This window comes from Pseudomonas sp. UBA6276 (assembly GCF_002438365.1).
In the GTDB taxonomy this organism is placed as follows: Bacteria; Pseudomonadota; Gammaproteobacteria; order Pseudomonadales; family Pseudomonadaceae; genus Aquipseudomonas; species Aquipseudomonas coleopterorum.
This window is the reverse complement of the sequence record NZ_DJUS01000007.1, coordinates 1-56,123: the sequence shown is the minus strand read 5'-3', so window position 1 is coordinate 56,123 and position 56,123 is coordinate 1. Positions and strand designations below refer to the sequence as shown.

Below are 56,123 nucleotides of genomic sequence, written 5' to 3'. Positions count from 1 at the left end.
GGTCATGAACAGGCCGAGGAATACTGCAACGGCGGCAAAGCTGGCCAGACTGAACAGGACCGCTGGGCGCAGATGACGATCGACCAGGCGCCCCGTCACCCAGATGCCCGCCAGCGCGGCGATGCCGAAGGCCAGCAGGACCAGATCGACATCGTTGGCCAGCCCCGCCTTCGCTACGAAGGGTGCGATGTAGGTATAGAGGATGTTGTGCGCCAGCATCCAGGTGAACACCACGCCCAGCACCGGCCGCACCCCTGGGGTGAAAAAGACCTCGTGTAACGCCAGCCGCTGGGTCGAAGACTGCCCCGGATAGTCCGGCACCTTGACCAGTACCCAGCCGATCAGCACCAGCGTCAAGACGGACATCAACGCAAACGCCATGCGCCAGCCCATGAAGCCGCCCAGCCAGGTACCCAGGGGGACGCCCAGCGACAGCGCGATCGGGGTGCCGATCATCGCCACGGCCAGCGCCCGGCCCTGCAGTTGCGGCACGACCATGCGTCGCGCATACCCGGCAATCAAGCTCCAGGCCAGACCCGCCGACACACCTGCAAAGAACCTGGCAACCAAGGTCAGTGCGTAATGGGACGACCAGGCAGTGATGGAATTGAACAGCAGAAATCCTGCGATCGTCAGCAGCAGGACGGTTCTGCGCCGCCAGCTCTGCGTCGCGATGGTCAACGGGATGGCCGCCAGCAATGACCCCAGGGCGTAGACGGTCACCATCTGGCCAGCCAGCGACGGCGAGATGCCCAGGCCGCTGCCGATCTGCGGAAGCAGGCCAGCGGGCAGCGTCTCGGTGACGATGCAAATGAAACCGGTCATCGCCAGGGCCAATAAAGCGCCGAGCGGGAGTGTGTCGCGTTGTGTTTCATCCGTGGTCATCCGGTGTGCTCCTCTGGATTTATATATCGATCGGTATAAATCTAAAGAAGCCGCTCGCCGTGGTCAACCATTTATGTATCGTTTAGTATCTATGTACCACCGAAGGAGATCTGACATGGCTCAGATGGGACGCCCTCGCACGTTCGACCGCGACGAGGCAATCACTCAGGCGATGCACCTGTTCTGGGAGCATGGCTACGACGCCACCTCGCTCAGCCAGCTCAAGGCCAGCATTGGCGGGGGTATCACCGCGCCCAGTTTCTACGCCGCCTTCGGCTCCAAGCAGGCGCTGTTCCATGAGGTTGTCGAGCGCTATCTCGGCACCCATGGCCGCGTCACGGAAAGCCTGTTCGATCCCGCCCTGCCTCCCAGGACGGCCATCGAACTAACCCTGCGCCGCTCGGCCAGCATGCAGTCCGAGGCCGGTCACCCAACCGGATGCCTAGTCGCTCTGGGGCTGATGAGCACCTGTTCGGCCGAGAGCAAAATCATCTCCAAGCCGTTGGTGAACGCAAGAAATGCCAACCGGGCCGGCCTGCGCGCCTGCGTCGAGCGCGGAATCAACACCGGTGAGCTCCCGAAAACCGTGATCCCTGAAGTGCTTGCCACCGCGTTCGACAGTTTTCTGCTGGGCCTGTCGACCCTGGCTCGCGACGGTGTGACGGCGGCTACCCTGGACGCAGCGGTCGATCAGATGATGGGACTGTGGGACAGCCTGAGCACAGGTCACACTGCCTGATCGCTGTTCGGCTCAGCCCCGACAGCGTTGCGACGAACGCCGGCCTCTGTGATTTTCCCTCCACGCCATTACTGAGCGTCATTCACTACTTCATCCCGCCTATCGACGTTATCGCCACTCGCCTGATGCCTTAACCTTAAAGGGTGTAGGGGATCTGCTTCAGCAGCTGCTGGATTCACCTGCCTCAATCCGACGTGTCCTTTGCGGGGGTCATTGTTGTTCGTGCCGACGGGCATTGCTGAAGGAGAGAGTGATTTGGATCATCTGCAGCCCAAAGAAGGCCTCAGGCTGTCTCGCCGACAGGTATTGGTGGGAACGGCAGGCTCGGCCGTGTCGATGGCCCTCTCGGCTGCGCCCGTGAACGCCGTCGAGCCGGGCAAGACGGCCCCGCACGCACCGGCGAGCTCTTCTGTGACCTTCACGTTGAACGGTCGCCGGCAGACCCTTGAGGTGGACAACCGAACCACGTTGCTGGATGTGTTGCGCGAGCGCCTGAAACTCACCGGGACCAAGAAAGGCTGCGACCATGGCCAATGCGGTGCCTGCACCGTGTTGGTGGAGGGACGCCGGATCAATGCATGCCTGAGCCTGGCGGTCATGCATGAAGGCGACAGCATCACCACCATCGAAGGCCTGGGCACGCCGGAGCGTCTGCACCTGATGCAGGCCGCCTTCATCAAGCATGACGGCTATCAATGCGGCTACTGCACGCCTGGACAGATCTGCTCGGCGGTGGCGGTGCTGGCCGAATTGAAGGCCGGCATTCCCAGTCACGTCACCCAGGACCTGATCGCGCCGGTGGTGCAGACCCCAGCCGAACTGCGTGAACGCATGAGCGGCAACATCTGCCGCTGCGGCGCCTACTCCAACATCATCGATGCCATTGCCGAGGTTGCCACGGGGGAAACCGCATGAGGTCATTTACCTACGAGCGTGCGACGTCGCCCGAGCACGCCGTCGCGGCAGCAGCGGCCAACCCCGCAGCGCGCTTCATTGCCGGGGGCACCAATCTGCTGGATTTGATGAAGCTGGAGATCGAAACCCCACAGCACCTGATCGACGTCAACGGCCTGGCCTTCGATACCCTCGAGGCCACGCGCGAGGGTGGTTTGCGCATCGGCGCGCTGGTGCGCAACACCGACCTGGCTGCCGCGCCCGAAGTCAGGCGCGACTATGCCGTGCTGTCCAGGGCCCTGGTGTCGGGCGCATCCGGGCAGCTGCGGAACAAGGCGACCACGGCGGGCAATCTGCTGCAGCGAACGCGCTGCTCGTACTTCTACGACATCAACCAGCCCTGCAACAAACGCCGTCCCGGTACCGGTTGCTCAGCGCTGGGCGGCATGAGCCGTCAGCAGGCCGTGATCGGTGTCAGCGATGCCTGCATCGCCAGCCATCCCAGCGACATGGCGGTGGCCATGCAGGCACTGGATGCCTCTGTCGAAACCCTGAACGCCAGCGGCCAGACCCGCACGTTTCCGCTCGCGCAGCTCTACAAGGCGCCCGGCGATACGCCTCACCTGGAGTACACCTTAACCCCGGGCGAATTGATCACGGCGGTCATCCTGCCCAAACCGGCAGGCGGCAGACACATCTACTACAAGGTCCGTGACCGCGCCTCGTACGCCTTCGCCCTGGTCTCGGTGGCGGCAGTGGTGCAGCCGGATCGAACGGGACGGATCGCGCTCGGAGGCGTCGCCTACAAGCCGTGGCACGACGTCGCCGCAGACGCGTTGCTGCCTCAAGGCGCGGCCGCAGTGAGCGCCCGCCTGCTCGGCGACGCCCGCCCCACGGCGCAAAACGCATTCAAGGTGAAACTCGCCGAGCGCACGCTGGGTCTGGCACTGGCTCAAGCGTCGTCGTAACGCCGCCCATTGCATGTCGCGCTAGCCGACCGGCGAACCGAACAGGAAGATTGCCCATGAAATTCGATACGCCCGCGACGACCAATCCGATCGATCAGCTCAATGTCATCGGCCAGCCCAAAGACCGCATCGATGGCAAGCTCAAGACCACCGGCACTGCCACCTACGCCTATGAGCAGAATGCGGCGGTCACCCATCCTGCCTATGGTTATGTGGTCGGGGCGGCGATCAGCAAGGGGCGCATCTCGTCGATCGACTCGGAGCAAGCCAGGCTGGCATCGGGCGTGATCGCTATCGTCACTCATGAAAATGCCGGCAAGCTGGACAAGGGCGAGTTCTATGTCAGCCGGGCGCTGGGCGGCCCCCAGGTGGATCACTATCACCAGGCCGTGGCCATCGTGGTGGCCGAAACCTTCGAACAGGCTCGCGCGGCGTCTGCACTGCTGCGCATCTATTACGTTCGGGAGGCTGGACAGTTCGACCTGAAAGCGCAGAAAGACGCGGCGCAAACGCCGCCGCCCGCCGCCTTCGGTCCCCCCGCGCAAACCGACGTCGGCGATTTCGACGGCGCGTTCCAACGCGCGGCGGTGCAACTCGACGAAACCTACAGCACCCCGGATCAAGCTCACGCCATGATGGAACCCCATGCCACCATCGCTCAATGGCAAGGCGATCAGCTGACCCTCTGGACCTCGATCCAGCAGATGAACTGGGGCGTTCGCGACTTGGCCAAGACACTCGGCATCGCCAAGGAGCAGGTCCATTTGATCTCGCCCTACATCGGCGGCGGTTTCGGCGGCAAAGGTACGATCCTGTGCGACGCGGTGCTGGCGTCGCTCGCGGCCAGAGAGGCGCGGCGCCCGGTCAAGGTCGCCCTGCCCCGGCCGCTGATGTTCAACAATCTGACCCACCGCCCGGCCACCCTGCAGCGTATACGCATCGGTACGGACAGCAATGGCAGCATCACTGCCATAGGCCACGAGAGCTGGTCGGGCAATCTGCGCGGAGGCCGTACCGAACCGGCGACGGCGGCGACCCGCTCGCTGTACGCAGGCGCGAATCGTCTGACGCGCCTGAAACTGGCTGTCCTGGATCTGGCCGAGGGCAACGCCATGCGCGCGCCCGGTGAGGCGCCGGGCATGATGGCGCTGGAAATCGCCATGGATGAAATGGCCGCCAAGCTGAACATGGACCCCGTGCGGTTTCGGGTCATGAACGATACGCAGGTCGATCCCGAACAACCCACCCGACCCTTTTCCAAGCGTCAATTGATCGAGTGCCTGACCCTCGGCGCCGAGCGCTTCGGGTGGAGCAGACGGCGGCCGGCGCCGGCTCAGGTCCTGGAGGACGGCTGGTTCATCGGCATGGGGGTGGCCTCGGCCATCCGGGGCGCGCCGACGAGCAAATCCGCCGCTCGCGTACGAGTCGACTGGCAAGGCCGGGTCACCGTGGAAACCGACATGACGGACATCGGCACCGGCACGTACACCATCATCGCCCAGACCGCCGCTGAAATGATGGGCGTGGATATCGATCACGTCGAGGTCCGTCTCGGTGACTCGCGATTCCCTGAGTCTGCCGGGTCAGGCGGCCAATGGGGGGCGGCCTCCTCCACCGCGGGTGTCTATGCCGCCTGTGTGAAGCTGCGCGAAGCCGTTGCGCAGAAACTCGGCCTGGACCCGGTGACGGCCGAGTTCGTCGACGGCCAGGTGCGCGACGCCGACGCCAGCTTTGCGCTGGCCAGCGCTGCGGCGCACGGCGATATCGAGGCTGAGGATCTGATGGAATATGGCGATCTGGCCAAACGCTTCTCCCAGCAGACGTTCGGTGCGCACTTCGTCGAGGTCGGGGTGAATGCAGCCACCGGCGAGATTCGCATCCGCCGTCAACTGGCGGTGTGCGCCGCCGGCCGTATCTTGAATCCGAAAACGGCACGAAGCCAGATCATCGGCGGCATGACCATGGGCGCCGGCGCGGCGTTGATGGAGGACATGGTGGTGGACCATCGCCTGGGTTTCTTCGTGAATCACGACCTGGCGGGTTACGAGGTCCCCGTGCACGCCGACATTCCCCATCAGGAGGTCATCTTTCTCGATGAAGTCGACCCGTACGCGACGCCGTTGAAAGCCAAGGGGGTGGGTGAGCTGGGCATCTCCGGTGCGGCCGCCGCCATTGCCAATGCCATCTACAACGCCACTGGGGTGCGGGTTCGGGATTATCCGATCACGCTGGACAAGCTCATCGATCAGTTACCCGCTTCTGTATGATTGCCCTTTCAAGTGCTCCGCTAGCGGGTGATCCATGCAACTGAGTCGTGCGAACCTGGCTGACATCATCTATTTCCTGGCCATTGCCAAGCACCAGAGCTTCAGCCGTGCGAGCGTCGAGGTCGGCATCAGCGCTTCGGCGCTCAGCCACGCCATGAAAGGCCTGGAGGCACGCCTGGGCGTTCGCCTGCTCAATCGCACCACCCGCAGCGTGACCCTTACCGCCGCCGGCGAAGAGTTGCAGGGGCTGGTCAGCCACCCACTGACCGACATCAGCAACGCCCTGGAGACCCTCAACCGTTTGCGCGACGAGCCCGCGGGTCGCATTCGTTTGAACGTCCTCAGCGATGGCGCGAAATTACTGCTTGGCCCTGTCCTGCCGGTATTCGTGGAGCGCTATCCCGACATCGAAGTCGACCTGACCGTCACCAATCGGATGATCGATGTGATTGGCGAGGGCCACGACGCAGGCATTCGTTTCGGCGGCACGGTACCCAGTGACATGATCGCTCAGCGACTGTCCCCGGATGTGCGCTGGAGCGTGGTGGGCACACCCGGCTATCTCGAGCGCTTCGGTGTGCCCACTCATCCCGAGCAATTGAAAGAGCATCGATGCCTGAAGATCCGCCTCGGCAATGCGCGATTGTATGACTGGGAGTTCGTCAAGAACGGCCAGAAACTCGAAGTGGAGGTACCCGGCGCGATCACCATCGATGAAACCCGCGTCGGCGTTGCATTGGTGACCCGCGGAGCCGGTCTGATGTACGTACCTGAACGTGTCATCGCCCGGTACGTCGAGGACGGTACCGTGCAGGAGGTCCTGAAGGACTGGGCCCACACCGATCCCGGCTTCCACATCTACTACTCGAGCTTTCGACAGGTGCCCGTCGGCCTCCGGCTGCTGATCGATCTGATCCGGGAGCTGGAGCCCATGGGACCGCTGCCTTGACGCCAGGATCGTCGGGTGACCGGGCGGAATACGATCTGATTGCGCGCTAAATATATCGACGCTAACTTAGGCTCATTTGCAGTTCAGGATGATTCCATGAGCGTCGACGACAGCCGTCCCATTGCACCCGTCGCAGAGCGCAGCCACCTGTTGCTGGCCAACCAGCTGTGCTTTTCCCTGCACTCCACGTCGCTGATGATGACCAAGGTGTACAAACCGCTGCTTCAGGCCCTCCACCTGACCTATCCTCAGTACCTGGCCATGCTGGTGCTATGGGAGGAGGACGGGCTGACCGTGTCGGACCTCAGCGCCAGGCTGCTCACCGATCCGGGCTCGATGACGCCCCTGCTTAAACGGCTTGAAGCCGAAGGCTTGATCATGCGCACCCGCAGCAGGGACGATGAACGGGTCGTCCGGCTTGTGCTGACCGACGCCGGCAAGGCGCTTCGCCAGAAAGCCGAGAACATCCCGGCCTGCATTCTGGCGGCGTGCGGCATCGCGCAGCAGAAACTGGAAGCCCTGCAAGGGGAGCTTCTGAGACTTCGCAGCCAGCTTCAGACGAGCCTGACTCCGCCAGATCAGTAAAAAATCCAGGCGAATCAGAGCGTTGTCGACGCGCATGGAAAAACTTCGAAATATTATCTTGCGCACTAAGCATTAGCGCGATAAATTAATCCCAGCTGCCCAGCCCGCACAGGTAAAGCTGGCGGCACCTCAATCCTGTCCTGAAGAGATAAATCCATGAACGTTCTCTATACCGCAACCGCAACTGCCACCGGTGGCCGTGATGGCCGTGCTGTCTCCAGTGACAAGATCCTCGACGTGGCACTGGCAACCCCGAAAGAACTGGGCGGTGCCGGCGGTGCAGCGACCAACCCGGAGCAACTGTTCGCGGCGGGCTACTCGGCCTGCTTCATCGGCGCCCTGAAATTCGTCGCCGGCCAGAGCAAGCGCAGCGTGCCGGCCGACACCTCGATCACGGCCAAAGTGGGCATCGGCCAGATCCCCGGCGGTTTCGGTCTGGACATCGATCTGCACATCCACCTGCCAGGTCTGGAACAGGCCGACGCCGAAGCGCTGGTCGAAGCGGCCCACCAGGTCTGCCCGTACTCCAATGCTACCCGCGGCAACGTCGACGTTCGTCTGCACGTCACTGTCTGATGCACCCCTGCGATCGCTCTGATCGCAATGGCTGGCCCCGCAGTTCGCCTGAACTGCGGGGCCTCCTTACACGCTACTGATGTGATATCGACGACAAGCAAACTTCGCTGTCCTGCCTCCTGCTTGCTGGCCTAGAATGCCGCAATGCCCATCTCCACTGTCTCCCTCGTATTATTCGCCGCCCTGTTGCATGCCGGTTGGAACGCCCTCCTGCGCGGTGGCGCGGATCGGCTGTGGTCGATGACCGTCATGTGCCTGGCCGTGGCCGCGACCTGCATCGTGCTGGCCTTGTTCATGCCTGTCCCCGCCCAGGCAAGCTGGCCCTATGCCGTGCTCTCGGGCGTGCTGCACGTGGGCTACAACCTGTTTCTGGTGCGCAGCTACCGGATGGGCGACCTCGGGCAGACCTATCCGGTTGCCCGCGGCTCGTCGCCGATCCTGATCGCGCTGGGTGCAGCGATATTCGCCGGCGAGCACATCCAGGCCAGTGCCTTGGCCGGCATCTGCCTGGTCTCGGGCGGGATCATTCTGCTGGCCTTCAGCAAGGGCAAACTGGCCGTTCCCAGCTTGCCGTACGCCCTGGGCACCGGCGCGTTCATCGCGGCCTACAGCGTCACCGACGGCATCGGTGCGCGCCTGTCCGGCGCCCCCATGGCCTATACCGTGTGGATGTGTGTGCTGTGGGGGGTGCTGATGCCGATGGTGTATATCGGTCGGCGCGGAGCGCGCAGCCTGTTTGCCTATCGTCCCGGAATGGCGACGGCTGCCGCCGGTGGCCTGGTGTCGCTGCTGGCCTACGGCATCGTCATCCAGGCGATGACCGATGCGCCCATGGGCATGGTCTCGGCGCTGCGCGAGACCAGCGTGCTGTTCGCAGCCTTGATCGGCTGGTTCTTCCTGGGCGAAAGCCTGACCGTGCGCAAGGTGCTGGCGTGTACGATCATCGCCGCAGGCACCATCATCATCGGTTGACCGCCCAGGCTTGGTATCACCCGCTCGCCGCTCCTTGGAACGGCAACAGTTCCACCACCCACTCGATGAACACCCGAAGTTTCAAGCTGATGTGTCGATTGGGCGGATAGGCGATGTACATCGGCATGGACTCCAGTTGCCAGTCCTGGAACAACGCAACGAGCTCGCCGCGCGCCACGGGTGCGCTGGCCATGTACTCCGGTAGCCAAAGCACCCCCATGCCAGCCAGCCCGGCGGCCAGATAGGCGTTGCCGTCGTCGACCGAAAGCACCGCTTGGCCGCGTACGGTCACGCGCTCGCCGTCGCGCTGCAGGGTGTAGGCCAGCGCCCTGCCCGTCCGCGCCCAGAGAAAACCGATCACGCGGTGATCGGACGCTTCCAGATCGCCGGGATGCTGGGGCGTGCCGAGTCGGCGCAAATAGCCGGGCGCTGCATAGACCCCCAGTTGCAGGTCGCCCAGGCGGCGCGCCATCAGCGATTGATCGGTCAGTTCACCACCGCGTACGACACAGTCCACGTTCTCGCCGATGATGTCGACCATACGGTCGCTGACGCCCATGTCGATCTGGATATCCGGGTAGCGGCGATGAAACTCGGGCAGGGCCGGCATCAGCACATGGCTGGCGAAGGGACTGGGCACGTCGACCCGCAGCCTGCCGCGCGGCACGGTGGCGGCACTGGACAGACCGGTCTCGGCGTCGTCCAGATCGGCCAGCAGACGCACCACCCTGTCGTAGTAGGCGGCCCCGTCGGCGGTGACGTTGACCCGGCGCGTGGTGCGGTTGAGCAGCTTCACCCGCAGACGCGCTTCGAGCTGCTGCACCAGCTGGGTCACCGTGGTCTTGCTCATGTGCAGGGTGTGCGCCGCCTGGGTGAAACTGCCCGTCTCCACCACCCGCGCGAAGGCCTGCATGGCATCGAAACGGTCCATCGGTACCTCGTTGTCAGGAGCCATTGTTTGGAAAACGCAAACAGTCCTGGTCAGACTTGCTCGTTTATCCCGCCAGGGCAAGCCTCTACTGTTTCCCTTCGATAGATAACGGGTCGCCCGGCCCGCTTACGGAGGCAATCCCATGACTCAACGTGACGTCGTTTTTCCAGTCGGCCGCCAGGCTCTCTATGAACGCAACCGCTATTCACCCGCCGTTCGCAGCAATGGGCTGCTGTTCGTGTCCGGCCAGGTCGGCAGCCGCGAAGACGGCTCACCCGAGCCGGACCTGCGAGACCAGGTGCGCCTGGCCTTCCAGAACCTCAACGCCGTGCTGCACGCAGCGCAATGCACTTTCGACGACGTGGTAGACGTGACGGTGTTCATCGTCGATCCGCAATCCCGGTTCGAAACCATCTGGGAAGTGGTGCCTGAATACTGGGGCCAGGCGCCTTTTCCGAACATCACCTGCGTGGGGGTGACGTGGTTGTATGGCTTCGATTTCGAGATCAAGGTGATAGCCAAGTTGCCTGAGGTTTGAAGGGGCCGAGGCGTCGACCAGGCACGGATCAGAACGTACCTTGTGCCCTACTCCCCCGCCCGCGCCGCAGCCATCTGGTCGTTGAAGTTCGTGAAGAACGGTCCATAGCCGCCATTGGCTTCGGCGAAACGCAAGGGCTTGACCCGCTCGACGAGAATCTCCTCGGCATCCGGCGAGCGTTCGAAAATCGCCATGACTTCGTCGATGAACTCCGCCAGCGGCATCGCATGGGGGTCGTTGGCTTGGCGCTGGCCCATCAGTTCGGTCTGGACGTACGGCGGCACTAGTTCGTGGACCTTCACGGCGGTGTCCTTGAGCTGGTAGCGCAGTGACTGGCTGTAGGAGTGGACCGCCGCCTTGGTTGCGCAGTAGCTGGGGGTCAGGGCCAACGGAACGAACGCCAGCCCGGAGGAAACGGTCACGATAGCCGCGTGGGGTCGAGTGAGAAAGTGCGGCAGCAGCAGGCCATCCAGGTGAATGGGGCCCAACAGGTTGGTAGCGACCGTGGCTTCGAGTTCGGTGGGACCTGCGCGCAGTGACTCGCCGCGCATGATGCCGGCCGAGTGAATGACAGTGTTGAGGTCCGGGTGGCGTTCGATCAGCTGTTCGACGACTCGCTGCCGGTCCTGTGCATCGCTGGTGTCGAGCGCCGTGTAGTGCAAGCCGGGATTGGCCTGAGCCACTTGTTCGAGCAGTGACTCTCGGCGCCCCGCGATGATCACTTCGTTGCCTCGGGCCAGAAAGGCTTCGGCCAGGGCGCGACCGATGCCGCTGCCGCCACCGGTGATCAGGATCGTGTTGCCTGTGGTGTGCATGGGAGTCTCCAGTGAGATGGGGAAGTCATTGCGCTTGAGTCTGGTCTACCATAGGACGCGCGGGAGCAAGGCGCCAGCTGCCCGCATCTCCGTTCATTCGTTTGCCTTGCGAGCCACTCATGCAGATCGTCCTCATCGTCAACGGCCAACAGCTGCAACCTCCTCATCAGACCGAACCTGCGGTGCCATGGTGGAGCTTCACCAAGACGGTGCTGGCGGCCACAGCGCTGGCTCTGGTGCGTGACGGACGGCTGCGTCTGGACGACCCGCTCGCCGGCGCCCGCTACACCTTGCGCCAACTGCTGCGGCACGAGGCAGGGCTCGCAGACTACGGCGAGCTCGCCGACTACCACGCCGCCGTCGCGCGTCACGAGACTGCGTGGCCAGCGCAGGAAATGCTCGAACGATTGCAGGCCGAGCGTCTGCGGTACACCCCTGGCGAAGGCTGGCGCTATTCGAACGTCGGCTACTGGCAGGTGGCCCGGCTGATAGAGCGCACCAGCGACCTGTCGCTGGCCGACGCCGTCCGCACGCGCGTGCTGCAGCCGCTGAACATCGCTGACACGGTACGTTTCGCGACGTCCAGGGTAGAGCTCGGGCAATCCTGCGCCAGCCTTGCCCGCTATGATCCGGGCTGGGTGTATCACGGCTTGCTGATCGGCCCGCTGTCGCAGGCGGCGCTGCTGGTCGATGGTCTGCTGGGGGGTGATCTGCTGTCCGCCGGGTTGCTCCAGACCATGCAGGACACCACGACACTGGGCGGGCCGATACCCGGTCGACCGTGGCTGGCGCCAGGCTATGCGCTGGGGCTGATGCGTGGGCCCGTGGCTGGGGGCCTGGTATTGGCGGGACACACCGGATGCGGGCCCGGCAGCGTCCTCGCGGTGTACAGGGGCGTCATGGACAAGCGATCGGTGAGCTGTGCTGCTTTTGCCGAGGCCGCAGGCGAAGGTGAGGTCGAGGCCGCCGTGGTCGAGCAGATACGCCAGCATGTCTCAGGGTGATGCACCACGGCAGTCTCTTCACGTCACCAAGCGCTCCGACGAGGGGGTGAACCTTGGTCACCAGTCCGCAGATACCGTCATCGATGCAGCCGCGCTGCTCAGTCGAGTCCCGGCGGCAGCGGATGAAGGTCCCGATTGCGCCCCGCCTTCACCACCTGCCCCGGCATCTCATGCCCCAACAGTGCCGGCAAGGTGCGGGACAGCTCGATCAGACGGGGTAGATCGATGCCAGTGGGAATGCCCATTTCCTCGCACAGGTTCACCAGGTCCTCAGTGCAGATGTTGCCCGACGCGCCGGGTGCGAACGGGCATCCGCCCAAGCCACCCAGCGATGCATCGAAGCGCCGGGCACCGGCTTCATAGGCTGCCAGCACGTTGCTCAGCCCCAGCCCGCGGGTGTTGTGAAAGTGCAGCGTCAGCGCATCGGCGGGCAGTTGCTCCAATACCCGCCGGACCAGTCCATACACTTGGCGCGGATTGGCCATGCCGGTGGTGTCGGCCAAGGTTACGCCTTGCAGGCCCAGCCGCTGGTAGGCATCGACCAGGCCCATGACAACCTTTTCATCGATGTGCCCTTCGAACGGACAGCCGAAGGTCGTGGCAACGGTGCCGTTAAGGCTGACCGACGTGCCGCGAGCCAGCTCGACCACCTCGGCGAAGCCCGCCAGGGACTGCTCCCGACTCATGCGCATGTTGGCGAGGTTATGGCTCTGGCTGGCTGACAGCACCAGGTTGAGCTCGTCGGCCTTGGCTGCGAGGGCCCGCTGCGCACCCTTGAGGTTCGGGATCAATGCCACGTAGGTGACGCCCGGTTGGCGTACGATGCCGCCAAACACCTGCTCACCATCGCGCAAGGCTGGCACGGCCTTGGGCGAAACGAAGGAGCCAGCCTCTATACGGCTGAAGCCGGCGAGCGAGAGCTGGTCGATCAAGGCAATCTTGTCTTGGGTGGCGACCCACATCGGTTCGATCTGCAACCCGTCACGCGGCGCCACCTCCTGAACGATGAGACGTTGCGAGTAATCGCTGATCATTGCACGATCCCCTCATTCTTCAGGCGCTGGATAGCGCTCTCGCTCAAGCCCAGCTCGGTCAGCACGTCCCGGGTGTGTTGTCCCAGGCTCGGCCCTTGCCAGTTGATCACACCGGGAGTTTCGGACAGTTTGGGCACCACGCCGGGCATTTTCGTTTCCACCCCACCGGGCAGTTGCGCGTCGAGAATCATGCCCCGTGCCTGATAGTGCGGGTCGGCGACGATATCGGCGACCGAGTAGATGCGCCCGGCAGGTACCTCAGCCGCTTCCAGCACACGCAGCACTTCATCGATGGGACGCTGAATGCTCCACGCGCTGATGGCACCATCGAGCAGATCGCTCTGCGCGGCGCGGCCGTCGTTGTGGGCAAACGCAGGGTCGTCGCCCAGATCGCCTCGACCGATGGCGGTCATCAGGCGCTTGAAAATGGGATCGCTGTTGCCCGCGATCACGACATACCCGCCATCGGCAGTCGGGTAGGTGTTGGACGGTGCGATGCCGGGCAAGGCGCCACCGCTGCGCTCGCGCACGTGGCCGAGCATGGCGTACTCCGGCACCAGGCTTTCCATGACATTGAAGACGCTTTCGGCCAGCGACACATCGACCACCTGGCCGTCACCCTGGCCGGTCTTGACCCGCAGCAACGACATCAGCGCGCCCATCACCGCATGCATGGACGCCAGCGAGTCGCCCAGGCTGACACCCACCCGCGCCGGTGGTGAGTCCGGATTCCCGGTAGTGTAGCGAATACCGCCCATGGCCTCGCCGATCGCGCCGAAACCCGGTCGGTCACGATACGGGCCGGACTGGCCATAGCCGGAAATGCGCACCAGGGTCAGCTTGGGATTGAGCGCGTGCAGCACATCCCAGCCCAGGCCCAACTTTTCCAAAGCGCCGGGGCGCAAGTTCTCGATCAGAACATCGGCGCTTTCGGCCAGTTGCTTGACGATCTCGATACCCTCGGCGGACTTGAGGTTCAGTGCCAGGGATTTCTTGTTGCGCGATTGCAGGTACCACCACAACGAGGTGCCTTCGTGGAGTTTGCGCCACTTGCGAAGGGGATCGCCCTGCCCCAGGGTTTCGATCTTGATCACCTCGGCACCGAACTCGCCGAGCAGACGCGCAGCGAACGGTGCAGCGATGAGGGTTCCGATTTCGATGACGCGGATTCCGCTCAGAGCAGTCATGGGGGCAACCTCGATATGCCTTGGAATTTGCACCAAGACTAGAGGCATACCCGCGGCAATTACCAGCCGCGGGTCAACGATCGGTGAACATCCGTCACCATTCAGCCCTGATTGACACCCTCGGGCACCAGTTGATCCTCACCCAGGAAACCACCGCTCTGGTGCTGCCACAACCGGGCATAGATGCCGTTTTTGGCCAGCAATTCGGCGTGGGTGCCCTGCTCCAGAATCCGCCCTTGATCCATGACGATGAGGCGATCCATGGCAGCGATGGTCGACAGGCGATGCGCGATGGCGATTACGGTCTTGCCCTGCATCATGTGATCCAGGCTTTCCTGGATCGCCACTTCGACTTCCGAATCCAGCGCGCTGGTGGCTTCGTCGAGCAACAGGATGGGCGCATTCTTGAGCATCACCCGCGCAATCGCCACGCGCTGGCGCTGGCCGCCAGACAGCTTGATGCCGCGCTCGCCCACCAGGGTGTCGTAGCCACTGTGGCCCTGACGGTCGCTGAGTTGGCTGATGAATTCATCGGCCTGAGCGCTCGCTGCAGCGCTGCGCACTTGCTCGTCGGTCGCATCGGGACGGCCATAGGCAATGTTGTCGCGAATGGACCGGTGCAGCAGCGAGGTGTCCTGAGTGACCATGCCGATGGCGCTGCGCAGGCTGTCCTGGGTCACGTGGGCGATGTTCTGCCCATCGATGCGGATCTCGCCGCTGTCGACATCGTAGAAGCGCAGCAGCAGGTTGATCAGCGTCGACTTGCCCGCCCCCGAACGCCCCACCAGGCCGATCTTCTCGCCCGCGCGGATGTTCAGGCTCAGGCCGTCGAGCACCTGACGTTCACCGTTGTAGTTGAAACTGACGTTGTCGAATGTCACTGCACCGCCTCTGGTGCTGAGTTCGCCGGCATTGACCGCGTCCTGCACCTTGGCGCCCCGGGTCAGGGTGCCCATGCCATCCTGCAGGGTGCCGATGTTTTCGAACAGCGAGGTCATCTGCCACATGATCCAGTGCGACATGCCGTTGATGCGCAGGGCCATGGCCGTGATCGCCGCCACGGCGCCGGTGCCGATCTCGCCCAGGTGCCAGAGCCACAGGGCATAGCCACCGGCCGCCATGAGCAGACCGACCACCAGCGCCTGGTTGACGATCTCGAACTGGCTGACCAGACGCATCTGGCGAAAGCCGGTGTTCTTGAAGTCTTCCATGGCCGCGCGGGCGAAATGCGCCTCGCGATTGGAATGGGAAAACAGCTTGACCGTGGCGATGTTGGTGTAGGCATCGGAGATGCGTCCGGTCATCGACGAACGCGCATGGGCCTGCTCCTGGCCGACCTTGCCCAGGCGTGGCACGAAGTACCACATCGCCAGGCCGAACAGAATGAGCCAGGCCACGAACGGCAGCATGAGCTTGGGCGCGAAGCCGCCGGCCAGCGCGATGATCGCGATGAAATACACGCCGATGCCGGGCAGGATCTCGATCAGGGTGAACAGCACGTCGCGCACGGCCAATGCCGTCTGCATCACCTTGGTGGTGACCCGTCCGGAAAACTCGTCAGAGAAGAACGACAGGCTTTGCCGCAGCATCAACCGGTGAAAGTCCCAGCGCAGCCTGAGCGGCAGGTTGATCGCCAGAATCTGGTGCTGAACCATGGTGCGCAAGGCGACCAAGGCGATGCTGCCCACCATGACCAGCCCCATGCCCCACAGCACACGGCTTTCCTGGGCGGCAGCCTCGCCGCCCTGCTGCCAGGTGGTGAGCAGGTCGACGACCTGGCCCAGGAAGGAAAACAGCCAGGCTTCATAGATCGACACGGCGGCGCTGAGGACGGCGAAGGCGATGATGTAGCCCCGCGCACCGCGGGTGCAGGCCCATAGAAAGCGCGCCAGACCGGTTGGCGGTGGTGGCACTTCGTCAGGTGGAAAAGGGTCGAGCCTGCGTTCGAATGCGCGAAGCATGGGGGTCTCCATTGGAATCAAGTGGCGCAGATTCTGCCACTTAATGACCGCCAGGTGGGTCGCAATGGATGGCTTTGCCAACAATGGCCTGGTTCTGGATCCACGTGACCAGCTCTTCGGCGGGCATCGGCATGGCGATGAAGTACCCCTGCCCCTCGTCGCAACCCCAGCTTTTCACCGCGTCGAAATTGGTCTGGTTTTCGATACCTTCGGCCACGACCTTGTAGCCCAGGCGCTGGGCCAGATCGATGAGCGTGATGACCAGGCGCCGGTCCCGTTCCTCGTTCTGGATGTCCTTGATCAGTGAACGGTCCAGCTTCACCGAGGTGGCCGGCAATTCGCGCAGGTAGGTCCAGTTGCTGTAACCGGTGCCGAAGTCATCGATGGAAATCTCGACGCCCAGTGCCCGCAGGCGCGTCAGCTGGTTGCGGCATTCGGCGGGATTTTTGATCAGCGCGCCCTCGGTGAACTCGATCTCCAGCGTCGTGGCCTCGACACCATGGCGTATGAGCGCCTGGATCAGCCGGTCGGTGAAGGCCGGCCCCTCGAGGTCACAGGGGCTGACGTTGATCGCCACCTTGAAGTCGTACCCGGCATCTCGCCACTGCCGCGTCTGCTGGATGGCCGCCTCGACCACCCAGACGCTCAACAGACGGATCAGATCGGTCTTTTCCGCGAGCGGCACGAACTCATCCGGCCCGATCGGGCCCAGGGTCGGATGGGTCCAGCGCAGCAACGCCTCGACCGCACAGCAGCGTCCACTGGCGAAATCGATGCGCGGCTGGAACACGAGTCCCAGTTGCTCGGACTCTTCCAGGGCATAGGACAGCGAACTGAGCAACACGAAGGCACGCTGCTGGGCGATGTCCAGCTCGGCCTGGTACCTGGCCCAGCCGATGCCCCGGTCGCGTGCGTAATCGGCAGCGCTGACCACCAGGCGGACCCAGTCGCGGTCGTCGATGGTATGGCGGTCGAGTTCCAGCGCGCCCATGCCGATCTGGGCGCGAATGGGAATGCCGTCGTGCTCGACCGGCAGGGCGAAGGCCGTGGAAAACTTTTCGTACAAGGTCGACAGGCACTCGTCCCGCGGCTTGATGAACGCGAAGCGCGTGAGGCCGATTCGATAGAGCACGCACTCAGGCCCGATCAGGCTGGCCACCCGGCGGCTGATTTCACTGACCAGGTGCTGGGAAAACGAATAGCCCAGTGCCTTGACGATATCGTTGACGAAGCCGGGCGAGAGGAAATCCACCGCGATCAGCAGCGGCTCTTCGCGCTGACTGAGGTGGCGGTGAATGTCTTCTTCCAGGCGGATGCGGTTCATCAGGCGCGTGGGCCGGTCAATGAACGATGCGGCACGCAAGTCGTGCAGCCGCAGCACCACCAGCTGGGACAGATGATGCAGGCTGGCCAGCTGAGCCGCCGACATCGGCGGGCGCGGTTTCTGGTCGATGACGCACAGGCTGCCCAAGGCGAGGCCGTCGTGGGTCAGCAACGGAACGCCGGCGTAATAGCGGATGCCCGGTGCACCGGTGACCAGTTCGTTGTGCCGGAAGCGTGGATCGAGGTGGGTATCCGGAATTTCGAAGAAGTCATCGACCAGAATGGTGTGGCCGCAGAACGAGACGTCTCGCGATGTGGAAGTCGCACTGATGCCGATCTTGGCCCGGAACCATTGCTGCTGTTCTTCGAGAATGGAGATGAGCGCGATCGGCGTGTCGAACACCTCCACGGCCAGGGCAACGATCCGGTCCAGCACCTCGTCGTCGACCGCGTCGCGGTAGCACAGGTCGGCAACACGCCGAACGCGCTCACGCTCGTTGTCTGGCAAAGGTGGAGCGAAATGGGTCATCACTGTGGTCGTTGCCCGATGGTCAGTCGCAAGGGGAATCACTCGAAACGAGGCTGCATACGATGTATCGGCAGCCTTTCCCCAAACTGTATACGGCTTTGCGCAAAGCGTTCCACTGCCCTTCGTCCGTCTAGACCGCGCCGAAGAACGCTACCTTCTGCGACAGTCGATCGGCCAGGCGTGCCAGCTCGGTGCTGGCGGTGGCGACCTGTTGCGAGCCGGTCGCCGACTGCACCGTGGAGCCGTGGATCCGTGTGATGTTCTGCGAAACATCGTCGGCCACCGCGCTCTGTTGCACCGAAGCACTGGCGATCTGCGCGTTCATCAGGTTGATCGCGCCCACCTGCTCGCTGATCTTGGCCAGGGCGTCCTGAGCACTGCGGGTCTGGGTGACGGTCTGCCCGACCAGTTCACAGCTGCTGCGCATGGTCTGCGCCGCCGCTTCGGTACCCGACTGCAGGGTGCTGATCATCTCGCGGATTTCTTCGGTGGACTGCTGAGTGCGGTTGGCCAGTGAACGCACTTCGTCGGCGACCACCGCGAAGCCACGACCGTGCTCGCCGGCGCGAGCGGCTTCGATCGCGGCATTGAGGGCCAGCAGGTTGGTCTGCGCGGCAATCGAATTGATCACATCGATGACCGACTCGATCTTCTCGCTGTGCCGCGAGACCTGGTCAACGGTCTCTGTAGTCTGTTCCAAGGTCACCGCCAGTTGCTCGATGGCCTGGGTGGTGCTGGCCACCAGCCGGTTGCCGCTCTCCACTTCGACATCCGCCAGCCGCGATGCATCCGCAGCCTGTGCGGCGTAACCGGACACTTCACTCACGGTCGCCGCCATCTGCGTGATGGCCGTGGCCACCTGCTCTGCTTCGCGGGTCTGCAGGCGGATATGCGCGTCGTTGGACGTTGAAGTGGCGGACAGCTGTGCAGAGGAGTGATTGACCTCCCGCGCGGCAGTGCGCACCTGCTCAATGGTTTCGGCCAAGTGGCCCAGCGCGGTCTTCAACACGCCCATGACGCTGCCGGGGTGTTGGGTGACGATGGTCTGGTTGAGGTTGCCCGCGGCCAGTTGCTCGATGGCCAGGGCCACCTCGGCCGGCTCGGCGCCCAGTGTCGACTTGACGAAGCGAATGATCACGATTGACAGCACGATGCTCAGCAACAGCGCGATGCCGGTCGCCACCAGCATCAGCGTGCTGAACTGACTGGCTGTGGCCTGCACTGCGCCTAGCTTGGACTTGATCGAGGCCTCCTCGTAATCGATCAGCGCATTGATGCGTTTGAGCCATTCGCTGTAGTCGGCCGAGGTCTGGCGCAGCAGCAAGGCCTGCGCGCCCTGGATATCACCGGAGCGGCGCAGGTCGATCAGGGTACGGCTGGAGTCCAGGGTCTGGCGCTCGATGCTCTTGATCGCACCCAACAACTCGCGCTCTTGGGGCGTCACGGAGGCCTTGTCGTAGAGCTGATCCATCGGCGCGGCCGAGTCGATGTAAGCCTTTTCCAAGGTGGCCACTTCCGCCAGGTGTTTTTCCAAGTCACGGTCGTTGTCCACCAGCACCGCATCACGGATCGCGATGGCCCGGTTGTGCACACTGCCGCGGAAATTGATGGCGTAGCGCTGGATCTTGGCGGCATTTTCGCTGACGTCACTCAATGTCGAGTCGATGAAGGCGACCCGTTGAATGCCGATGGCAGTGATCATGATCAACAAGGCAAGGATGGCTGCGAAGCTCAGGGCTATGCGCGTGGCCAGGGACAAGGGTCTTTTCATGGGAGGCTCGGCAGTAGTCCCGGCGAGGACTGATTAGGTGCGCGATGCTGAACTGCGATCACGCCGACGTGGCGGACTTTACGGCGCCACCGATCCAGAAACCAATTGCAATTTCACTGAAAAATAATAGCGAAATGCTATCAAACTTATGAAGCCTGCAACTGTATCACGCACTTGACAGGTAAAACGATCGCTTTACACTCGATTCATGGACAAACGAACTGAAATTCTCGCCGGCGCCGCCCGTACCTTTGAAACTCAGGGACTGCGAGGCGTTGGCATCGATCAGGTCCTTGCGCCCTCAGGTGCTTCGACGCGTACCCTCTACAAACACTTCGGCTCACGCGACGGTCTGGTGATGGCCGTGCTCGAAGACCGCCATCAGCAATTCATGGCCCAACTGGCCAGCGAGCGTGCAGACGGCGGGGCGATCGCATCCCTGTTCGATACGCTGGCGCATTGGGTGAACGCGCGCGGTGCCAGCGGCTGCATGCTGCTGCGCGCGCGCAGCGAATACGCCCAGGCCAACGAGGCCATCGTCGCGTTGGTGCAACAGCAGAAAGCGCAGTTCCATGCCGAGATTGCCGCGCGCGTGCACACCGATCTCGGCCGTGAAGAGACCGCGCTGGCCCTGCAGGTCTGGATGCTGTTCGAAGGCGCCACGGCTGCGGCCACCGTCGCCGGCCCGGCAGTCATCGATCAGGCCAGACAAGCTGCTTTGACCCTGATGGCGTGTGCCAAAGCCGCTCGGTCATGAAGCGCGGCCTCAATCTGGTCGCGGCCGCTTTCGCCCTCACCGCGCTTTCATATGGGCTGGCGCGCTTCGCCTATGGCCTGTTGCTGCCGCAGATCCGCGCGGAGCTGGCGCTGGACGCGACCGCCGCTGGCTGGATCGGCAGCGGTGCCTTTGCCGCTTACTGCGTCGGTATCGTCCTGACCTTCGTCTGCAGTGCGAGCTTGACCCCACGCACTCTCGCCGCCTTCGCCGGCCTGACCGCCACGGCTGGCATGGCGTGCATCGTGGTCGCCTCGTCGGCCTGGATGATGGGTGCAGGCGTTGCATTGGCGGGGCTGAGCACCGGCTTGACGTCTCCACCGCTGGCGAGCGCGGTCGCCGCGCACTTCGCCGATGAAGGCCGGGCGAGAGCGAATGCCGCGATCAACGCCGGCACGGCCGCTGGCATCGTCTTCTCGGGCGCGGCAGCGGCCATGACGGTGAGCGCATGGCGTGAGCTGTATGCCCTCTTCGCCCTGATCGGCGCCGCAGTCACGCTGTGGCTGTGGTTCGCCCTGCCGAAGGCGCGGAGCAGCGAAACCACTGCGGGCTTCTCGCTGAAGATCCTTCGTCGCCCCGGGCTGGCAGTGCTCTGCGCCAGCGCCTTCGCCATGGGCCTGTCGAGCACCGCCATCTGGACGTTCGGCGCCGACATTCTGCGCGGTACCTTTGGCCTGAGCGACACCGGCATCGCCTGGGCGTGGATCACTCTGGGGACTGCCGGTGTCAGCGGCGCGGCCACCGGTGTACTGATCGAGCGTTTCGGTACGTCACGGGTCCACGCCTTTTCGCTGCTGGGTATCGTTGCGGCGATCCTGACCCTGGCGGCCAGCGGATACAGCCTGGTCTTCGGCTTCGTGGCGATGGGCGTATTCGGGGCTGCCTATATCATGTCTTCGGGCACCTACCTGATCCAGGGCATCGCCCTGCTCCCGGATCGACCGGACCTGGGCCTGGGATTCCCGTTCCTGTGCCTGGCGCTGGGGCAGACAGCTGGAGCACCGCTGTTCGGTGCAACCCTGGATGCCGTCGGGGTCACAGGGGCCCTTTTCGCCTTCGCCCTACCGGCCGTGGTGGCGATCTTTCTAAGGCCTCGAGTCGGCTAGAAAAATCTTCACGCGGTCGCGCCGCTGCATCTGGAACTTACGCCCGTTTCGCCCACTCAGTTCTGTACCTGCCTGCCCTCATCCGAGACCACTGCCTTGGCCACATCTGCCCCCTCGCGGCGTAACGCGCTGTCTCTCGACGGCCTGAATTTCTTCCTGGCCGATGTCCGTGACGGGCTCGGGCCGTATCTGGCGATCTACCTGCTGGCCGTGCACAAATGGGATCCTGGCAGCATCGGCCTGGTCATGACCCTGGCGGGTCTGGCGGCGCTGCTCACCCAGACACCGGCGGGCGCGCTGATCGACAGGACCCGACGCAAGCGCGCAATGGTCGTTGCCGCCGCCCTGCTGGTCACTGCCAGCTGCGTGGTCCTGCCGTTCATTACCTCGTTCGGTCTGGTCGCCGCCACCCAGGCACTGGGCGCCATCGCAGGCTCGGTGTTCGCACCGGCCATCGCCGCCATTTCCCTGGGCATCACCGGCCCGAAGGCGTTCACCCGCCGTACCGGGCGCAACGAAACCTTCAACCATGCCGGCAACGCTTTCGCGGCCTTGCTCGCGGGTGGTTTTGCCTACCTGTTCGGACCGGTCGCGGTGTTCTATCTCATGGCCGCCATGGCGCTGGCGAGCGTGGTGGCGGTGAGCTGCGTGAAAGCGGACGCCATCGATCACGACGTCGCGCGCGGGTTGGAAGCGCATCACCAGGACGGGCACGACCAACCCTCAGGTTTCAAAGTGCTGCTCGGCAACCGCGCGCTGCTGGTATTCGCGGTCAGTTGTGCGCTGTTCCACCTGGCGAATGCGGCCATGCTGCCGCTGGTCAGTCAGAAGCTTTCACAGATCGACCTGAGCATGGCCACGCCGCTGACCTCGGCCTGCATCGTCGCCGCGCAACTGGTGATGGTCCCCGCCGCCCTCCTGGTGGGTGCGCGGGCCGATCAATGGGGCCGCAAGCCGTTGCTGCTGGCAGGTTTTCTGATTCTGCCGATTCGCGGCGTGCTCTATACGTTTTCCAATGACCCTTACTGGCTGGTTGGCGTGCAACTGCTCGACGGCATCGGTGCCGGCCTGTTCGGCGCACTGTTTCCACTGGTCGTCAAAGACCTCACCCACGGCACCGGGCGCTTCAATGTCAGCCTGGGCGCGCTGACCACTGCGTTTGGCCTGGGTGCCGCACTGAGTAACGGTCTGGCCGGTTTCGTCGTGCAGGAAGCCGGTTACAGCGCAGCCTTTCTGACCCTGGCCGGGGTCGCCGGCGCGGCCTTCCTCCTGCTGCTCACCGCCATGCCGGAAACCCTGCGCCGCAACACCGAAGAGGAAGCCGTACCTTGCCCCACGCCAGTCTGATCATCTGGGGCGTCAGCCTCCTCGCCACCCTGGGAATCATCACCCGACCCCTGCGGATTCCCGAATACGTCTGGGCACTGGCGGCAGCGGTCGGGCTGGTCGCCGGTGGTCTGATCGCCTGGTCGGCGGCTCTGGCTGCGGTGCTCAAGGGCACCGATGTCTACCTGTTTCTGGTGGGCATGATGCTGCTGGCCGAACTGGCCCGCCGCGAAGGATTGTTTGACTGGCTGGCGACCGTTGCCGCCCGCCAGGCAAGAGGCAGCGCGCAGCGACTGTTCGATCTGGTGTTTGCGGTCGGCACGCTGGTGACCATCTTTCTGTCCAACGACGCCACGGCCGTGGTACTGACGCCGGCCGTCTATGCAGCCACACGGGCAGCGCAGGTCAACCCGCTGCCGTATCTATTCGTTTGTGCATTCATCGCCAATGCCGCCAGTTTCGTGCTGCCGATTTCCAACCCGGCCAACCTGGTGATATTCGGCGAGCATATGCCGCCGTTGCTGGAGTGGCTGGCCATGTTCAGCCTGCCGTCCCTGGCGGCCATCGGCATGACCTACCTGGTCCTGCGCCTGACCCAGCGGCGGCATTTGCAGCAGCGTCTGGAACTGATCGAAGAACTGCCCCACCTGAGTATTGGCGCACGGCTTACAGCCGCCGGGCTGGGCGTCACGGCCGTGGTGCTGCTGACCGTATCGGCGCTGGACGAAGCCTTGGGCTTGCCGACCTTCCTGGCGGCCTTCGCCACCCTTACGGTGGTGCACCTGTACAAGCGCAGCAACCCCTGGCCGGTCTGCAAGGGCGTGGCCTGGGGCGTGCTGCCATTGGTGGCCGGGCTGTTCGTGCTGGTGGAAGGCATCGGCCAGACCGGCGTGACCGCACACCTGGCCAGTTGGCTGGAGCAGGCGGCGAAGCAGGCGCCGGAACAGGCTCATTGGTGGGCTGGAATACTGGTCGCCATAGCCTGCAATATCGGCAACAACCTGCCGGTCGGCCTGCTCAGCGGCTCCATCAACGAGCTGGGCCATCTTCCGCCCAATGTCACCGGGGCGCTGGTGGTCGGCGTGGACCTGGGCCCCAACCTGTCGGTCACCGGCTCCCTGGCGACCTTGCTGTGGTTGATCGCGGTACGCCGCGAAGGGGTGCAAATCAGCGCCTGGGCCTTTCTCAAGCTGGGCGCCGTGGTCATGCCCCCGGCCCTGATCGCCGCGTTGTGGCTGCTGTGAGGGCTAACCGGAAGGCGTCTTTCAGAACTTTACGCTGGCCGTGAGCCGCGCCGTGCGCAACGCACCCTCTTCCACCTGCAACGCGCTGCTGCCGGTGGTCGATGGGTAATACTCCTTGTTGAACAGGTTGTCGATGTTCAACTGCAGGCGCGTCTCGTACCCACGGGTCGGCAGATCCCAACGTACGAAGGCGTCTGCCAGGGTGTAGCTGTCCATCCAGAAGCTGTTGGCATTGTCACCCGGCCGCTCGCCCACGTAGCGCGCACCAGCGCCCACATGCCATTGACCGGTCTGCGCCGGCAAGGCCAGATGGTGGGTCAGGTACAGGCTGGCGGTGTGCATCGGCGCATTGGGCAGACGATTGCCCTCCTGCTCGGGTGCTTCGGCGTTCTTCAGCACTTCGGTGTGGCTGTAGGCGTAGGTGCCGATCATGCTCCAGTCCTGGGCGATCTCGCCGGTTACATCCAGCTCGATACCCCTTGAGCGTGCCTTGCCGACGGCCTCGTCGAGGCTGTCGCCATTGCTCTGCAGCACGCTGTTGACCAGGTTCTTCTTCTCGATGTCATAGACCGCCAGGTTGACGTTCAACGCCGCGGTCGGGGTGTACTTGATCCCCGCCTCATAGCTGCGACCCTCGGTCGGCTTGAAGCTGTTGCCCGCGTCGTCGGCGTCGTTGGGCACAAAGGAGCGGCTGTAGTTGGCATACAGCGCCACCGTTTCGCTGGGCTGGTAGACGATCCCGCCGAACGGAATGAATTCATCGCCATTGGAGTCCGCGCCGGGTGCGTACGAGCGGCCCAGACCCTGGTCGCTGTACTGGTCCCAATGCGCCTGACGGCCACCGAACACCAGGATCCAGCGGTCGTTCAAGTGCCAGTTGTCCTTGAAGTACAGCGAGGTGGTGACCAGGTTGTTCTCGGCATTGCTCTGCGCCGCACTGACCGTGCTCGGTTCGGCCAGACGGCCATAAACGGGGTTGCGGATGTCGATGTTGCCGGCGGCGGTGTTGGCGTTGCGGTAGGTCTTGCCGCGGTATTTGTCCAGCGACTCGTTGTCCAGGCCCACCACGATTTCATGGCGCTGACCGAACAGCTGCTGATCGCCGATCAGATCCAGCGCGGTATAGCGGCTTTCATAGTCGTAATGGCCGCCGTTGGCGATGCGTCGCAGCGTGTTGCCGTTGAGGGTATTAGGCTGGGCGATGGCGAGGCTGTAACGGTCCTCGGTCCAGCCGTAGGTCAGGCGGCTGCGCCAGGCATCGCTCAACTGGTACTCGAATTTGGCGGTGGTGCTCTGGCTGATGCCAACCGTCTTGGCCCAGCGCTCGTCGAGGCGGTCACGGTAGCTGATGTCGGCCGGTCGGCCGCCGACGAACACGGTGCCGCGATCGAAGGGACTGGCATAGTCGTTGTAGGTGTAGGCCAGCGAGGCGCTGGCGCGCTCGCCGACCCAGGCGATCGACGGCGCGATCAGCGTATGTTCGTCGGTTCCGTAATTGCGCCAGTAATCCTCATGACTGCGCTCGGCCACCAGTCGGTAGGCCAGGTCGGTGTCACCCAGCGGGCCGGTGGTGTCCATCGACAGCGAACCGCCGCCCTCGCTGAAGCCCGAGGCGCTGAGGGTCGTGCTGCGGGTGAACTGTGGCTGCTTGCTGACGACGTTGATGACCCCGCCTGGTTCCAGTGCGCCATACATCAGCGACGCCGGCCCCTTTAGCACCTCGACATGGTCAGTGGTCGCGCCCAGGTTGCGGCCGATGGCCGAGCGAATACCGTCGCGCAGGATGGAGTTGTCATCGTTGCTGCCGAAGCCGCGCTTGATCAGCGCATCCTTGGTGCCGCCCAGGGTGTTGGTCTGGGTGACGCCGCTGACGAAGCGCATGGCGTCGTTGAGATCCTTGACCTGGTAGTCGTCCAGCGTCCTGGCGGTGACCGCATTGACGGTTTGCGCTTCGTCGCGATTCTGCGTGGCGCTCTTGCTCGCCGTTTCCCCACGGGCCTGGGTGTAGCTGTCGGCGCCGTCAGCTTCGCCGGTGGCCTGGATGACACTGGAAGGCAACTCTGTGGCTGCAATGGCCAGGCCAGGCAGGACTGAGCACAACAGCACCCACGAAGGGGCCCGATTCAACGACTTGACCACGCATGTAACTCCGTACTGGATGAAAGACGCGAATGCGTCCCATCTGTATTGTACGGGTTACCGTGATCATTTGCCGAGCCCGTTAAACCATTTCGAACATTTTACAGACGGAAGCGGCTCACCAGATCGTTGAACGAGGTGGCCAGGCGCGACAGATCCTGGGTCGATGCGCTGGTCTGATGGGCACCGGCCGCGGTCTGCGTGGACAGGTCCTGAATGTTGATCAGGTTCCGGTCCACTTCACGGGCCACATGGGCCTGCTCTTCGCAGGCGCTAGCAATCACCAGGTTGCGGTCATTGATCTGCGCGATCCCGGTGGCGATGGATTGCAACGCCTCGCCGGTGGCCTTGGCCAGCACCTGGGTATCGCCCACCAGCCCCTGACTCTTGCCCATGGCGGCCACGGCCTGATCCGCACGCGAACGTACCGCCCCGATCATGCTTTCGATCTCGCCCGTCGAAGACTGGGTCCGTGCCGCCAGGGCCCGGACTTCGTCGGCAACCACGGCAAAACCGCGTCCCTGCTCGCCGGCACGGGCCGCTTCGATGGCCGCGTTGAGGGCCAACAGGTTGGTCTGCTCGGCGATCCCGCGGATCACATCGAGCACCTTGCCGATATCGCGTACCTGTACCGCCAGGTCTTCGACTATGGTGGTCGACGACTGGATCTCGACCGTGGCGTTGTTCACCGCATCCACGGCGTTGCGCGCCTGCGCCAGGCCGTCGGTGGCCTGGCTGCTGGCGGTCTTCGAAGCTTCGGAGGTGGAAATGGCATTGCGCGCGACTTCTTCCACCGCCGAAGTCATCTCGGTAACGGCCGTGGCGGCCTGCTGAATCTCGTCGTTCTGGCGCAGCAGCCCGCGACTGCCGTCTTCGGTGACCGCATTCAGTTCTTCCGCAGCCGAAGCGAGCTGATTCGACGCGTCAGCGATCTGGTGAATGGTCGCCTTGAGGCCTTCCTGCATCTCTCCCAGCGCCGTCAGCAACTGCCCGGTCTCGTCGCGCGCAGCGCTGCCGATGGTGTGGGTCAGGTCACCCTTGGCGATCAACTGGGCGCTGGCCACTGCCGTGGCGATGGGGCGGCTGATCAAGCGGCTGATGAACAGCCCGAGTGCCAGGGCAGCCAGGAATGCCAAGGCGATGCCGATGTACAGCACGGTGATTGCCGCCTGTTCCTGCTCTTCGGCGTCACGTGCGCCTTCGCCGATCTGCCGGTTGTTGGACTCGACCATGATGGTCAACTCGTCCATGACCGTACGATAGGCCTGCTGGATCTCGCCCGACATCAGCGCGCGCGCTCCCTGGACGTTGCCGGAATCGAGGACGGTCAGCACTTTCTGGATCTGCGCCTGATAGATTGGCCAGTCACGTTCCATCTGGTCGCCAGCGGCGCGCTCGTCGTCCGCCAGCGGCGTCTTGCGATAGATCGCGAAGGCCTTCTCGCTGTCCGTCTGGTTGGTGGTCATGGCCTGGCGGATGGTGTCCTTGACACCCTGCGCATCGTTCTCCGCGTGAGCGGCTATCAGCGCATACAGATCCTTGAGCTGGGCAATCGCCTTGCTCTTGGCTTCGGCCGTCTTGGAAACCGACACCAGGTTGTTGGAGAACACCAGCTTGAGACTGTCCGACAACTGGCTGACGCCTCGACTGCCCAGCAGGCCAACGCCCAGGGTGATGAGCGCACACAACCCGAAGGCCGCGATCAATTTGGTAGATAACTTTGCATCGCGCAGCCACGTCATACGGAAATCCTGTCAGGTCGACCGAAAGCACCGCAGAGTCGGCGCCTTGCATAAAGGTCATGGGCGTTATGAGCGGTCTATCGGCGCGCACCCTCGAAGCTTGAATGACGTTCGTCGCTTGGCCCATCGCACACACCCGGCCAGGTTTCCGGCGACCAAATGCACACGAATGCCGATCAGCGGCGGGAACACTTATGGAATAATGGCTGTCTGACATCACTTCATCCTCCACCTGGCCCTGCGAGGCCATCATGACCGATCTACACCGCCGAAATCCGTGCCGCCTGCCCACGCTTCTGCTGCTCAGTCTGCTCACCGTGGTGGGTCTTTCCATGCTCTGGGAATTCCACCTCGAAGCCTCCGTCATGCATTGGCTGAACCTGCCCTACGACGGTGATTTCGAAGACGCCGAACGCTGGCGCTTCGTCCTGACGGCCTCGGGCTTTTCGATGCTGTCCCTGATCCTCCCCACCGTTGTGCTCAAGCGCCTGGTGGTCAATACGCAATCGAGCTATCGGCGCCTGCAAATCATCCAGGCGCAGACCGAGACCCTGGCCAAGTACGACGCCCTCAGTGGGCTGATCAATCGACGCGTATTCATGGACGTCCTGCATAAACAGCTGGACGAAAGTCGGCCCGTGGCGATCTTGCTGATCGACCTGGACCACTTCAAGGCCATCAACGATCAGCACGGTCACTCGGCGGGAGACAGCGTGTTGGTGGAGATCGCTCATCGACTGCAGGGCATTGCCGCAATCCACGCGGGCACGGCCGCGCGCCTGGGCGGGGACGAATTCTGCCTGATGTTCCAGGGCCGTCGGGAAGAAAGCGAACTCAGCGAAATCGCCGAGCTGACGGTGCGCTGGCTGAGCGAGCCGGTACTGGAAGCCACCCTGTGCGGGCGCTTGGGCGCGACCATCGGCATTTCCCGTTCATGGATGGACGCCAGGGAAGCCTCGTCCCTGCTGCATTGCGCAGACACCGCCATGTACCGGGGGAAGAACACCGGACGCTCGACGTTCAATTTCTACGACAACGATTACGAGCGGCTGATGCGCGCTCAAGCCGATCTGGATCTGGCGCTCAAGCACGCGGTGGACCGAGAAGAAATCGTGCCGTTCTTCCAGCCCATCGTCACCCTGCCCTCACAGCAGGTCGTGGGTTTCGAGGTCCTTGCACGCTGGCTCAAGCCCGATGGCAGCACCGGCATGCCTGGGGATTTCATACCGATCCTGGAGCGCCTGGGGCTGATTCCGGCAATGACGCGCTCGCTGGTCAGGCAAGCCTGTCGAGCGGCCAGCCGCTGGGATGACCACCTGCATCTGTCGCTGAACGTCAGTGCGACGATGATCACCGACGAGCTGTTTCCGGATCACCTCTTCGATCAACTCAAACAGGAGAACTTCCCGTTCGATCGATTCGAAGTCGAGATCACCGAAGAAGCGCTGGTGGGTAACCTGGAAGCAGCCCAGCGCAACCTCAGCAAACTGCACGGGCATGGCATCAGCGTCGCGTTGGATGACTTCGGGATCGGCTACTCCGGCCTGTATCATCTGACTCGGCTGTCCATCGACAAGATCAAGATCGACCGTTCCTTCTTCGAAGCCGGAAACATCGACCATCTGCCCATGGTCGAGGCCATCCTGGGGATGGCACGCAGCCTGAACATGAAAGTGACGGCGGAGGGCATCGAGGATTTCCACCAACCCTACCTGCCCAAATGGCTGGCGGAAAACGGCTGCCACTACGCTCAGGGCTACCTCTATGGGTATCCGCAGGCAGGCAGCACGATAGCGACTGCCGTTCATGGGCCTTCGATCGCCTGCATCGTGGCTCAGAACTGAACGCGGCGACCCGTTACCGGATAGCTCGGGTCGGTGTACCCCGGCGTCGAGCTATGGCCTGCCACGACCAGGCCATCGACGAAAGCCTCGTCTTCCTCGGTAAACCGATACTGCAACGCCGGCACATAGTCCCGCCATTGCGCCTCGGTACGCGGGCCGGCAATCGTCGAGCTGATCAATCGGTTGTTCAGTACCCACGCCAAGGCGAACTGCCCGGACGTGATGCCCCGCGCCTGGGCGTGATCCTTGATTCGCTGGGCCAGGTCGAGCGACTCGGGACGCCATTCGGTCTGGTGCAATCGCGGATCGCTGCGCCCTGCCCGCGTGTCGCTGCCGGGCTCGGCTCCGGGCTCGTACTTGGCGGTCAGCACGCCGCGCGCCAATGGGCTGTAGGAAACCACACCGATGCCGTAATGCTCAGCCGCTGGCAGATGCTCGCTCTCGATCTGCCGATTGGCCAGGTTGTACAACGGCTGGCTGACGGTGGGCCGCTCGACGTTCAGCAGGTCTGCCACACGGCAGAATTCGGCAAGCTTCCAGCTGCTGTGGTTCGACAACCCGTAACCCCGAATCTTGCCGGCACGTATCAGATCGGCCAAGGCACGCACCGTTTCCTCCACGGGGGTGAACGGGTCTTCGCGGTGCACGTAATACAGATCCAGATAGTCAGTCTGCAACCGGCGCAGGCTGCCTTCCACCGACTCGACCACACTGTGCCGCGATGCCCCGCGTCCATTCGGTCCCTGGACGCCCGGGTTGGGATTGACGAACTTGCTTGACAGCACCCAGCGCGAACGCTGGCCGGCGATCAGCTTGCCTACCGTGATTTCCGAGGCGCCATCGTTGTAGTTGTTCGCCGTGTCGATGGCGTTGATGCCCTGCTCCAAGGCGTCGTCGACGATGCGCTTGGCAGTGGCGTCGTCGGTCTGGCCGCCGAACATCATGGTGCCCAGGGTGATTTCGGAAACCTGAAGACCATGACGGCCCAGGCGTCGGTATCTGATGTCACTCACAGGTACATTTCTCCATTGACGGAAACAGCCATCGCGATGGCTCGGTTCCTCGATGCTGGCCTATCCCACGCGATCCATCAAGCTCGGAGCCTATCGCCAACATCGACAAATACTATTGAAGTTCAGCCAGGCATGGCCGATAGACTGGTCATACCCCTAACAGAACGACGTGCTCATCGATTGGCCAGGACGCCAAAACAACGATAGAGCCTATGGAGCAGCTCATGGCCGCCACCCACCTCAAGGAAATGCAAGCCGACGTGCAAGATGCCGCACTCCAGTTGGAGCTGCTGTATCAGATGCTCAGCGGACACGCCCTCTTCCTGCGCAGCCGAAACATCGACCATCTGATCGATGACGTGTTGCTGATTGAAAACCAGGCAGGTGCCCTGGCACTGTCGATCCAGGACTTGAAAGGTGCAGCATTGAGAATGGGCAAAGCCGCGTAGCTCTGGCGCCTATCATTTGCAGCTATCATTTATTCCATTCAGTTCTTTTTAGAGAGCCTTTGGTGATTATCCAGACATAAGCGTCAGTGCTACTGTCGGTCCCATAACGATCAGCAGTTGCGTGACTTCTTATGCCTAACTATCTGGATGCCCATCACCGACACTCCATCCTGCAATTGCAGGCCACCTGGACGGCGCGCAGCGAGTGGCCTACGTGGCTGTTGCTGTTGGGCATCACCGGCGGCTGGTGGGTTATTGTCACGCTGAGCCCCTCCATCGGGCGTGTGCTGACCCTGCTGCTGTTGATCCCCCTTATCACGCTGTGGATGTCGCTGCAGCATGAACTGCTCCACGGGCATCCCACGCGCTGGCGCGCCGTGAACAAGTTGCTGGGCTACGCGCCGCTGGCCATCTGGTATCCCTACACACTGTATCGCGACAGCCATCTGGCCCATCACCGCGATGAAACCATCACCGTGCCGCAGCACGATCCCGAAAGCCGCTACCTCGATGCCCAGGCCTGGTCGGGCAGCGCCGGGCTGGGGCGAGCGCTGCACTGGCTGAACAAGACCCTGCTCGGTCGTCTGAGCGTGGGCCCGGCGCTGGCGCTGGCCGGGCTGGCCAGAGAGCAGTGCGATCGACTGGTGCGCGGTGACAGGCAGGCCTGGCTGATGTGGACGACCCACCTGGCGTGCGTGGCGGTACTGTTCTGGTTCATCACCCGTCACGGCGTGCCGGTGATCGACTACCTGCTGGCCAGCGTGCTTGCCCTTGCGTTGTCCATGGTCCGCTCCTATTACGAACATCGCCCAGCCGATGCCCCCGAGCAGCGTTCGGTGCTCAACGAAGCGGGCTGGCCGTGGCGCTGGCTGTTCCTCAATCTCAATCTGCACCTGGTCCATCATGACCTGCCGGGGTTGCCTTGGTACTACCTGCCCCGGGTCTACCGCGAGCGGCGGGCCGACTGGCTGCAACGCAGTGGGCATTTTCTGGTCAATGGCTACAGCGAACTGTTCCGCAACTATGCGGTACGCCCTGTGGACAGCCCTCTGCACCCGCGCAGCGCCAGCGCCTGAACATGAGTCGTGAAGTGATCGCCGAACTGTCGATGTACCCCGCACCCACCGCCGTCGGGAGCGCCTACCAGCGCTGGCTGGAAGAAACCCTGCAGTTGCTGGGTATTCAACGACGGGACAACTGGCAGGGCTCCCTGCACGAGCTCTGGCTGCATCCGCAACTGGTGCTCGCGCAAACCTGCGGTTTCCCGCTGGTCACAGAGCTCAGGAAACAAGTCCGCGTGGTGGGCCGACCCTGTTTCACGTTGCCCGATGCATCAGCTGGACAGCACTGCAGCCTGTTGATCGTTCGCCATGATGACCCACGACAGACCCTTCCCGAGTTCTTCGACTGCCGCGGCGCCTACAACAGCATTGACTCCAACAGCGGCATGAACCTGTTGCGCCACGCGCTCATTGCCCATGTGCGCGACGGTCGATTCTTCAAGCGTCTCGAAGCGACCGGCAGCCACCGCCAAAGCATCGCTCACGTGGCTCTGGATCGAGCCGACCTGGCCGCCGTCGACAGCGTGACGTTCGCCTACCTGGCTCGGCATGCTCCGAGCGAGGTGGCGGGCGTGCGCGTGCTGGCCCGTACCGCCGATGCGCCGACCCTGCCGTTCATCACCGGCTTTCAGGGCCCGGAGCCGGAATCGATCCGAACGGCGATGAACGCCGCCCTGGCCAATCTGCCCGAGGTGGCTGAGGTGCTGGGCATCGTGACGGTCGAGGAAACCGCCTTGAAGGACTACAACATATTGCTGGGGTATCGGGAGGCAGCTCGGCTGGCGATCACCCAGCAGGAACTGTGGTGAGCATCCTCGCCGTGGCGCTGACTTCGTGCCTGCAACGCTATTCAGGACGGTAATGCGCTGGTTCCGCCGTTGTCACAGCCTCATCACCCACAGGAGGATGAGCCAGTGAAAATGATTCAAGCAGGCGTGCTCAACGTCGCGTACCGGGACCTCGGCCCGGCCGAAGGGCCCGCGGTCGTGCTGCTGCATGGCTTCCCCTACGACATCCGCGCCTACGACGCGGTGGCCGAACGGATCACCGATGCCGGTTGCCGATGCATCGTCCCCTACCTGCGCGGATACGGCGGCACGCAGTTCATCGCTGCCAACACGCTTCGCTCGGGTGAGCAGGCGGCCTTGGGGGCGGACCTGCTGGCATTGTTGGATGCTTTGAACATTCCACAGGCTGTACTTGCCGGCTACGACTGGGGCGGCCGCGCCGCATGTGTGGTGTCCGCCCTATGGCCCGAGCGCGTCGCGGGACTGGTCAGTTGCGAGCCGGGCTACAACATCCAGGACATTGCCCATGCGACCCGCCCCGCCGCCCCGGAAGCCGAGCATCGCTTGTGGTATCAGTACTACCTGCACGGCGCCCGTGGTTACGCAGGGCTTGAAGCCGATCGGGATGCCTTCTGCAAGCTGCTGTGGCAACTATGGTCGCCGACCTGGGCATTCACCGATGAGGTGTTTTCGGCCTCGGCGCAGTCGTTCCACACCCCCGACTTCGTCGACGTGGTCACGCACTCCTATCGCCACCGCTTCGGACTGGTCGACGGCGATCCGCAGTACGCAGCCATCGAACAGAGACTGGCGAAGCAACCGGTCATCGCCGTGCCGACCGTCATCCTGGCCGGTGCCAGCGACGGTGTCACTCCGGTTCAGGATGAGCAGCAGGCGCTACGACGATTCAGCGGCCCTGTTCGTCGGACGATTCTCGAAGGCGTGGGCCACAACGTCCCGCAGGAGGCACCGGATGAATTTGCTCGGGCCGTGTTGAGTCTGGTGGGGCCGTGAGGCCCTGACCATCGTGTCGCCCATCGATTGGCGTCGAGTGCCTATTCACTCAAGAGCGTGCGCAGCAGCTCGATCATAGGCTCGACCGCCGGGCTGCTTCGGTTGGGTGCCTGCACCAGATGCAATTGCCGAGACGGCACGGAATCATCCAGATCGCGAACGACAATGTCTGCCCTGCAGGTTGTAGTGGACAGTTTCGGTGCCAGCGCCACCCCCAATCCTGCAGCGACCATTGCCTGGGTTTCCTGATAGTCGTTGGCCAACAGGGCGATGCGCGGCGTGAACTTGCACTGGGCAGCGGCGCGGTGCAGCAGCTCGGTGATTTCATGACCATCGGATCGGCATACCCAGGCCTCCTTGGCGAGTTCGGCCAGGTTCAGAGGTCCTGCCTCCTGCGCCATGGCATGCCCGGCTGGCAAAAGCACCACTGTAGGGTCTGTGCGCAACTGCAGGGTCGACCCGGGTTCGTTCAGCCACGGGTAGGTCCAGGTAATGGCCAGATCGAGCTCACCCACGCCGATGAGTTGACGCAGCGCCACTAAGCGCGTGCTGCGCACATCCAGAGTGATAGTCGGATGCCGCGCCCTGAAGTCCATGACAATGCGCGGCAACAATGAAGATCCAAGCGTCGGAAATACCCCCAGTGACAGGTGGCCCGCGCGGCCTTCGGCGACACTGCGCAGTTCCGTCTCGAGCTGCGCCATCTGTGCCTCGATCAGGTTGACCCGGCGCATGACCCGCTCCCCGGCATCGGTAAGCGCCATGCCATGGGGTCGACGCTCGAACAATGGCAGCCCGATCACGCTTTCCACGCGCTGTACCGTTTGAGACACCGCCGAGGGGGTCAGGTGCAAGCTGCGCGCGGCAGCGGTCATCGAGCCGACTCTGCCGACTTGTGCCACTACTCTGAGTTTTTCGATATCGAGCTTCATGGAATAAGCCTGCTGGCTGTTAAGCCAGCCTTCAATCAATGTTTAGTATTTGTCGTTAGGCTTAATGATCTGCCGTTGATATCTTTTTATCAAGCGCTGCAATCCGCGGCAGCAGTACTCCCCAGACACAATAAAAACAAAAGGCACCGCTCATGAACCTACGACCCAATCTGGCCCCGAAAACAGATCACTGCCAGGCCCATCCGCCCGCCCCCTTTACTGTTCTTGTCCCATTCGATCTCTGCTGAGGAGCACCGACATGTTGGCTCTCCTCGGTTTTGCCACCTTGGGTGTGTTCATGCTGTGCGTCATCCGCAAATGGATGACGGCCTTCGTCGCGATCATTGTCGTACCCGCATTTTTCCTGCTGTTCACCGGCCAGGGCGCAGAGCTTGGCGAAATGATCGCCGCCGGCATCAAGACGGTAGCACCCACTGCCGTGTTGCTGTTGTTCGCCGTGCTGTATTTCGGCTTGATGATGGATGCGCGTTTGTTCGACCCGCTATCGCGACTGATCATCCGCGTGTCCAAAGGCGATCCAGTCAATATCTGCGTGGGCACCGCCGTCCTCGCCTGCCTGGTCGCCCTGGATGGCGACGGAACCACCAGCTACATGATCATCTGTTCGGCTTTCCTGCCACTGTACAAGAGGCTTCACATCAACCCCTTGATCATCGCGACCATCGCCACCATGGCGCTGGGTACTGTGTCCGGAACGACCCCCTGGGGCGGTGCTGCAACACGGGCTGTCAGCATCCTGCACCTGGACGCCAGCGAGTACTTCGCGGCCATGCTCGGCCCGATGATCCTGTCCTGCGCCTTTGTCTGCCTCATTGCCTACGTGCTGGGGCGCAAAGCGCGCAAAACAATCGATCCGCAGCACATTGCGCAGGTTTCCGCGCAGATCATTGCCGAGAGCTGCGAGGTCGAGCACGCCGCCAACTGGCGAACGGCATTGAACGCTGCTCTCACCGTCCTGCTGCTGCTGTGCCTGGTCTGGGGTATAGCCAACCTCATGGTGTTGTTCATCGCCGGTTTCGTCATCGCACTGTTCGTCAATGTGCCGCGTGCTGCCGACCAAGGCGCTGTCATTCAGCGGCATGCAGCAAGTGCCGTGCCTGTGGTGATGCTGGTGTTAGGGGCAGGGGTCTTCACGGGGATCTTGACTCAAACCGGCATGACCACGGCGATGGCCGAAGCCTTCGTGGGCGGTCTGCCCAGCCACCTCGGCTCGTTGATCCCTCTGGCCACCGCGTTGATCGGCATCCCCCTCAGCTTCTTCATGGCCAACGACGCGTACTTCTTTGGCATCGTGCCGGTACTGGCGGAAATGGCCGCGCGCTACGACATCCCCGCCATGGAGATCGCGCGCGCCGCCGTCATCGGCCAGATGGCTCATTCGATAGGTCCGGCATCGGCACCCTTGTGGGCCTTGCTCGGCATCATCAAGGCAGACCTGGGCGACTTCCAGAAATTTGCCTGGAAATGGGTGCTGCTGGCATCGCTGGCCTACATGACTTTTGCCGTTCTGACCGGGGCGATTTCCGTCTCCAGGTAGATCCCGCTCTAGGTGGCGAATTTTGACTCCATCCCCGCAATGCGGCCTTGACCGAGGTACCGACACGCCTTGTCGATACCTCCCCTCACGATTGGACTCACCATGAAACTGACCTCTGCTATCGCAGCACGTACCTGCAGCCTGACCTTCGAGCACTTATCCCCACAGGCCTTGTGGAACGCCAAGCTTGCGATCCTCGACACCGTGGGCTGTGCCCTGGCAGGCGCACGTGAACCCGTGGTACACACGCTGCTACGGACCTGGGGACTGAACACCCTGGGCGACGTACCGGTACTGGGCAGACACGAACGACTGGACCCGCTGTGCGCGGCCCTGGTCAACGGCGCTGCGGCCCATGCGCTGGATTTCGACGACGTGAACATCGCCATGGGCGGACACCCTACCGCGCCGATGCTGCCAGCCTTACTCGCCTTGGCCGCTGAAGGAGGATACACCGGCCGCCAGCTGCTGCTGGCTTACGTGGCCGGCTTCGAAACGCAGACACGCCTGGCACGGAGCGTCAACTTTCATCACTACGACAAGGGCTGGCATCCCACTGCCACCTTGGGCGTGTTCGGCGCAGCTGCGGCCAGTGCTCGATTGCTTGGCCTCGATGAACAGCAGACCTCGATGGCCTTGGCGCTGTGCGTGTCGTTGGCCTCAGGCGTCAAGGCCAACTTCGGCACCATGGCCAAGCCCTACCACGTCGGCCACGCCGCCAGGAACGGCCTGATGGCGGCGCTTCTGACCCGCAACGGTTTCACCGCAAGCCTGGATGCCTTCGAACATCGCCAAGGCTTCTTCGAAGTGTTCAACGGACCCGGCAACTACATGCCAGCCCTGGCACTGCAGAATTGGGCTGCGCCCCTGGACATCGTGGAGCCAGGTATCGGCATCAAGCTCTACCCTTGCTGCGACAGCACACACACCAGCCTCGATGCCCTGTTCACGCTGCGCCGCGATCATCCTTTCGAGGTTCGCGACGTTGCAGCCATCGAGGTCTACCTGCATCCACTGCGCTTGACCCATGTCGACCGCCCGCTGCTGCGGACCAGCCTGGATGCCAAATTCAGCGTGCAATATTGCCTGGCCCGCGCCCTGATCGACGGCCGTATCGTGCTCGACAGCTTCAGCGAACATGCCTTCAAGGACGCCGAAGCGCTGACCCTCATGCAACGCATACACGCCCTGCCTCACCCCACTCCCTCTCTAGCCAGACCGGGCAACTACCTGACCGAGTTGCACATTCGATTGCACGACGGGACGCAGCTGACCGTGCGATCGCACAGTCCTGCTGGCAGAACCGCCGACCAGCCAGCCCCCCTGGAGAGCATCATGACCAAGTTCAACCATAACGCCGCCAAGGCTTTGGATTCGCAAGCGGTTGCGAACTTGCGCGATACCCTCATGCGCATGGAGCAATTGCAGCGCGCCGAGGTGATCGGCGATCTTTGCATGGCGCGTTGAACGTCGGTAAAACGCCAGGTGCGTCCTGGTTCAGGCACTGCGGAACACAGTGCCCAATAGAGGAAACACCTATCAGTTCATTACGCAAGCCTCAGGAGCGTGTCGTTGAACCCACTATGGACGATTGCCCGCTTCAGCCACCTGTGCAGTCCAAGGGCCGACCTGCTTGCTCAGGGAAAGCCCCAGGCCGGGGCGTGTCGGCACCAACATGCGGCCTTCGCGCGTTTCGAGGCGTTCGTTGAAAAGTGGCTCGAGCCATTCGAAGTGCTCGACCCAGGGCTCGGTCGGATAAGCCGCCGCCAGGTGCACGTGTAGCTCCATGGCAAAATGGGGAGCCAACATCACCCCAGCCTGTTCGGCCATCGCGGCGACTTTCAGATAGGGGGTGATACCCCCAACCCGGGGAGCATCGGGCATCAGGAAATCGGCACCTCGCAGCCGGATGAATTCGGCGTGCTCGGCGACGCTGGTCAACATCTCGCCCGTAGCGATCGGTGTGTCGAACTGTTGCGCGAGCGCAGCGTGGCCTTCGGCGTCGTAGCAGTCGAGCGGTTCTTCGATCCAAATCAGATTGAACTCCTCGAATCGCCGGCACATGCGCTGCGCCGTCGGACGATCCCATTGCTGATTGGCATCCACCATCAGCGCGAAGTTGTCGCCCAGGTGCCTACGCACAGTACTGACTCGCTCGATATCAATGGCGCAATCAGGTTGGCCGACTTTGAGTTTGATGCCACCGATGCCCTTTTCCCGCGACAGGTCCGTATTTTTCAACAGTTGGTCCAGCGGTGTGTGCAAAAAGCCACCTGAGGTGTTGTAGCAACGTACCGAGTCACGTTGCGCGCCCAGAAGACGAGCCAGAGACAGGTTGGCACGTTTGGCTTTGAGGTCCCACAGTGCCACATCGAATGCACCGATAGCCTGGGTTGACAAGCCACTGCGGCCAACCGAAGCACCTGCCCAGCACAGTTTGGTCCACAGCTTGGCAATGTCGCTCGGGTTCTCACCGATCAACGCCGGCGCGATCTCCTTGGCGTGGGCAAACTGACCAGGGCCACCGGCCCGTTTCGAATAGCTGAAGCCTAGGCCCTTATGGCCATCGACCGTCTCGATTTCGGCGAAAAGAATCGCAATTTCAGTCATGGGTTTCTGCCGGCCCGTGAGCACCTTGGCGTCGCTGATAGGGTTGGCCAGGGGCAGAAAGACCGAGGAGACCTTGACATAGGCGATTCGGTCGCCGTCGGATGATGTGTGGTTTTGTTGTTGTCCAGGCATGGTTTGTTGTCCGAGCATGGTGCTCTCCTTGTTGTGAAGGTGGGTTATGCGTCATCAAGAGCGTGCATCAGCCAGTCAGCTCTTCAGTGGCTCGGATACAGGCGTCGGCAAGTCGTTGAGTTCGTCGATGTCCATGCGCTTGAGCGGGCCGACGATGAACAAGTAGGCAAAGGCGCCGAGCAGCCCCATGGCGGCCACATACATCAACGCCGCATCGAAGGAACCCAACTGATTCACCAGCACGCCGATTGCAATCGGGGTAACGATGCTGGCGATGTTGCCGCAGAAGTTGAACATCGCACCGCTGATGCCCATGGCACGCTTTGGCGAGACATCACCGACGATGCACCAGCCCAGATTGCCGACGCCCTTGGCGAAGAACGCGATCGACATCACCAGAATGACCAAGGGCACGGACTGGGTGTAGTTGGCGACGACGATACTGCTCGACAACAGCAAGCCACAGATGATCGGTGTCTTGCGGGCGGTCGTCAGGCTGCAGCCCTTCTTGAGCATCCAGTCGGACCATACACCGCCGATCATGCCACCCAGGCACCCGGCGATGGGGGGAATAGCCGCAACCAGACCGACCTTGAGCATGGTCATGCCCTTGGCTTCGATCAGATAGGTGGGGAACCAGGTCAGGAAGAACCAGGTAATGGAAGTCAAACAGAACTGCCCCAGGTAGATACCCAGCATCATCCGATTGGCACCAATGGCGCGAACATTCTTCCAACTGAAGGGCGTCTTGGCGTCGCCGATGCCAGGCAAGCCGCCTCCTGCTTCGATGTAGTCGATTTCTGCCTGATTGGCGCGTTTGTCCTTGCGAGGTTCGTGGACCATTTTGAACCACAGCAGGCCGATGAGTATCCCTGCCCCACCGGTCCAGAAGAACACGTGCTGCCAGCCAAAGCTATTGAGCAGCAGCACCATCACCGGGGTGAAGGCTGCCAGGGCGAAATACTGCGCCGATTGGAAGATCGCCGTAGCCAAGCCGCGCTCGTGGCGCGGAAACCACATCACGGTCAGCCGGTTGTTTGCAGGAAAGGCAGGAGACTCGGCCACGCCCATCAGAAAACGTAGTATGAAGAGTGCCAGAAACGCGGAGCTGAACAGATCCACGTAGCCCTGCAGGAACGTGAGCGTCGACCAAAGAATCAGGCTGATGCCCAACACCAGCCGCGAGCCGAACCGATCAAGCACGATCCCACCTGGGATCTGCATGCTGGTGTAGGCCCAGCCGAATGCCGAAAAGGCGATGCCCATGGTCATCGCATCGAAACCCAAGTCGGCGCGCATGGCGGGTGCGGCTATCGATAGCGTAGCGCGGTCGACGTAGTTGAACACCGTGACGATAAAGATCATCGCCAGGATGAGATAGCGGACGTTGGTCTTTTCGACCGGGGATGCGGGTATCTTCACTTTTATTATCCTTATTGTGTTTGTCGCGGTGCGAGCTTGAAGTCGACTGCGTGATGACCGAATGATTGCGCAATCATTTTGAGATCGAAAAAAGTCATCCTGGGCTGGGGCAGGATGACCTTGTCGGGAATCCTACGCTGATTGCGCAATCATTCAAGAGCGCGCTCATCGGTTTTCAGACAAAATGAATTAGGTGCTTTGTCGATCGATCAGCGTAAATCCAGTGTCGATTCGAGCGGGCGCAGTGCTGCCGGCCGGGTAGTGGAAGCGCTCCAGCAGTGCTCTGGCAACCTGATCGCCAATGCGTTTGCCGTCTACACATACTGTCGACAGTGCTGGATACACATGGGCAGCGCTGCTCAAGTCGCCAAAACCCATTACCGCCAGGTCGGCGGGCACCTGCAGACCACGGCTGGCGGCCTCGGCGAGCACACCTTGAGCGATGGTGTCAGAACTGCAGACCACGACGTCAGGTGTCGCACCCTGCGCGAAAAGCTGTCGCAGGCCCTCACGACCGACTTCCAGGGTGGCGGGCGGTGTCATGATCCGCATCGGGACCTGGGCCGCACCCTGACGCTGCAACTCGGCAATCAGACTCTCGCAACGGCGAAGGCCGCGCGGATCGCTGATGGTGATCACTGAAAACCGCTTGTAGCCTTTGGCAAGCAAGTGCACAGCCGTAGCCTTCCCTACCCCTTCATGGGAAAAACCGACCAGCATATCCAACGGCTCCTCGCTCAAGTCCCACGCTTCGACCACCGGAATACCCGATTGGGCCAGACGCAGGCGGCTGGACTCGGTGTGCAGGGTTCCGGTCAGGACGATGCCGTCTGGTCGACGACCGAGGACGGCTTCAAGAAGCTTCTCTTCCTGTTCGGCAGAGTAGCCCGTCAAGCCCAGCAGGGTTTGATAGCCTGCCTGGGCAAGACGGTCCATCAAGGCTTGCACCGTGTCGGCGAAAATGGAGTTGGCAATGGTGGGCAGGAAAATCGCCACCAGCCGCGATTTGTTGCTCGCCAGCCCCCCGGCCAACATGTTGGATACATAACCGGTGACGCGCACCGCTTCCAAGACTTTTTCCCTCGCCTGTTTGCTCACCACTTCAGGGCGATGCAGCGCACGGGAAACGGTAATAGGCGAAACGCCAGCAATCTTGGCCACATCGATCAAAGTCAGGCTCGACGCTTTCTTGGGCTGAGAGACGTCGTGGGTGGCGGACTTCGTGCCAGGTTTCTTTGCCATCGGGTTTCCGGATTCAAGGGCATGACATGAAAGCGACGAGTCAGCCGTAATGCAATGAAATGATTGATCAACGTATCGCGGGTGTGATGACGTTCTATCCTATACGCGGCTCATGGGGGGCGCTACGGCCAAAAGTTGTTCAGGCACGATCCGCCTAGATCAGTGCGCAGTCCGATTACCCCTGATCACATCATAAGCACGCTCGCACGCCTCACCGGCTATTCGGGCGCGGTCATAAGCATTCGCCAAGTCTCCCGCTCGCGCATCAGCGCGCTCGAGCAATTGGGAGAGCACCAGGGCGGCGCGGGCGGCTGACGGGCCTCGGTCGGCAGCGCCGGAAGTGCTGGCGCAGGCGCCTGAATTGGCGGCAAACTTGCTGGCCTCGATGTGCAGGCGGTCAGCAGAAGCATCGAGGCCAACAGCATCGGCATTGGCAGCAGCGATTTCCTTTCTTGCATCGATTCCTACCTGATTGGCTTCGCGTTGGAAGCGTTGCTCATCGTCGCGAGCAGCCTGAACGGCTCGCACCCGTTCGACCTGCTGGGCGGCCACGGCCTGCGCCCACTGTGTGTCTCTGGCAGCATGGGTGACCGTCGCCCCATGGCGGTAGGCGCCATACAGCGCGGTGGCGCCCAGCCCCAGCACGATGACGAGCCGGACTTGCCCTACCCCTGACATCACGTGATGCCCAGAAACCGCGAACGCTCGGCGGCGCGACGCTTGACCAGGCCAGGCAGGACCTTCCCGCCGGCGCTCACCCACCGGCTGAACTGCTCGGCTGCGCCAGCGGTATCGCCCGCATTCAACCGATGCAGCAGGGTCGATTCGGCAAAGCTGGCTTCGCCGACGTTGTACGTGAACGACACCAGTGCATCGAATTGCCCTTGGTCGAGTGGCACGATCACCCGCCGCTCCACAGCCCGCTCGAATCGAACGAGATCCTCGCCCAGCATTCGCTCAGCCTGGGCCTCGGTGATGACACTGTCAGGGGTAACGCCCAATGTACTGCCATATCCGATCGTCCAGGGCGGCCCGCCAGTGCCAGGGTCCGGGTACGCCTCAAGTTTCAAACCTTCAGCGGACTTGATCAGAGCAATGCCTTTTGCGGATGTCTTCATGTGTTCCTCCAGACGAAAAAAAGCCCGCACGCGGCGGGATGGGAGATGTGAGGGGTGAGGTGCGATACGCGCCATTGCGCTTGTGTCTATCAAACCGAGCCACCGAGCTGTGATCGCAGTCGCGCGATCTCGGCACTTTGCGTGGTGACCTTGTCCGTGAGCTGGGCGACCTGCCCGGTGAGGGCCTCTATCTTGCCTTCCATGCGGCCCACTGCAGCGGCGAGTGCATTGCGTTCCTTGGCGAATTGATCGGCGCGGGCGTCGGATTCCCTGCGGGCCATGCGTTCGGCGTCGAGCAATTCCGTGAGCCGGCGGACGGTATCGATATCGGCTTTGTCCATTGCCCTATCGGTGGCATCCCTGGACAGGAACTTGCGCAGCCAGAGAAATCCGCCCAGCAATACGGTGCCCGTCCCGCCCAGCCACGCGGCTGTGCCCGGGCCGAGGTCGTTAGGGTCCATAAGTGCTCCGGTAAGTTTGAAGTGGGATACAAACGCTCTTTGCAATAAAGCGTTTGATGGGGTTGCGAGCCGGTCGACACACGCTGCCTACCGGCCTCGCTGAAATAGGGTGTGACGCTTGCTGCTGCGCAAGGATGTCGCGGATGCCCGCCGTTATGGCAGCAGCATCCGCGACCTCCAAGGCCGTCAGGCGTGGGTAGTGGTCAGTTTATAAAACAGCGCTTCGGATTGGTTGGCGTCCTCCACGGTGCTGGTAGCAGTGGAGTTGTTGTAGACACCGGCCTTGAAGTAGAACAGCGGCGCCGTGCTCTGTTGCAGCCACAACGCCAGATCCCCGGCAAAGTTCTCGCGCACCTCGCCCACCTGAACATAAGCAGTGAGTTTCCCGGTCGAACTGACTTTGACGTAGTACTGGATCCGGGCGCCCTTCGCGATGCCTTTGAACAGATCACTGTTGACAGGATCCTTGTCCGGATCTGCACGAAAGGAAGCCACCACCTTGTAAGTCGTCGCAGGCGCGCGCTCTTTTTCGTAGGTGAATTTGAAAAGCGGGCTCTCGCCATTGTCGACATGGATCTGGCCGATGTACACCGAGCCTTCTCGCGTGTCTACCTTGTCGGGAACACTGTTCACGACCAGCGAAGCACCCATGGCATGGGTGCCACCGGACGCTTCCCAGTTCCACTCCTGATTGGTGCCGGGCTTGTATTCCCGGAACTCGCTACGGGTCTTGGTGGATCGTGCGGTGGTGAAACCATTGACCGGCGCCGTGAACCGCAGGTAGCTGTCGGTGATCTCGAAGTACTTGTTGCCGGTGATGGCCGCTACTTGCGAGGGCGTGTAGGTCTTGGCCGAGTCGCCGTCAGCTTCGGGGGTGGTCAGGGACCAGTGAAGATCGATTGGGGAAGTTGCCATGTGAAGTCACCTTTGAGTTGAGTTTGATGCGGAGGATTCCGCTTTCGTGTCGCTCACAGGCGATCGCTCGAGGCTCGTGGCCTTCACATGATTCAACGTCCCGCAGCGGGTACATTTGATCTGGAGCTCAGTGAACTCGCCCATGCGGGCAAGCAGTCGTTTGCATTTACCGCATCGGCAGTCTTTCAACATCTGCTAAGTCCTTTGATTTCAGCTACGTTGCACGCCGCGGCTGGGCCATTGGAGGTGGCAAGCGTGCAGGCGGGTCCTTTGCGAGTTACGGCGCCCGCGAACGCAACGCTTCATTTTTGCGAAGTGCAGAAACGCGAAAGCCCCGAAATGTTCGGGGCTCTCAGGTTTCTGTCAGGCATAAAAAAACCCGACGCTGGGTCGGGTCTTTAAAATGGTTGTCTTGGATCAAGGTTCTGAAGACGAAATGCTCAAGATTGGAAAATGATGCCTGAGCGCCGACAAAAGATCAAGCAACTTCTTTCATCGCAGCGATTGTTTTTGCAACGGGCGTCAACGCGGCGTTATCCAGTTGGCTGCAGGCATCGAAACAGCGCTCGACGAAACTTCCCCAGTCCCTGGCCCACTGATCACCCACCAGTCGCACCCCTGAAGTTTCCAGAATGTACTCGCGCATCTTCTCCACTGTTGGTAGAGGGTCGATCCCCTCCCCCTGCCCGCCCTGGTTCAGACGCTTGTAGCGCAACAGCACCACTTGAGCCACATACCGCGCCTTCTCGAACTTGCGCGCCGTCATCTTCGGGCCGGCGGCGTAAGCGATGTGCAGCACGCGCTCCTGCGCCTCTTCTTGCTCATCGATATCGCTGAGCGGACTGTACAGATGGTTGCCAAAGGCCTGCAGATAACCCGGCAGTGTTGCGATCGCCTGCTGGATCCGCGCCGAGATCGACTGGTGCATCGCGTGCCGGCTGTTGATCGACTTCGCGGTCTTTTGCACCGAGCAGCCCAGACGGCCGATCTGTTCGAAGTGCGCACCTTGGCGGTCCCATGGGGTATACAAAGCGTCGTGCCAGGCTGCCCGGGCGGTGTTGAGTTGCATCATGCCGTTCTCTCCTTGAATTCGCCGCAGTCAGTCATCACGAAATGCTCCGCTTGCCCACTGTCGCCATCAGCAGCTCGCGGGCCTGAGTACCGTCCGCTGGAATACCCTGCTGAATCATCCTCGCCTGCACCTGACGATCGGCGTGTTCATCAGCACGCTGCAGCTCGGTCTTGCGCCGCTCCTGGTCAATCTGGATCACGGCTTCCATGGGGCGGCCCGCCTGCGCGCGCAGCAGGATGACCGCATAGTGACGGTCGAAGCGCTGGCGCAGGCCTTTATCGTCCGGCCTGGCCCCACGCAGATCGAACAAACCGGTGGCCCTGGCCGCCAGATGGACGCCCTCATGGCTGTAAGTGCCCATCAGTACTTCGATCCACGCCTCCATCGCCGACGGCATGCCCAGGCATTCGGGGCCTGGCCTGCACATGGCGATGAACTCACCCACGCTTGGTGCGAACGGCTTCTGCGCCTTGCGGCAGTTCTGGATACCGAACTCGATCTGCTCCAGCGAACGGATACCCTGCGCCGCGAACCCCTGGATCCACTCTTCCTTCGCCGCGTTCAGTGCCTCGGTCGATGGCCACGCCTGGCGCCAGGCCGGGAAGATTCCGCGCAGCTTGCGAAACAGTGCATTGACGACTGCGGTGGTTTCGGCCGAAACCGGCACAGCCTGGACCGTCTCGACCGCAGGCAGATTGTGAGCGGATGCCAGCAACTGATTCACTGATTTCATGCCTTCACCATCAGCCCTTCGGCCCACGAAGTGTCATCGAAATCAGGCTCGCTGGCCTTGCGCAACGGGAACGGATGGACGCTCGCGCCGGTGGCCGCATCGCGCTTGATCCACTTCACCAGCAGACTCACCCAGGCCAGCTGCGTCTCGAAACGGCCAGAGGCGGCGTAGTGACAGACGAACGCACCGATGGCCTCATGCGTGAACAGCGCCTCGGCCAGACCCATGCGTTTGGCGAAGGCGGCCAGCAAGCGCGGGTCGGGCTTCCACTCGAGGCTCATCTGGCAAGCCGCTGTGGGATCGACTGATTCAGGGGGATGTTCAACGCGCGCGCCGAGCGAGTTGTGTTGATCTTCTCCTGTTCCATTCCCTTCCCTTCCGGCGTCGAGCGGTCGACGACCGCTCGACGATTCGTCGTAGAGCGCCGCGGGAAAAGGCGGATGCCTGAAGTTCTTTTTCTCGATCTTCTGGTGCTTCCAGCCCATGACATGCAAGTACTGCTTGCCCTCGGCGGTGTAGCGACGCGTCAGCTGGGCGCCTTCGAGCTCGCCCAACAGTTCGCTGACCTCATCGATGGTCAGGTCGTCGCCGGGAAATATGAGCGCCTTGATCGTCCTGGGTGACAGCGGATGGTTGCCGCCGTCGTCGCAGAAATTCCAAAGACCAATGAACAGCAGACGGGCCAATGGGCGGCAGGACATGACCTGCTCGCTCGACCAGAACTCGGGTTTGACGGTGCGGATACGGGCCATTTGCTGAGCCTCCCTGTAAATATATGCACACGATAATGCACTGGTGCATACTTGTAAACAGAGTGCATCCTTGATGTATGCACCGCCTGAGGCGACGATTGCACTCATGCATAAAACTATCGATAAAATCCTGGCCGAGCTGATGGCTCGCGAAGGACTGAACCAGGCCAGGCTTTCAGCCCTGACGAAGGTCGGTCAGCCCACGATCTCGCGAATACTCAAGCCCAACGGCCCAAAGGGAATCAGGAACCCGACCGACACCCAGGTGCGGCCGATCGCCGATCACTTTAGGATCAGCACCGATCAATTGAGAGGCTATGCGCCACTGGATGCTGCCGCGACCCAGGACTCGGCAGCACAGGCCGAGCCGGCTTCGGCCATAGCGCTGGTGAAGGACATGCTGGCGCGCGCTTCCAAGCTGCCGGAAGGCTTGAAGCAAAGGATTCTTGCCACTGCCGAGCATGGAGACAACGTCATCACGGTCGATTTCTCGCGCCCTGGCCAGGTTGGGGATGAGGTGTGGATTGCCCATTACGACGTGCGCGCCGCCATGGGTGGCGGGCAGATCCCCCATGAATACCCGGAAATGCTCCAGGACATCAGGGTCAGCCCGCAGCACCTTCGCGAGATGGGGGTCAGGTTCAAGGAGCACTTTCACCTGAAGATGATCACCGGCTGGGGCCAGTCGATGGCGCCGACGATCAAGGACCGCGATCCCCTGCTGGTGGATGTGACCATTCGCGAGTTCACCGGCGACGGCATCTACCTTTTCTCCCACGATGAGATGCTTTACGTGAAGCGTCTTCAGAAGAAAGGCAAGGATCGGTTCAAGATGATCTCGGACAACGAGCATCACGACCCGGAAGAAATCCGCGTAGACGATACGCATATCCTGGCCCGGGTGTTGTACGTGTGGAATGGACAGCCCGTTTGACGGGCGGCTGAAGCTCAATAATGAAGGTAGGTGCTATCTGTACATTCAGAATGGCGCCGATCTGGAGTCGGAGGCCCAGGGATCCGTTGCCACTTGGCTATCCTGCTCCCATTCATCCACGCCTGGCCGGCCTTTCTTTTCAGGCTCCTCCCAACGGACCGTTACGCTGCCGTCATCATTGTGCGACAACTCCAGTTCGTCGGTATCCGCCAGTATGCCCAGCACCTCGTGCCACTCCCTGTCGCCATCGCTGTCCAGCCTGGCAATAGTCACCCATCGCTGAAGTTGGGCGATAGGATGATTGATCATTTCGGACACGCGCAAGCTCAGGCGCTCCATCCCTGTCAATCCTTGGCGCTCCTCGTGCGCCGCCTCCACGTGCCCCACCATACCGCCCCCTGAAGCTGTATGCATATCCAGTATTAGGCGGAAGCATAACGAGGGCTGCGAGAAATGGGAACCCTGCGTTGTGGGATTTTTCCTTCAGGCATGCAGGGGTCGGATGATGCACCGGCGCATGCCCGCCCGAGCGGCATCCTTCGGACAGCACTGCAGCATTAGCTGTCTCGACTGCTTATCCAATGGCAAAGAAAGTCTTGCCCAGCATCAGCAGGCTCACGCAGACGCAGAGCACAGAAAACATTTGCTGCAAAAGCCGTGCAGGCAGGTTCGGCGCCGCAAGGCGACCACCAATCATGCCGACCAGTGCCGATACGGTGAACAAGGCGCCTGCCGATGAAAACGTAACCCCCTGGCTGAACAGATGGCCCAAGGTGCCCAGCGAGACCAGCGTGACGACCATCAACGAGGTGGCGACCACGCCGTGCATGCGCACATCGCTGAACTTTCGAAAGGCGGGGACGATGAGAAACCCTCCCCCCACGCCCAGCAGGCCGGTCAGAAATCCCGACGCTGCGCCGATCGAGGCCAGGGTGGCCAGGCAGCGGGCATTCCAGTCGAGTCGGCCCGTGGCGGGATCGAGCATGCAGTTGCGCTGCAGCGTGCCTTGCGCTTCGCTGTCTCCCCTGGCCTGCAGGTACATCCGACAAGCCACCACCAGCATGACTGCGGCGAACAAGATCATCAGCGCTGTGCCAGGGACTCGCGCGGCGACGTAAAGTCCCAGCGGCGCAACCAACCAGCCTACCGCGGCCATCGTGGCTGCCGCTTTGTAGCGCACCAGCCCTTGGCGCAACCCCTGCATCGCGCCGATCAGCGCCGCGCTGCCCACCGCGAGCAAGGCGACGGGGGTGGCCTGGGTCACCGACCAACCCAGCCCCAGGGTCAGCGCCGGAATCGCCAGGATGCCACCGCCTGCGCCGGTGAGCCCCAGCACTAGGCCCACGCAGGCCCCCAGCAGGAAAGTCAGCATCCGCTCACTTCGAGGCGCAGTCGGTGAACCACTCGCGCCCCTTGAGCATGCCGTTCCAGTAGAACCATGGCAGCAATCGCGCCTTGAGGAACCACGCCGACCGGCGCGGTATGGTCGGGTCCATGGGAAACGTCGGCAGCAGTTTCCCGCCATAGCCGAACTCGGCCAATATGACCTTGCCCTTCTCGACAGTGAGAGGACACGAACCGTAGCCGTCGTAACGACGAGGCAGTTCAAGGCCTTTGCGCAATGCCATAAGGTTTTCTGCAACCACCACGACCTGCTTGCGGGCTGCCGCAGCGGTCTTGGCGTTGCTGGTGCCGCAGACATCGCCTGCGGCGAAGATTTCCGGATAGCGCGGATGCTGCAAGGTCGCCGGGTCGACCTCGAACCAGCCTGCCTTGTCGGCCAGTTCGCTTCGACGAATCACATCCGGCGCTTGCTGGGGTGGCACGACGTGCAGGACATCGAAACGCTTCTGTACACAGGTCACATTGCCGTGCGCGTCCGTGACATCGAACCAGGCGGTCTTGCCGGGACCATCGACCTTGACCAGATTGGACTGGAAGGCCAGGGCTGCGCCGTACGCTTCGACGTACTTCATCAGCGGGGCGACGAATGTGGCAACCCCGAACAACGCAGGCCCCGCCAGGTTGAATTCCACGCAAATCGACTTCAGCACGCCCTCCTTGCGCCAGTGATCGCAGGACAGGTACATCGCCTTCTGCGGTGCGCCTGCACATTTGATCGGCATCGCCGGCTGGCTGAACAAGACGTTCCCGCTGCGCAGAGCGCGCACCAGTTCCCAAGTGTAAGGCGCCAGGTCGTGTCGGTAGTTCGAGGTCACCCCATGCTTGCCAAGCGTGTCTTCGAGACCCTCGATTTTCTCCCAGGCCAGCTGCAGGCCGGGGCAGACGATGAGCTGCTGGTAACCCAGCTCGGTCCCATCGCTGAGCAACACACGCTGACGGCCGGGCGCGAAGGCCGATACCGACGCCTTGATCCAGTGCGCGCCCTGGGGAACGACGCTGGCCATTGGACGCAGGGTGTCATCGATGTTGTAGGCGCCCCCGCCCACGAGCGTCCAGGCGGGTTGGTAGTAATGCTCGCTGGCAGGCTCGACGATCGCAACGCGTAGCGACGCATCCCGCTTGAGCAGACTGGCCGCGGCAGCGATGCCGGCAGAACCACCGCCCATGATCACGACATCGTACTGCCGGGTTTCAGGGCTGCCCTTGGTTGCCAGCTCGTAGAGCCTGGCGGATCGATTGCCGGTACGGCAGTAGGCAAGCATGGGCTTGGGCAGCCGCTCCAGCAGTGCCTTCAGCGCTTGACCCTGCGCATCGGTGGCACCAGAGCTGGCCACAGGCAGATAGTGAAATTCCAACCCTGAGGCGACGGCCGCGCGCTCCATGGCCAGATGATCGGGTTGCTCCGCCCCACCCTCTTGATCCGGACGATTGCAGATCACGCTGGCGAAGCCTTGCGCCCGCACCTGCGGCAGATCACCCGGCTCGAGCTGGCCCGCCACCGAGAACCCTGCATCTATACGCTTTACCACTTGCTCCATTGCAAACTCCAGGCATGTACGCTGTGTGAGGGTGCAGAGGCTTACTTCTTCAGCGCCTGGCCGCAGTACAGGCCCGACAGTGTCTGCATCAACGAGACCACTTCGAAGCTGGCCAACGAGTAGTAGATGTACTTACCCATCCTGCGCGTGTTGACCATGCCCTCGTCACGCAGCACGCCCAACTGCTGCGACAACGTCGGCTGCCTGATCCCGGACAATGCCTCCAGCTCGCCCACGTTGCGCTCGCCCTGAGTCAATTGGCACAGCAACAACAGACGGTCCTCGTTGGCCAATGCCTTGAGCAAGGCACACGCCTTGGAGGCTGAATCGCGCAGCAGACCGATTTCCTCGGCAGACAATTGAGCAGACATGGCAAGCCCCAACAGTGGAAGATCGACAGTCTACGATTGGATAGTATATCTTTCAATATAGTGTAATGACGTGCATTGAAGGAGGCTGCCAATGGCCGCGCAGATCGAAGGTTTCTACGACACCGCCACGGCAACCGTGAGCTATGTCGTTTTCGAGGCTCCGGGAGGACCTTGCGCGATTGTGGACCCGGTGCTGGATTACGATGCCAAGGCCGGACGCATCCACACCGACAACGCAGACCGTATCATCGCGTTCGTGAACGAGCACCGGCTGCAGGTGCAGTGGCTGCTGGAAACCCACGCGCATGCGGATCACCTCTCCGCCAGCGCCTACCTCAGGGATGCACTCGGCGGCCAGATCGGCATCGGTGCGCAGATCACTGCGGTGCAGAAAGTGTTTCGCGACATCTACAACCTCGAACCCAGCTTCCTGCCCGATGGTTCGCAGTTCGACAGACTGTTCGAGGCGGACGAGGCGTTTCACATCGGCGCGATCCCCGTGAAAGTTCTGCATGTACCTGGACACACGCCGGCAGACATCGCCTATCAGGTCGACGACTCACATGTCTTCGTCGGCGATACGCTGTTCATGCCTGACGTGGGCACCGCCCGATGCGACTTTCCGGGCGGGGATGCCGAACAAATGTACGGATCGATCAGACGCCTGCTGAGCCTACCCCTACACACCCGACTGTACATGTGCCACGACTACCCTCCCGCTGGCAGAGAGGCGTGCTGGACAACCACCGTGGCCGAGCAGCGGGAGAAGAACATCCACGTCAGCGACGCGTCGGATCTGGCGTCGTTCGTGCGCATGCGTACAGCGCGTGATGCCACCCTGTCGGTTCCAGCGCTGTTGTTGCCGGCGATACAGGTGAACATCCGGGCCGGGAATCTTCCGCCTGCGGATGAGAGCGGTTTGTGCAGCTTGAAGATTCCGGTGAACAGGTTTTGAAAATGGCAGGAAGAGGAAGCGCCAGGCTTTAATGAGATCCGCGCCCTATCGCTACACCTGTACAAGCTCGCCGGCCACGCCAGCGAAGAGATGACGCGCACCTACCAGAGAAACCATGCGAACGTGGTCTGGTCGGAGGTCCAAGCAGATTTGGATATCAGCGGTATCGCGAGATAGTTTTGCGCATGTTTTACGCTGGCACAAAAAAGCCACTTTCAAGAAGTGGCTTAAATGTCTGATTTTACTCAGGAATAAATGGTCGGGACGGAGTGATTCGAACACTCGACCCCTTGCACCCCATGCAAGTGCGCTACCGGGCTGCGCTACGCCCCGACCGAGCGTGAAGCTGTTCCAGAACCTCTGAGAACGTCGAGAAATATACCTTAAGCATTTGAATTATGGAAGTATTTTTTTCCAAAAATTCACTTCTTCAGGACACTCAGGACATCTTCGAGCTCGGAGATCGTCTGGCGAATCAATTGCTTGTACTGCGTGGTGTCATCCTTGGCTTCGTCACCGGACAGACGCAGACGCGCACCTCCGATGGTGAAACCCTGGTCATACAGCAGCGCGCGGATCTGACGGATCATCAGCACGTCTTGGCGCTGGTAATACCGACGGTTTCCGCGACGCTTCACGGGGTTGAGCTGAGGAAATTCCTGCTCCCAGTACCGCAGCACATGAGGCTTGACGGCACACAAGTCGCTGACTTCACCGATGGTGAAGTAGCGCTTGCCGGGAATGGGCGGAAGTTCGTCGTTATGACTTGGTTCCAGCATAGGCCTCAACTCGGGCTTTCAGTTTCTGCCCTGGACGAAAGGTGACCACGCGGCGAGCCGTGATCGGGATTTCTTCACCGGTTTTCGGATTGCGGCCAGGCCGCTGGCGTTTGTCCCGAAGGTCGAAATTGCCGAAACCCGACAATTTGACCTGCTCGTTGTCTTCAAGAGCGTGCCTGATTTCTTCGAAGAACAGCTCGACCAATTCCTTGGCCTCTCGCTTGTTCAGGCCCAACTCTTCATAAAGACGTTCCGCCATTTCAGCTTTCGTCAAAGCCCCCATGCGCTACTTCCTTAACGTGGCGTTCAACCTTTGTTCGAGCGAGGTGAGGATGGCTTGTGTCGTGGTATTCACCTCATCGTCGTTAAGAGTGCGCGATGGATGCTGCCAGGTCAAGCCAACAGCGAGGCTTTTTCTATGAGGATCAATGCCTTTACCCTGGTAGACGTCAAACAACCTGAGGTCGGTGAGCCATTCCCCGGCGTTCTCGCGAATGACCTCCATTACTGCACTGGCAGCCACATCACGATCGGCCAGCAATGCCAGGTCACGACGCACTTCAGGGAAGCGCGACAGCTCCTGGAATTTCGGCAGACGACCTTCGGAAACTTCGGCAAGCACCAGCTCGAACACGAAGACGGCGCGGTCCAGACCCAACGACTTCACCAGCTCCGGATGCAAGGCACCCAGGTAGCCTACTTCCTGACCATCGCGTTCGATACGGGCGGTCTGGCCTGGATGCAGCGCCGGGTGCTGACCCGGAACGAAGGTGAAGGCGTCCAGCGCACCGGCGAAGCCCAGCACGGCTTCCACATCAGCCTTGACGTCGAAGAAGTCCACGGTTTCGCGGCCCTGAGCCCAGCCTTCCGGCAGGCGACTGCCGCAGACGACGCCAGCCAGCATGGGCTCCTGCTTCAACCCGTCCAGTTGACCGACGAAGCGCAGGCCGCTTTCGAACAGGCGCACGCGGTCCTGCTGGCGATTGAGGTTGTGCTGCAGGGCCTTGACCAGACCTGGCCACAAGGACGAGCGCATCGCCGCCATGTCGGTCGAGATCGGGTTGGCGAGCAACAGAGGCTCGACGCCAGGGCTGAACAGCTCGAACAGCTTGGGATCGATGAAACTGTAGGTGATCGCTTCCTGATAGCCACGGGCGACCAGCAGGCGACGCAGGGCAGGCAGGTCGGAGCGAGCTTCCGGGCTGGCCTGCGGCGCCAGACGCGCCTGTGGGTAGCGTACCGGCAGACGGTTGTAGCCGTAGAGCCGAGCCAGCTCCTCGATCAGATCGACTTCCAGGCTGATGTCGAAGCGATGACTCGGCACTTCCACCGACCACTGCCCTTCCCCACTGGTCTTGACGCCCAGACCCAAACCGGTCAGCAGCGCTTCGATCTCGCTGCTGCCCAGCTCCAGCCCCAGCATCTGGCTGACCCGCTCGGCACGCAAGGTGATCGGTGCGATCTGCGGCAAGTGCTCCGCACTGAAGCTTTCAATGATCGGGCCCGGTTCGCCGCCGGCGATGTCCAGCAGCAACGCGGTCGCGCGCTCCATGGCTTCACGGGCGAGGTTCGAATCGACACCGCGTTCGAAGCGATGGGAAGCGTCGGTGTGCAGCCCATACGAACGCGCCTTGCCTGCCACCGAGATCGGTTCGAAGAACGCGGCCTCGAGAAACACATCGCCGGTCTTGGCGGTCACGCCGCTGTTCTCGCCGCCCATGACGCCAGCGATGCCCAGCAGACGAGCGTGGTCGGCAATGACCAGAGTGTCGCTGCGCAGAGCGACTTCCTGACCGTCGAGGAGGGTGATTTTCTCGCCCTCCTCGGCCATGCGTACCCGGATGCCACCGTCGATTTCGGCCAGGTCGTAAGCATGCATCGGCTGGCCCAGCTCGATCATCACGTAGTTGGTGATGTCCACCGCGGCATCGATGCTGCGCACTTCGCTGCGACGCAGGCGCTCGACCATCCACAGCGGAGTGGCCCTGGACAGATCCACATTGCGCACTACACGGCCAAGAAAACGCGGGCAAGCTGCCGGCGCAAGCACTTCCACCGGAAGCACGTCGTCGTTGACCGGAGCAACGGCGGCGATGACCGGGCGAGTGACCGGCGCGGCATACAGCGCACCCACTTCACGGGCCAGACCTGCCAGGGACAGGCAGTCACCACGGTTGGGGGTCAGGTCGACCTCGATGCTGGCATCGTCCAGCCCCAGGTACACCCGAAAGTCTTCGCCGGTCGGCGCATCGACTGGCAGCTCCATCAAGCCGTCATTACCTTCGCCAACCTGCAGCTCGGACTGCGAGCACAGCATGCCGTTGGACTCGACGCCGCGCAGCTTGGCTTTCTTGATCTTGAAGTCACCGGGCAGTTGCGCACCGATCTTGGCGAATGGAATCTTCAGGCCGGGGCGCACGTTCGGCGCACCACAGACCACCTGAAATGTTTCATTGCCATCGCTGACCTGACACACGCGCAGCTTGTCGGCGTCCGGGTGCTGCTCGGTGGCCAGCACCTCGCCCACCACTACACCGCTGAACTCACCTGCGGCCAGGGTTACGCTGTCCACTTCCAGACCTGCCATCGACAGACGCGCAACCAGCTCGTCTCGCGAAGCCTGCGGGCTTACCCAGCCACGCAGCCATTGTTCACTGAATTTCATCCTGCTCTCCTGAAAGATTCGTTACGGCTAGCGAAATTGCGCGAGGAACCGCAAGTCGTTGTCGAAGAACAGGCGCAAATCATTGACGCCGTAACGCAGCA

Annotated in this window: 53 protein-coding genes, 1 tRNA gene and 1 pseudogene (1 of these 55 running past the window's edge); 23 read left to right on the top strand and 32 right to left on the bottom strand. The window is 62.2% G+C overall.

Going from position 1 to position 56,123, the window contains the following annotated elements:
- Positions 1-885 carry the 5' portion of an MFS transporter gene (locus tag B2V21_RS01300; protein WP_286915796.1) on the bottom strand. 321 nt of this gene lie to the left of the window's left edge, so 885 of the gene's 1,206 nt are visible here — the first part of the coding sequence; it begins with the start codon at positions 883-885; the stop codon falls past the left edge of the window.
- Positions 886-1,000: 115 nt separating this feature from the next.
- Here B2V21_RS01300 and B2V21_RS01295 point away from each other — a divergent pair, with 115 nt between their 5' ends.
- The 8 genes from B2V21_RS01295 to B2V21_RS01260 all read left to right on the top strand — a co-directional run bounded on the left by B2V21_RS01295 (position 1,001) and on the right by B2V21_RS01260 (position 8,835).
- Positions 1,001-1,624: a TetR/AcrR family transcriptional regulator gene (locus B2V21_RS01295; RefSeq protein ID WP_286915795.1), complete on the top strand. Its 624-nt coding sequence runs from the start codon at positions 1,001-1,003 to the stop codon at positions 1,622-1,624.
- A 264-nt stretch (positions 1,625-1,888) separates the two neighbouring features.
- Entirely contained in the window at positions 1,889-2,539 is a 651-nt protein-coding gene (paoA, locus tag B2V21_RS01290) for an aldehyde dehydrogenase iron-sulfur subunit PaoA (protein WP_376787092.1), read from the top strand.
- On the top strand, positions 2,536-3,486 hold the full coding sequence (locus B2V21_RS01285; protein WP_286915793.1) for an FAD binding domain-containing protein: 951 nt from the start codon (positions 2,536-2,538) through the stop codon (positions 3,484-3,486). The genes paoA and B2V21_RS01285 overlap by 4 nt, the downstream gene beginning before the upstream one ends.
- Positions 3,487-3,542: 56 nt before the next feature.
- On the top strand, positions 3,543-5,753 hold the full coding sequence (paoC, locus tag B2V21_RS01280; RefSeq protein WP_286915792.1) for an aldehyde oxidoreductase molybdenum-binding subunit PaoC: 2,211 nt from the start codon (positions 3,543-3,545) through the stop codon (positions 5,751-5,753).
- A 34-nt stretch (positions 5,754-5,787) separates the two neighbouring features.
- Positions 5,788-6,702, top strand: a complete 915-nt coding sequence (locus B2V21_RS01275; RefSeq protein WP_286915791.1) for a LysR family transcriptional regulator — start codon at positions 5,788-5,790, stop codon at positions 6,700-6,702.
- A 96-nt stretch (positions 6,703-6,798) separates the two neighbouring features.
- Complete coding sequence (locus B2V21_RS01270) at positions 6,799-7,287, top strand: MarR family winged helix-turn-helix transcriptional regulator (RefSeq protein ID WP_286915790.1); 489 nt, start codon at positions 6,799-6,801, stop codon at positions 7,285-7,287.
- 156 nt (positions 7,288-7,443) lie between these two features.
- Entirely contained in the window at positions 7,444-7,863 is a 420-nt protein-coding gene (locus tag B2V21_RS01265) for an organic hydroperoxide resistance protein (protein ID WP_049859210.1), read from the top strand.
- A 144-nt stretch (positions 7,864-8,007) separates the two neighbouring features.
- Positions 8,008-8,835 carry an EamA family transporter gene (locus tag B2V21_RS01260; protein ID WP_056843013.1) on the top strand — a complete coding sequence of 276 codons (828 nt, stop codon included), beginning with the start codon at positions 8,008-8,010 and terminating at the stop codon, positions 8,833-8,835.
- A gap of 16 nt (positions 8,836-8,851) precedes the next feature.
- Here B2V21_RS01260 and B2V21_RS01255 read toward each other — a convergent pair whose 3' ends face one another.
- On the bottom strand, positions 8,852-9,766 hold the full coding sequence (locus B2V21_RS01255) for a LysR family transcriptional regulator (RefSeq protein WP_056843014.1): 915 nt from the start codon (positions 9,764-9,766) through the stop codon (positions 8,852-8,854).
- Positions 9,767-9,908: 142 nt separating this feature from the next.
- Between B2V21_RS01255 and B2V21_RS01250 the strand changes: the two genes are divergently transcribed.
- A complete protein-coding gene (locus tag B2V21_RS01250; protein WP_049859207.1) occupies positions 9,909-10,304 on the top strand; it encodes a RidA family protein in 396 nt (131 codons plus the stop codon).
- A gap of 47 nt (positions 10,305-10,351) precedes the next feature.
- Here B2V21_RS01250 and B2V21_RS01245 read toward each other — a convergent pair whose 3' ends face one another.
- On the bottom strand, positions 10,352-11,119 hold the full coding sequence (locus B2V21_RS01245; RefSeq protein WP_049859206.1) for an SDR family oxidoreductase: 768 nt from the start codon (positions 11,117-11,119) through the stop codon (positions 10,352-10,354).
- Between the two features lie 119 nt (positions 11,120-11,238).
- Here B2V21_RS01245 and B2V21_RS01240 point away from each other — a divergent pair, with 119 nt between their 5' ends.
- Positions 11,239-12,123 carry a serine hydrolase domain-containing protein gene (locus B2V21_RS01240; protein ID WP_286915789.1) on the top strand — a complete coding sequence of 295 codons (885 nt, stop codon included), beginning with the start codon at positions 11,239-11,241 and terminating at the stop codon, positions 12,121-12,123.
- A 98-nt stretch (positions 12,124-12,221) separates the two neighbouring features.
- Here the strand turns inward: B2V21_RS01240 and B2V21_RS01235 are convergent, their stop codons facing one another.
- The 5 genes from B2V21_RS01235 to B2V21_RS01215 form a co-directional block, all read right to left on the bottom strand.
- Positions 12,222-13,157, bottom strand: coding sequence for a hydroxymethylglutaryl-CoA lyase (locus B2V21_RS01235; protein ID WP_286915788.1), 936 nt, complete (start codon positions 13,155-13,157; stop codon positions 12,222-12,224).
- A complete protein-coding gene (locus B2V21_RS01230) occupies positions 13,154-14,344 on the bottom strand; it encodes a CaiB/BaiF CoA transferase family protein (protein ID WP_286915787.1) in 1,191 nt (396 codons plus the stop codon). Before B2V21_RS01230 ends, B2V21_RS01235 begins: the two co-directional genes overlap by 4 nt.
- A 101-nt stretch (positions 14,345-14,445) precedes the next feature.
- Complete coding sequence (locus tag B2V21_RS01225) at positions 14,446-16,305, bottom strand: ABC transporter ATP-binding protein (protein ID WP_286915786.1); 1,860 nt, start codon at positions 16,303-16,305, stop codon at positions 14,446-14,448.
- A 40-nt stretch (positions 16,306-16,345) separates the two neighbouring features.
- A complete protein-coding gene (locus B2V21_RS01220; protein WP_049859201.1) occupies positions 16,346-18,157 on the bottom strand; it encodes a putative bifunctional diguanylate cyclase/phosphodiesterase in 1,812 nt (603 codons plus the stop codon).
- A gap of 130 nt (positions 18,158-18,287) precedes the next feature.
- Positions 18,288-19,928, bottom strand: a complete 1,641-nt coding sequence (locus tag B2V21_RS01215; RefSeq protein WP_056843023.1) for a methyl-accepting chemotaxis protein — start codon at positions 19,926-19,928, stop codon at positions 18,288-18,290.
- A 208-nt stretch (positions 19,929-20,136) separates the two neighbouring features.
- Between B2V21_RS01215 and B2V21_RS01210 the strand changes: the two genes are divergently transcribed.
- The 4 genes from B2V21_RS01210 (at position 20,137) to B2V21_RS01195 (ending at position 24,379) form a co-directional block, all read left to right on the top strand.
- Positions 20,137-20,685, top strand: coding sequence for a TetR/AcrR family transcriptional regulator (locus tag B2V21_RS01210; protein WP_286915785.1), 549 nt, complete (start codon positions 20,137-20,139; stop codon positions 20,683-20,685).
- Complete coding sequence (locus B2V21_RS01205) at positions 20,682-21,809, top strand: MFS transporter (RefSeq protein WP_286915784.1); 1,128 nt, start codon at positions 20,682-20,684, stop codon at positions 21,807-21,809. Before B2V21_RS01210 ends, B2V21_RS01205 begins: the two co-directional genes overlap by 4 nt.
- A 96-nt stretch (positions 21,810-21,905) precedes the next feature.
- Positions 21,906-23,156, top strand: a complete 1,251-nt coding sequence (locus B2V21_RS01200) for an MFS transporter (protein WP_286915783.1) — start codon at positions 21,906-21,908, stop codon at positions 23,154-23,156.
- Positions 23,138-24,379 carry an arsenic transporter gene (locus B2V21_RS01195; protein WP_286915782.1) on the top strand — a complete coding sequence of 414 codons (1,242 nt, stop codon included), beginning with the start codon at positions 23,138-23,140 and terminating at the stop codon, positions 24,377-24,379. Before B2V21_RS01200 ends, B2V21_RS01195 begins: the two co-directional genes overlap by 19 nt.
- A gap of 21 nt (positions 24,380-24,400) precedes the next feature.
- On the opposite strand, the gene B2V21_RS01190 is transcribed toward B2V21_RS01195, so the two are convergent.
- The 3 genes and pseudogenes from B2V21_RS01190 to B2V21_RS21510 all read right to left on the bottom strand — a co-directional run.
- A complete protein-coding gene (locus B2V21_RS01190; RefSeq protein WP_376787093.1) occupies positions 24,401-26,485 on the bottom strand; it encodes a TonB-dependent siderophore receptor in 2,085 nt (694 codons plus the stop codon).
- Between the two features lie 134 nt (positions 26,486-26,619).
- Positions 26,620-27,483 carry a methyl-accepting chemotaxis protein gene (locus B2V21_RS21515; protein WP_376787094.1) on the bottom strand — a complete coding sequence of 288 codons (864 nt, stop codon included), beginning with the start codon at positions 27,481-27,483 and terminating at the stop codon, positions 26,620-26,622.
- A pseudogene (locus tag B2V21_RS21510) lies at positions 27,478-28,260 on the bottom strand (MCP four helix bundle domain-containing protein); the annotation flags it as partial. The pseudogene B2V21_RS21510 and the gene B2V21_RS21515, both read right to left, overlap by 6 nt.
- A 251-nt stretch (positions 28,261-28,511) precedes the next feature.
- Between B2V21_RS21510 and B2V21_RS01180 the strand changes: the two are divergent.
- Positions 28,512-30,104, top strand: coding sequence for a putative bifunctional diguanylate cyclase/phosphodiesterase (locus B2V21_RS01180; RefSeq protein ID WP_286915780.1), 1,593 nt, complete (start codon positions 28,512-28,514; stop codon positions 30,102-30,104).
- On the opposite strand, the gene B2V21_RS01175 is transcribed toward B2V21_RS01180, so the two are convergent.
- Entirely contained in the window at positions 30,095-31,117 is a 1,023-nt protein-coding gene (locus tag B2V21_RS01175) for an aldo/keto reductase (protein WP_286915779.1), read from the bottom strand. The two genes, B2V21_RS01180 and B2V21_RS01175, sit on opposite strands and share 10 nt — an antisense overlap.
- Before the next feature lie 224 nt (positions 31,118-31,341).
- On the opposite strand from B2V21_RS01175, the gene B2V21_RS01170 reads away from it, so the two are divergent.
- From B2V21_RS01170 to B2V21_RS01155, 4 genes are all read left to right on the top strand, one after another.
- The gene (locus B2V21_RS01170; protein ID WP_156463136.1) at positions 31,342-31,566 is read left to right on the top strand and encodes a hypothetical protein; all 225 of its coding nucleotides are present in this window, start codon (positions 31,342-31,344) and stop codon (positions 31,564-31,566) included.
- Between the two features lie 131 nt (positions 31,567-31,697).
- Positions 31,698-32,642 carry a fatty acid desaturase gene (locus tag B2V21_RS01165; protein WP_286915778.1) on the top strand — a complete coding sequence of 315 codons (945 nt, stop codon included), beginning with the start codon at positions 31,698-31,700 and terminating at the stop codon, positions 32,640-32,642.
- A 2-nt stretch (positions 32,643-32,644) separates the two neighbouring features.
- Entirely contained in the window at positions 32,645-33,436 is a 792-nt protein-coding gene (locus tag B2V21_RS01160) for a phosphate/phosphite/phosphonate ABC transporter substrate-binding protein (RefSeq protein WP_286915777.1), read from the top strand.
- A 111-nt stretch (positions 33,437-33,547) separates the two neighbouring features.
- A complete protein-coding gene (locus B2V21_RS01155; protein WP_286915872.1) occupies positions 33,548-34,429 on the top strand; it encodes an alpha/beta fold hydrolase in 882 nt (293 codons plus the stop codon).
- A 41-nt stretch (positions 34,430-34,470) separates the two neighbouring features.
- Here the strand turns inward: B2V21_RS01155 and B2V21_RS01150 are convergent, their stop codons facing one another.
- Complete coding sequence (locus B2V21_RS01150) at positions 34,471-35,361, bottom strand: LysR family transcriptional regulator (protein WP_286915776.1); 891 nt, start codon at positions 35,359-35,361, stop codon at positions 34,471-34,473.
- Between the two features lie 259 nt (positions 35,362-35,620).
- Between B2V21_RS01150 and B2V21_RS01145 the strand changes: the two genes are divergently transcribed.
- Positions 35,621-36,919, top strand: a complete 1,299-nt coding sequence (locus B2V21_RS01145) for a CitMHS family transporter (RefSeq protein ID WP_286915775.1) — start codon at positions 35,621-35,623, stop codon at positions 36,917-36,919.
- Positions 36,920-37,021: 102 nt separating this feature from the next.
- Positions 37,022-38,386 carry an MmgE/PrpD family protein gene (locus tag B2V21_RS01140; RefSeq protein WP_286915774.1) on the top strand — a complete coding sequence of 455 codons (1,365 nt, stop codon included), beginning with the start codon at positions 37,022-37,024 and terminating at the stop codon, positions 38,384-38,386.
- Positions 38,387-38,500: 114 nt separating this feature from the next.
- Here the strand turns inward: B2V21_RS01140 and B2V21_RS01135 are convergent, their stop codons facing one another.
- The 11 genes from B2V21_RS01135 to B2V21_RS01085 all read right to left on the bottom strand — a co-directional run bounded on the left by B2V21_RS01135 (position 38,501) and on the right by B2V21_RS01085 (position 47,484).
- Positions 38,501-39,661, bottom strand: a complete 1,161-nt coding sequence (locus B2V21_RS01135) for an L-talarate/galactarate dehydratase (RefSeq protein ID WP_286915871.1) — start codon at positions 39,659-39,661, stop codon at positions 38,501-38,503.
- Positions 39,662-39,736: 75 nt separating this feature from the next.
- Positions 39,737-41,026, bottom strand: coding sequence for an MFS transporter (locus tag B2V21_RS01130; protein ID WP_286915870.1), 1,290 nt, complete (start codon positions 41,024-41,026; stop codon positions 39,737-39,739).
- A gap of 246 nt (positions 41,027-41,272) precedes the next feature.
- Positions 41,273-42,325: a LacI family DNA-binding transcriptional regulator gene (locus B2V21_RS01125; protein ID WP_286915773.1), complete on the bottom strand. Its 1,053-nt coding sequence runs from the start codon at positions 42,323-42,325 to the stop codon at positions 41,273-41,275.
- Positions 42,326-42,484: 159 nt separating this feature from the next.
- Complete coding sequence (locus tag B2V21_RS01120; protein WP_286915869.1) at positions 42,485-43,003, bottom strand: DUF2514 family protein; 519 nt, start codon at positions 43,001-43,003, stop codon at positions 42,485-42,487.
- Entirely contained in the window at positions 43,003-43,443 is a 441-nt protein-coding gene (locus B2V21_RS01115; RefSeq protein WP_286915772.1) for a lysozyme, read from the bottom strand. Before B2V21_RS01115 ends, B2V21_RS01120 begins: the two co-directional genes overlap by 1 nt.
- An 89-nt stretch (positions 43,444-43,532) precedes the next feature.
- Positions 43,533-43,904, bottom strand: coding sequence for a chemotaxis protein (locus B2V21_RS01110; protein ID WP_049859186.1), 372 nt, complete (start codon positions 43,902-43,904; stop codon positions 43,533-43,535).
- Between the two features lie 186 nt (positions 43,905-44,090).
- A complete protein-coding gene (locus tag B2V21_RS01105) occupies positions 44,091-44,819 on the bottom strand; it encodes a polysaccharide lyase family 7 protein (RefSeq protein ID WP_122741879.1) in 729 nt (242 codons plus the stop codon).
- 6 nt (positions 44,820-44,825) lie between these two features.
- Positions 44,826-45,011, bottom strand: coding sequence for a Com family DNA-binding transcriptional regulator (locus B2V21_RS01100; RefSeq protein WP_090357545.1), 186 nt, complete (start codon positions 45,009-45,011; stop codon positions 44,826-44,828).
- Between the two features lie 286 nt (positions 45,012-45,297).
- Entirely contained in the window at positions 45,298-45,891 is a 594-nt protein-coding gene (locus B2V21_RS01095) for a hypothetical protein (protein WP_286915771.1), read from the bottom strand.
- A gap of 34 nt (positions 45,892-45,925) precedes the next feature.
- Positions 45,926-46,624, bottom strand: a complete 699-nt coding sequence (locus B2V21_RS01090; protein ID WP_286915770.1) for a replication protein P — start codon at positions 46,622-46,624, stop codon at positions 45,926-45,928.
- Complete coding sequence (locus B2V21_RS01085; RefSeq protein WP_286915769.1) at positions 46,621-47,484, bottom strand: DnaT-like ssDNA-binding domain-containing protein; 864 nt, start codon at positions 47,482-47,484, stop codon at positions 46,621-46,623. The genes B2V21_RS01090 and B2V21_RS01085 overlap by 4 nt, the downstream gene beginning before the upstream one ends.
- Between B2V21_RS01085 and B2V21_RS01080 the strand changes: the two genes are divergently transcribed.
- Positions 47,450-48,310 carry an XRE family transcriptional regulator gene (locus B2V21_RS01080; protein ID WP_376787095.1) on the top strand — a complete coding sequence of 287 codons (861 nt, stop codon included), beginning with the start codon at positions 47,450-47,452 and terminating at the stop codon, positions 48,308-48,310. The two genes, B2V21_RS01085 and B2V21_RS01080, sit on opposite strands and share 35 nt — an antisense overlap.
- Before the next feature lie 45 nt (positions 48,311-48,355).
- Here the strand turns inward: B2V21_RS01080 and B2V21_RS01075 are convergent, their stop codons facing one another.
- From B2V21_RS01075 to B2V21_RS01060, 4 genes are all read right to left on the bottom strand, one after another.
- The gene (locus B2V21_RS01075) at positions 48,356-48,700 is read right to left on the bottom strand and encodes a DUF1654 domain-containing protein (protein ID WP_286915768.1); all 345 of its coding nucleotides are present in this window, start codon (positions 48,698-48,700) and stop codon (positions 48,356-48,358) included.
- Between the two features lie 184 nt (positions 48,701-48,884).
- The gene (locus tag B2V21_RS01070; RefSeq protein WP_286915767.1) at positions 48,885-49,682 is read right to left on the bottom strand and encodes a sulfite exporter TauE/SafE family protein; all 798 of its coding nucleotides are present in this window, start codon (positions 49,680-49,682) and stop codon (positions 48,885-48,887) included.
- 4 nt (positions 49,683-49,686) lie between these two features.
- Entirely contained in the window at positions 49,687-51,252 is a 1,566-nt protein-coding gene (locus B2V21_RS01065; protein ID WP_286915766.1) for a bifunctional protein tyrosine phosphatase family protein/NAD(P)/FAD-dependent oxidoreductase, read from the bottom strand.
- 41 nt (positions 51,253-51,293) lie between these two features.
- Entirely contained in the window at positions 51,294-51,623 is a 330-nt protein-coding gene (locus tag B2V21_RS01060) for an ArsR/SmtB family transcription factor (RefSeq protein ID WP_049859180.1), read from the bottom strand.
- A 91-nt stretch (positions 51,624-51,714) separates the two neighbouring features.
- Between B2V21_RS01060 and B2V21_RS01055 the strand changes: the two genes are divergently transcribed.
- Positions 51,715-52,578 carry an MBL fold metallo-hydrolase gene (locus B2V21_RS01055; RefSeq protein ID WP_286915765.1) on the top strand — a complete coding sequence of 288 codons (864 nt, stop codon included), beginning with the start codon at positions 51,715-51,717 and terminating at the stop codon, positions 52,576-52,578.
- Positions 52,579-52,834: 256 nt separating this feature from the next.
- On the opposite strand, the gene B2V21_RS01045 is transcribed toward B2V21_RS01055, so the two are convergent.
- From B2V21_RS01045 to pheT, 4 genes are all read right to left on the bottom strand, one after another.
- A tRNA-Pro gene (locus B2V21_RS01045) sits at positions 52,835-52,911 on the bottom strand.
- 89 nt (positions 52,912-53,000) lie between these two features.
- Positions 53,001-53,357: a MerR family transcriptional regulator gene (locus tag B2V21_RS01040; RefSeq protein ID WP_043188397.1), complete on the bottom strand. Its 357-nt coding sequence runs from the start codon at positions 53,355-53,357 to the stop codon at positions 53,001-53,003.
- Entirely contained in the window at positions 53,338-53,640 is a 303-nt protein-coding gene (gene ihfA, locus B2V21_RS01035; protein ID WP_002553164.1) for an integration host factor subunit alpha, read from the bottom strand. Before ihfA ends, B2V21_RS01040 begins: the two co-directional genes overlap by 20 nt.
- Positions 53,641-53,643: 3 nt before the next feature.
- On the bottom strand, positions 53,644-56,022 hold the full coding sequence (gene pheT, locus B2V21_RS01030) for a phenylalanine--tRNA ligase subunit beta (RefSeq protein WP_286915764.1): 2,379 nt from the start codon (positions 56,020-56,022) through the stop codon (positions 53,644-53,646).
- Positions 56,023-56,123: the final 101 nt, after the last annotated feature.

Bases quoted from the DNA above. Each gene is read 5' to 3' on its own strand.
- B2V21_RS01295 (WP_286915795.1), top strand. From the start codon at position 1,001: ATGGCTCAGATGGGACGCCCTCGCACGTTCGACCGCGACGAGGCAATC.
- B2V21_RS01285 (WP_286915793.1), top strand. From the start codon at position 2,536: ATGAGGTCATTTACCTACGAGCGTGCGACGTCGCCCGAGCACGCCGTC.
- paoC (WP_286915792.1), top strand. From the start codon at position 3,543: ATGAAATTCGATACGCCCGCGACGACCAATCCGATCGATCAGCTCAAT.
- B2V21_RS01275 (WP_286915791.1), top strand. From the start codon at position 5,788: ATGCAACTGAGTCGTGCGAACCTGGCTGACATCATCTATTTCCTGGCC.
- B2V21_RS01270 (WP_286915790.1), top strand. From the start codon at position 6,799: ATGAGCGTCGACGACAGCCGTCCCATTGCACCCGTCGCAGAGCGCAGC.
- B2V21_RS01265 (WP_049859210.1), top strand. From the start codon at position 7,444: ATGAACGTTCTCTATACCGCAACCGCAACTGCCACCGGTGGCCGTGAT.
- B2V21_RS01260 (WP_056843013.1), top strand. From the start codon at position 8,008: ATGCCCATCTCCACTGTCTCCCTCGTATTATTCGCCGCCCTGTTGCAT.
- B2V21_RS01255 (WP_056843014.1), bottom strand. From the start codon at position 9,766: ATGGACCGTTTCGATGCCATGCAGGCCTTCGCGCGGGTGGTGGAGACG.
- B2V21_RS01250 (WP_049859207.1), top strand. From the start codon at position 9,909: ATGACTCAACGTGACGTCGTTTTTCCAGTCGGCCGCCAGGCTCTCTAT.
- B2V21_RS01245 (WP_049859206.1), bottom strand. From the start codon at position 11,119: ATGCACACCACAGGCAACACGATCCTGATCACCGGTGGCGGCAGCGGC.
- B2V21_RS01240 (WP_286915789.1), top strand. From the start codon at position 11,239: ATGCAGATCGTCCTCATCGTCAACGGCCAACAGCTGCAACCTCCTCAT.
- B2V21_RS01235 (WP_286915788.1), bottom strand. From the start codon at position 13,157: ATGATCAGCGATTACTCGCAACGTCTCATCGTTCAGGAGGTGGCGCCG.
- B2V21_RS01230 (WP_286915787.1), bottom strand. From the start codon at position 14,344: ATGACTGCTCTGAGCGGAATCCGCGTCATCGAAATCGGAACCCTCATC.
- B2V21_RS01225 (WP_286915786.1), bottom strand. From the start codon at position 16,305: ATGCTTCGCGCATTCGAACGCAGGCTCGACCCTTTTCCACCTGACGAA.
- B2V21_RS01220 (WP_049859201.1), bottom strand. From the start codon at position 18,157: ATGACCCATTTCGCTCCACCTTTGCCAGACAACGAGCGTGAGCGCGTT.
- B2V21_RS01215 (WP_056843023.1), bottom strand. From the start codon at position 19,928: ATGAAAAGACCCTTGTCCCTGGCCACGCGCATAGCCCTGAGCTTCGCA.
- B2V21_RS01210 (WP_286915785.1), top strand. From the start codon at position 20,137: ATGGACAAACGAACTGAAATTCTCGCCGGCGCCGCCCGTACCTTTGAA.
- B2V21_RS01205 (WP_286915784.1), top strand. From the start codon at position 20,682: ATGAAGCGCGGCCTCAATCTGGTCGCGGCCGCTTTCGCCCTCACCGCG.
- B2V21_RS21515 (WP_376787094.1), bottom strand. From the start codon at position 27,483: ATGCAGGAAGGCCTCAAGGCGACCATTCACCAGATCGCTGACGCGTCG.
- B2V21_RS01180 (WP_286915780.1), top strand. From the start codon at position 28,512: ATGACCGATCTACACCGCCGAAATCCGTGCCGCCTGCCCACGCTTCTG.
- B2V21_RS01170 (WP_156463136.1), top strand. From the start codon at position 31,342: ATGGCCGCCACCCACCTCAAGGAAATGCAAGCCGACGTGCAAGATGCC.
- B2V21_RS01165 (WP_286915778.1), top strand. From the start codon at position 31,698: ATGCCTAACTATCTGGATGCCCATCACCGACACTCCATCCTGCAATTG.
- B2V21_RS01160 (WP_286915777.1), top strand. From the start codon at position 32,645: ATGAGTCGTGAAGTGATCGCCGAACTGTCGATGTACCCCGCACCCACC.
- B2V21_RS01155 (WP_286915872.1), top strand. From the start codon at position 33,548: ATGATTCAAGCAGGCGTGCTCAACGTCGCGTACCGGGACCTCGGCCCG.
- B2V21_RS01150 (WP_286915776.1), bottom strand. From the start codon at position 35,361: ATGAAGCTCGATATCGAAAAACTCAGAGTAGTGGCACAAGTCGGCAGA.
- B2V21_RS01145 (WP_286915775.1), top strand. From the start codon at position 35,621: ATGTTGGCTCTCCTCGGTTTTGCCACCTTGGGTGTGTTCATGCTGTGC.
- B2V21_RS01140 (WP_286915774.1), top strand. From the start codon at position 37,022: ATGAAACTGACCTCTGCTATCGCAGCACGTACCTGCAGCCTGACCTTC.
- B2V21_RS01135 (WP_286915871.1), bottom strand. From the start codon at position 39,661: ATGCCTGGACAACAACAAAACCACACATCATCCGACGGCGACCGAATC.
- B2V21_RS01130 (WP_286915870.1), bottom strand. From the start codon at position 41,026: ATGATCTTTATCGTCACGGTGTTCAACTACGTCGACCGCGCTACGCTA.
- B2V21_RS01125 (WP_286915773.1), bottom strand. From the start codon at position 42,325: ATGGCAAAGAAACCTGGCACGAAGTCCGCCACCCACGACGTCTCTCAG.
- B2V21_RS01120 (WP_286915869.1), bottom strand. From the start codon at position 43,003: ATGTCAGGGGTAGGGCAAGTCCGGCTCGTCATCGTGCTGGGGCTGGGC.
- B2V21_RS01115 (WP_286915772.1), bottom strand. From the start codon at position 43,443: ATGAAGACATCCGCAAAAGGCATTGCTCTGATCAAGTCCGCTGAAGGT.
- B2V21_RS01110 (WP_049859186.1), bottom strand. From the start codon at position 43,904: ATGGACCCTAACGACCTCGGCCCGGGCACAGCCGCGTGGCTGGGCGGG.
- B2V21_RS01105 (WP_122741879.1), bottom strand. From the start codon at position 44,819: ATGGCAACTTCCCCAATCGATCTTCACTGGTCCCTGACCACCCCCGAA.
- B2V21_RS01100 (WP_090357545.1), bottom strand. From the start codon at position 45,011: ATGTTGAAAGACTGCCGATGCGGTAAATGCAAACGACTGCTTGCCCGC.
- B2V21_RS01095 (WP_286915771.1), bottom strand. From the start codon at position 45,891: ATGATGCAACTCAACACCGCCCGGGCAGCCTGGCACGACGCTTTGTAT.
- B2V21_RS01090 (WP_286915770.1), bottom strand. From the start codon at position 46,624: ATGAAATCAGTGAATCAGTTGCTGGCATCCGCTCACAATCTGCCTGCG.
- B2V21_RS01080 (WP_376787095.1), top strand. From the start codon at position 47,450: ATGTATGCACCGCCTGAGGCGACGATTGCACTCATGCATAAAACTATC.
- B2V21_RS01085 (WP_286915769.1), bottom strand. From the start codon at position 47,484: ATGAGTGCAATCGTCGCCTCAGGCGGTGCATACATCAAGGATGCACTC.
- B2V21_RS01075 (WP_286915768.1), bottom strand. From the start codon at position 48,700: ATGGTGGGGCACGTGGAGGCGGCGCACGAGGAGCGCCAAGGATTGACA.
- B2V21_RS01070 (WP_286915767.1), bottom strand. From the start codon at position 49,682: ATGCTGACTTTCCTGCTGGGGGCCTGCGTGGGCCTAGTGCTGGGGCTC.
- B2V21_RS01065 (WP_286915766.1), bottom strand. From the start codon at position 51,252: ATGGAGCAAGTGGTAAAGCGTATAGATGCAGGGTTCTCGGTGGCGGGC.
- B2V21_RS01060 (WP_049859180.1), bottom strand. From the start codon at position 51,623: ATGTCTGCTCAATTGTCTGCCGAGGAAATCGGTCTGCTGCGCGATTCA.
- B2V21_RS01055 (WP_286915765.1), top strand. From the start codon at position 51,715: ATGGCCGCGCAGATCGAAGGTTTCTACGACACCGCCACGGCAACCGTG.
- B2V21_RS01040 (WP_043188397.1), bottom strand. From the start codon at position 53,357: ATGCTGGAACCAAGTCATAACGACGAACTTCCGCCCATTCCCGGCAAG.
- ihfA (WP_002553164.1), bottom strand. From the start codon at position 53,640: ATGGGGGCTTTGACGAAAGCTGAAATGGCGGAACGTCTTTATGAAGAG.
- pheT (WP_286915764.1), bottom strand. From the start codon at position 56,022: ATGAAATTCAGTGAACAATGGCTGCGTGGCTGGGTAAGCCCGCAGGCT.